42 protein-coding genes and 1 riboswitch (1 of these 43 running past the window's edge) are annotated in these 57,671 nt (G+C 45.6%); of the genes, 14 read left to right on the top strand and 28 right to left on the bottom strand.

Annotated features, from left to right (window positions below; all coding sequences use genetic code 11):
• Nucleotides 1–521, top strand: the 3' portion of a protein-coding gene (locus ACQRBJ_RS09365) for an ABC transporter permease (RefSeq protein ID WP_445303452.1). It extends 661 nt beyond the left edge of the window; the window shows 521 of its 1,182 coding nt (coding positions 662–1,182); the start codon falls outside the window, past its left edge; the stop codon is at nucleotides 519–521.
• Between the two features lie 159 nt (nucleotides 522–680).
• Entirely contained in the window at nucleotides 681–1,469 is a 789-nt protein-coding gene (locus ACQRBJ_RS09360) for a class I SAM-dependent methyltransferase (protein WP_445303451.1), read from the top strand.
• A 116-nt stretch (nucleotides 1,470–1,585) separates the two neighbouring features.
• Here the strand turns inward: ACQRBJ_RS09360 and ACQRBJ_RS09355 are convergent, their stop codons facing one another.
• The 3 genes from ACQRBJ_RS09355 to ACQRBJ_RS09345 form a co-directional block, all read right to left on the bottom strand.
• A complete protein-coding gene (locus tag ACQRBJ_RS09355; RefSeq protein ID WP_153125516.1) occupies nucleotides 1,586–2,239 on the bottom strand; it encodes an MgtC/SapB family protein in 654 nt (217 codons plus the stop codon).
• A 627-nt stretch (nucleotides 2,240–2,866) separates the two neighbouring features.
• Nucleotides 2,867–4,024 (bottom strand): YncE family protein, encoded by a 1,158-nt coding sequence (locus ACQRBJ_RS09350; protein WP_445303450.1) that lies wholly within the window; start codon nucleotides 4,022–4,024, stop codon nucleotides 2,867–2,869.
• A 41-nt stretch (nucleotides 4,025–4,065) separates the two neighbouring features.
• Nucleotides 4,066–6,171, bottom strand: coding sequence for a TonB-dependent receptor plug domain-containing protein (locus ACQRBJ_RS09345; protein WP_445303449.1), 2,106 nt, complete (start codon nucleotides 6,169–6,171; stop codon nucleotides 4,066–4,068).
• Nucleotides 6,172–6,277: 106 nt separating this feature from the next.
• Nucleotides 6,278–6,530: riboswitch (cobalamin riboswitch) on the bottom strand.
• A gap of 112 nt (nucleotides 6,531–6,642) precedes the next feature.
• Here ACQRBJ_RS09345 and ettA point away from each other — a divergent pair.
• Together ettA and bglX are read left to right on the top strand one after the other, a co-directional pair.
• Nucleotides 6,643–8,340, top strand: a complete 1,698-nt coding sequence (gene ettA, locus ACQRBJ_RS09340) for an energy-dependent translational throttle protein EttA (RefSeq protein ID WP_445303448.1) — start codon at nucleotides 6,643–6,645, stop codon at nucleotides 8,338–8,340.
• Nucleotides 8,341–8,491: 151 nt separating this feature from the next.
• Nucleotides 8,492–10,834, top strand: a complete 2,343-nt coding sequence (bglX, locus tag ACQRBJ_RS09335; RefSeq protein WP_445303447.1) for a beta-glucosidase BglX — start codon at nucleotides 8,492–8,494, stop codon at nucleotides 10,832–10,834.
• A 182-nt stretch (nucleotides 10,835–11,016) separates the two neighbouring features.
• Here bglX and ACQRBJ_RS09330 read toward each other — a convergent pair whose 3' ends face one another.
• The 5 genes from ACQRBJ_RS09330 to ACQRBJ_RS09310 all read right to left on the bottom strand — a co-directional run bounded on the left by ACQRBJ_RS09330 (nucleotide 11,017) and on the right by ACQRBJ_RS09310 (nucleotide 16,169).
• Nucleotides 11,017–11,694, bottom strand: coding sequence for an HAD family hydrolase (locus ACQRBJ_RS09330; protein WP_445303446.1), 678 nt, complete (start codon nucleotides 11,692–11,694; stop codon nucleotides 11,017–11,019).
• A 145-nt stretch (nucleotides 11,695–11,839) separates the two neighbouring features.
• The gene (locus ACQRBJ_RS09325) at nucleotides 11,840–13,027 is read right to left on the bottom strand and encodes a glycerate kinase (RefSeq protein ID WP_445303445.1); all 1,188 of its coding nucleotides are present in this window, start codon (nucleotides 13,025–13,027) and stop codon (nucleotides 11,840–11,842) included.
• Nucleotides 13,028–13,038: 11 nt separating this feature from the next.
• Entirely contained in the window at nucleotides 13,039–13,770 is a 732-nt protein-coding gene (locus ACQRBJ_RS09320) for a response regulator transcription factor (RefSeq protein ID WP_445303444.1), read from the bottom strand.
• Between the two features lie 94 nt (nucleotides 13,771–13,864).
• The gene (locus ACQRBJ_RS09315) at nucleotides 13,865–15,385 is read right to left on the bottom strand and encodes a sensor histidine kinase (RefSeq protein ID WP_445303443.1); all 1,521 of its coding nucleotides are present in this window, start codon (nucleotides 15,383–15,385) and stop codon (nucleotides 13,865–13,867) included.
• A 40-nt stretch (nucleotides 15,386–15,425) separates the two neighbouring features.
• Nucleotides 15,426–16,169: a hypothetical protein gene (locus ACQRBJ_RS09310; RefSeq protein ID WP_445303442.1), complete on the bottom strand. Its 744-nt coding sequence runs from the start codon at nucleotides 16,167–16,169 to the stop codon at nucleotides 15,426–15,428.
• 202 nt (nucleotides 16,170–16,371) lie between these two features.
• On the opposite strand from ACQRBJ_RS09310, the gene ACQRBJ_RS09305 reads away from it, so the two are divergent.
• Nucleotides 16,372–18,420 (top strand): outer membrane beta-barrel protein, encoded by a 2,049-nt coding sequence (locus tag ACQRBJ_RS09305; RefSeq protein WP_445303441.1) that lies wholly within the window; start codon nucleotides 16,372–16,374, stop codon nucleotides 18,418–18,420.
• 74 nt (nucleotides 18,421–18,494) lie between these two features.
• On the opposite strand, the gene ACQRBJ_RS09300 is transcribed toward ACQRBJ_RS09305, so the two are convergent.
• Both ACQRBJ_RS09300 and ACQRBJ_RS09295 read right to left on the bottom strand, forming a co-directional pair.
• On the bottom strand, nucleotides 18,495–20,177 hold the full coding sequence (locus ACQRBJ_RS09300; protein WP_445303440.1) for a RagB/SusD family nutrient uptake outer membrane protein: 1,683 nt from the start codon (nucleotides 20,175–20,177) through the stop codon (nucleotides 18,495–18,497).
• A 12-nt stretch (nucleotides 20,178–20,189) separates the two neighbouring features.
• Nucleotides 20,190–22,844: a SusC/RagA family TonB-linked outer membrane protein gene (locus tag ACQRBJ_RS09295; RefSeq protein WP_445303473.1), complete on the bottom strand. Its 2,655-nt coding sequence runs from the start codon at nucleotides 22,842–22,844 to the stop codon at nucleotides 20,190–20,192.
• A 625-nt stretch (nucleotides 22,845–23,469) separates the two neighbouring features.
• Here ACQRBJ_RS09295 and ACQRBJ_RS09290 point away from each other — a divergent pair.
• The 3 genes from ACQRBJ_RS09290 to ACQRBJ_RS09280 all read left to right on the top strand — a co-directional run bounded on the left by ACQRBJ_RS09290 (nucleotide 23,470) and on the right by ACQRBJ_RS09280 (nucleotide 27,091).
• Complete coding sequence (locus ACQRBJ_RS09290) at nucleotides 23,470–23,907, top strand: Hsp20/alpha crystallin family protein (protein ID WP_264967282.1); 438 nt, start codon at nucleotides 23,470–23,472, stop codon at nucleotides 23,905–23,907.
• 238 nt (nucleotides 23,908–24,145) lie between these two features.
• The gene (locus ACQRBJ_RS09285) at nucleotides 24,146–26,131 is read left to right on the top strand and encodes a heavy metal translocating P-type ATPase (RefSeq protein WP_445303439.1); all 1,986 of its coding nucleotides are present in this window, start codon (nucleotides 24,146–24,148) and stop codon (nucleotides 26,129–26,131) included.
• A gap of 102 nt (nucleotides 26,132–26,233) precedes the next feature.
• A complete protein-coding gene (locus ACQRBJ_RS09280) occupies nucleotides 26,234–27,091 on the top strand; it encodes an Rpn family recombination-promoting nuclease/putative transposase (RefSeq protein ID WP_445303438.1) in 858 nt (285 codons plus the stop codon).
• Between the two features lie 1,193 nt (nucleotides 27,092–28,284).
• On the opposite strand, the gene ACQRBJ_RS09275 is transcribed toward ACQRBJ_RS09280, so the two are convergent.
• Complete coding sequence (locus ACQRBJ_RS09275; RefSeq protein ID WP_022121659.1) at nucleotides 28,285–28,758, bottom strand: PaaI family thioesterase; 474 nt, start codon at nucleotides 28,756–28,758, stop codon at nucleotides 28,285–28,287.
• Between the two features lie 352 nt (nucleotides 28,759–29,110).
• Here ACQRBJ_RS09275 and ACQRBJ_RS09270 point away from each other — a divergent pair, with 352 nt between their 5' ends.
• The gene (locus ACQRBJ_RS09270) at nucleotides 29,111–30,151 is read left to right on the top strand and encodes a carbohydrate porin (protein ID WP_445303437.1); all 1,041 of its coding nucleotides are present in this window, start codon (nucleotides 29,111–29,113) and stop codon (nucleotides 30,149–30,151) included.
• On the opposite strand, the gene ACQRBJ_RS09265 is transcribed toward ACQRBJ_RS09270, so the two are convergent.
• Together ACQRBJ_RS09265 and ACQRBJ_RS09260 are read right to left on the bottom strand one after the other, a co-directional pair.
• On the bottom strand, nucleotides 30,141–31,166 hold the full coding sequence (locus tag ACQRBJ_RS09265; RefSeq protein WP_445303436.1) for a lysylphosphatidylglycerol synthase transmembrane domain-containing protein: 1,026 nt from the start codon (nucleotides 31,164–31,166) through the stop codon (nucleotides 30,141–30,143). The genes ACQRBJ_RS09270 and ACQRBJ_RS09265 overlap by 11 nt on opposite strands.
• A 174-nt stretch (nucleotides 31,167–31,340) precedes the next feature.
• Nucleotides 31,341–33,377, bottom strand: a complete 2,037-nt coding sequence (locus ACQRBJ_RS09260) for a family 20 glycosylhydrolase (RefSeq protein ID WP_445303435.1) — start codon at nucleotides 33,375–33,377, stop codon at nucleotides 31,341–31,343.
• Nucleotides 33,378–33,690: 313 nt separating this feature from the next.
• Here ACQRBJ_RS09260 and ACQRBJ_RS09255 point away from each other — a divergent pair, with 313 nt between their 5' ends.
• On the top strand, nucleotides 33,691–34,827 hold the full coding sequence (locus ACQRBJ_RS09255; RefSeq protein WP_445303434.1) for an ATP-binding protein: 1,137 nt from the start codon (nucleotides 33,691–33,693) through the stop codon (nucleotides 34,825–34,827).
• A gap of 96 nt (nucleotides 34,828–34,923) precedes the next feature.
• On the opposite strand, the gene ACQRBJ_RS09250 is transcribed toward ACQRBJ_RS09255, so the two are convergent.
• A complete protein-coding gene (locus tag ACQRBJ_RS09250; RefSeq protein WP_089544357.1) occupies nucleotides 34,924–35,301 on the bottom strand; it encodes an L-rhamnose mutarotase in 378 nt (125 codons plus the stop codon).
• A gap of 190 nt (nucleotides 35,302–35,491) precedes the next feature.
• Between ACQRBJ_RS09250 and ACQRBJ_RS09245 the strand changes: the two genes are divergently transcribed.
• The 3 genes from ACQRBJ_RS09245 to ACQRBJ_RS09235 all read left to right on the top strand — a co-directional run bounded on the left by ACQRBJ_RS09245 (nucleotide 35,492) and on the right by ACQRBJ_RS09235 (nucleotide 38,083).
• The gene (locus ACQRBJ_RS09245) at nucleotides 35,492–37,147 is read left to right on the top strand and encodes a carboxylesterase/lipase family protein (protein WP_445303433.1); all 1,656 of its coding nucleotides are present in this window, start codon (nucleotides 35,492–35,494) and stop codon (nucleotides 37,145–37,147) included.
• Between the two features lie 2 nt (nucleotides 37,148–37,149).
• Entirely contained in the window at nucleotides 37,150–37,443 is a 294-nt protein-coding gene (locus tag ACQRBJ_RS09240; RefSeq protein ID WP_153125560.1) for a hypothetical protein, read from the top strand.
• A 175-nt stretch (nucleotides 37,444–37,618) separates the two neighbouring features.
• Nucleotides 37,619–38,083, top strand: a complete 465-nt coding sequence (locus ACQRBJ_RS09235) for a copper resistance protein NlpE (RefSeq protein WP_217762216.1) — start codon at nucleotides 37,619–37,621, stop codon at nucleotides 38,081–38,083.
• Nucleotides 38,084–38,199: 116 nt separating this feature from the next.
• Here the strand turns inward: ACQRBJ_RS09235 and ACQRBJ_RS09230 are convergent, their stop codons facing one another.
• The 10 genes from ACQRBJ_RS09230 to ACQRBJ_RS09185 form a co-directional block, all read right to left on the bottom strand.
• A complete protein-coding gene (locus tag ACQRBJ_RS09230) occupies nucleotides 38,200–38,697 on the bottom strand; it encodes a DNA-binding protein (RefSeq protein WP_445303432.1) in 498 nt (165 codons plus the stop codon).
• A 199-nt stretch (nucleotides 38,698–38,896) separates the two neighbouring features.
• A complete protein-coding gene (locus ACQRBJ_RS09225; protein ID WP_153125568.1) occupies nucleotides 38,897–39,118 on the bottom strand; it encodes a DUF4248 domain-containing protein in 222 nt (73 codons plus the stop codon).
• A 94-nt stretch (nucleotides 39,119–39,212) separates the two neighbouring features.
• On the bottom strand, nucleotides 39,213–40,286 hold the full coding sequence (locus tag ACQRBJ_RS09220) for a DUF6371 domain-containing protein (RefSeq protein ID WP_445303431.1): 1,074 nt from the start codon (nucleotides 40,284–40,286) through the stop codon (nucleotides 39,213–39,215).
• Nucleotides 40,287–40,541: 255 nt separating this feature from the next.
• The gene (locus tag ACQRBJ_RS09215; RefSeq protein ID WP_445303430.1) at nucleotides 40,542–41,582 is read right to left on the bottom strand and encodes an AAA family ATPase; all 1,041 of its coding nucleotides are present in this window, start codon (nucleotides 41,580–41,582) and stop codon (nucleotides 40,542–40,544) included.
• Entirely contained in the window at nucleotides 41,575–41,772 is a 198-nt protein-coding gene (locus ACQRBJ_RS09210; RefSeq protein ID WP_445303429.1) for a hypothetical protein, read from the bottom strand. The genes ACQRBJ_RS09215 and ACQRBJ_RS09210 overlap by 8 nt, the downstream gene beginning before the upstream one ends.
• 390 nt (nucleotides 41,773–42,162) lie before the next feature.
• Nucleotides 42,163–43,446, bottom strand: a complete 1,284-nt coding sequence (locus ACQRBJ_RS09205) for a hypothetical protein (RefSeq protein ID WP_445303428.1) — start codon at nucleotides 43,444–43,446, stop codon at nucleotides 42,163–42,165.
• A 594-nt stretch (nucleotides 43,447–44,040) separates the two neighbouring features.
• Complete coding sequence (locus ACQRBJ_RS09200; RefSeq protein WP_445303427.1) at nucleotides 44,041–45,465, bottom strand: Eco57I restriction-modification methylase domain-containing protein; 1,425 nt, start codon at nucleotides 45,463–45,465, stop codon at nucleotides 44,041–44,043.
• 42 nt (nucleotides 45,466–45,507) lie between these two features.
• On the bottom strand, nucleotides 45,508–48,114 hold the full coding sequence (locus ACQRBJ_RS09195) for a DEAD/DEAH box helicase (protein WP_445303426.1): 2,607 nt from the start codon (nucleotides 48,112–48,114) through the stop codon (nucleotides 45,508–45,510).
• Nucleotide 48,115: 1 nt separating this feature from the next.
• On the bottom strand, nucleotides 48,116–49,117 hold the full coding sequence (locus tag ACQRBJ_RS09190; RefSeq protein WP_441199861.1) for a restriction endonuclease subunit M: 1,002 nt from the start codon (nucleotides 49,115–49,117) through the stop codon (nucleotides 48,116–48,118).
• Between the two features lie 390 nt (nucleotides 49,118–49,507).
• Nucleotides 49,508–50,797, bottom strand: a complete 1,290-nt coding sequence (locus tag ACQRBJ_RS09185; RefSeq protein ID WP_445303425.1) for an ATP-binding protein — start codon at nucleotides 50,795–50,797, stop codon at nucleotides 49,508–49,510.
• Between the two features lie 513 nt (nucleotides 50,798–51,310).
• On the opposite strand from ACQRBJ_RS09185, the gene ACQRBJ_RS09180 reads away from it, so the two are divergent.
• Nucleotides 51,311–52,315, top strand: a complete 1,005-nt coding sequence (locus ACQRBJ_RS09180) for a TerC family protein (protein WP_217762218.1) — start codon at nucleotides 51,311–51,313, stop codon at nucleotides 52,313–52,315.
• A 97-nt stretch (nucleotides 52,316–52,412) separates the two neighbouring features.
• Here ACQRBJ_RS09180 and ACQRBJ_RS09175 read toward each other — a convergent pair whose 3' ends face one another.
• From ACQRBJ_RS09175 to ACQRBJ_RS09160, 4 genes are all read right to left on the bottom strand, one after another.
• Nucleotides 52,413–54,095, bottom strand: a complete 1,683-nt coding sequence (locus ACQRBJ_RS09175; RefSeq protein ID WP_445303472.1) for a kinase — start codon at nucleotides 54,093–54,095, stop codon at nucleotides 52,413–52,415.
• Nucleotides 54,096–54,151: 56 nt separating this feature from the next.
• Nucleotides 54,152–54,649, bottom strand: coding sequence for a C-GCAxxG-C-C family protein (locus ACQRBJ_RS09170; protein ID WP_445303424.1), 498 nt, complete (start codon nucleotides 54,647–54,649; stop codon nucleotides 54,152–54,154).
• 100 nt (nucleotides 54,650–54,749) lie between these two features.
• On the bottom strand, nucleotides 54,750–56,066 hold the full coding sequence (locus ACQRBJ_RS09165; RefSeq protein ID WP_445303423.1) for an AAA family ATPase: 1,317 nt from the start codon (nucleotides 56,064–56,066) through the stop codon (nucleotides 54,750–54,752).
• Between the two features lie 106 nt (nucleotides 56,067–56,172).
• Complete coding sequence (locus tag ACQRBJ_RS09160) at nucleotides 56,173–57,186, bottom strand: aspartate-semialdehyde dehydrogenase (protein ID WP_089544301.1); 1,014 nt, start codon at nucleotides 57,184–57,186, stop codon at nucleotides 56,173–56,175.
• Between the last annotated feature and the right edge of the window lie 485 nt (nucleotides 57,187–57,671).

Genomic DNA, 57,671 nt, shown 5'->3' with positions numbered 1-57,671 from the left:
CCTATCTGGGCGGAATCGTATGTTCTGCCATTACCGAGGAAGCATCTCAGCCGGCTCAGGATCAGATTTCAGAAATCCTCCGTCGCAACCATAAGCTGAAGGACGCCACCGAGACCACCGAGGCAGATGAGGATGATTTCAACATCCGTTCGCAGGAGGAAATCTCCAGCATGATGAATTCCACCATGTCCACCATCACCATCCTTTTGGGTAGTGTGGCAGGAATCTCCCTGTTGGTGGGCGGTATTGGAATCATGAACATCATGTACGTTTCAGTTACCGAGAGAACCCGCGAAATCGGTCTCCGAATGAGTGTGGGAGCCAGGGGTATCGATATTCTGAACCAGTTCCTCATCGAGGCGATTCTGCTCTCAGTGACCGGCGGAATCATCGGAGTGATATTGGGAGTGAGTCTGTCGCTGAGTCTGAATGCCTTCCTGCATATTGCCACTCAGATAGAGCCTTGGAGCATCATCATGAGCTTCGCCGTCTGTACCTTCACGGGCGTCTTCTTCGGCTGATATCCGGCAAAGAAGGCTGCAAGACTCGACCCTATCGAGGCAATCAGATACGAGTAAAAAACTGATTAGTTTTTTCTGAAATATATCTGTTTTATCCAAACTTTATTGTATTTTTGCAGAAGAATTCAATAAACTTAAGATAAAACAGATAGAAAGAAAATGAATACAGAAATATTATCAGCAGATAAAGACCCGATGGGCGAAGCTATTCTCGACTTCCAGCAGCATGGGAAAGCAGCCCGACTGAGAGTGCTCTCTTCGATGTTCGAGGAAGACGAAATGCCAGTGAAACATCTGTTCAGAAGCACCCGGGAAATGCCGATGCTGGAGCAGAAAGCCTTACAGCTTGCCAAGGGACGGGTGCTGGATATTGGAGCCGGAGCCGGCTGCCATACGCTCGCCTTGCAGGAGAAGGGACTGGCAGTGAAGGCGATTGATATTTCGCCCTTGAGCTGCAAAGCGATGAAGCTGAGAGGGGTGAAGGATGCGGAATGCATCAATCTCTTCGATCCGCATCTGAGCAGTGGGAATCATTCCAGAGAGCACCAGGAGACTCATTCCGAAGAGAACCAGGAACAGTTTGAAGGCGGTTTCGATACGATTCTCCTTCTGATGAACGGAACGGGAATTGCCGGAAAAATAGAAAATCTCCCTGCTCTCTTCCTGCGTCTGAAAGCGTTGCTGAATCCGGGCGGTCAGATTCTCATCGATTCCTCTGATCTGAAATATATCTACGAGAATGAGGATGGAAGTTTCGACATCAATCTGAATGGAGCCTATTACGGAGAAGTGGATTATCAGATGATCTACAAGGATGTAAAGGGCGACCGTTTCGATTGGCTCTACGTAGATTTCCCATTACTCAAGTCCATTGCCGAAACCTGCGGGTTGCATGGTGAACTCGTGGAAGAAGGCGAGCATTATGACTATCTGGCTAGGTTTTTCTAATGATTTCAAAGGATTTTTTGAAACTTCATAAAAGGATTTTCTAAAAAACATCATAAAAAAGTGAAGGAGCTAAGACAAATGTTCTTGGCTCCTTCATTTTTTCCTCCTAACCTATTTTATTTTATCGTTGAAATCGTGACATCCGAGAAATCTTTCATGTAATCAAGAATCTCCATGGTGTGGAAATCGCGCTTTGCCTTGATTTCTATGTTCGCTTCCAGGAATTCCTCCTTCGAGAAGCGGCGCTCTTTCAGCTCATAGGAATGAACTTCCAGGCCTTTCTGCTTGATTTGCTTGATAAACTCCTTCACACTTTCACGCGATGGCGCGGAGAAGGTCAAGTCGACGGTAGTTGTTCCCAACTGCGGAATCCAGTAGTTCAATACTTCCAGTCCCAGCAGCACCATCGCCGTGGTAATAGCTGCAGCCATATACATTCCCGTACCGCACGCCAGACCAATAGCCGCTGTCACCCACAAACCAGCCGCCGTGGTAAGACCTCTCACTACGTTCTTCTGGAAGATAATCGTTCCGGCGCCCAGGAATCCAATGCCCGAAACCACCTGCGCAGCCACACGGGAAGAATCCTTTAAATCAAATCCAAATCCATACTGGGAAACAACACAGAAGAGCGCACTTCCCAATGCCACGAGAAAGTGAGTACGGAAACCAGCCTCCTTGGCACGATATTCTCGCTCTATTCCTATCGCACCTCCTAAAAGCAGGGCGAGAGACAGGCGAATGGTCAGGTCAATATAAGTTGCATCCATAAAATATCCTTTCTTTTAAAGTTTGCTTGCAAAGATAATATAATTCGAAGACAATACAAAATAAATCTATTGATTTTATGACGAAAACATTTTTTTCCTTGGTAATTCAAGAAAAAAGCGTATTGCAGCCAAGTCTAATTCCTCTACCGACGGAGAGTTATTTACCGATAAAGAACACTTACGTAAAGTTGGAATAACACTTACGTAAAGTTCAAGTGAGGCTCATTTGGAGTTCAAAAGAAGCTTACTTGAAGTCCAAAAGAGACTCACTTAAAGTTGGAAAAGCCTTACCAGATGGCAGCCAGGACGTTCTGGAAACTGCATCGCGACGTTTCTGACTGTACGTCGGGACATAACGGTTATTACGTCGGGACGTATCAAATGCTACATCGGGACGTAATTTCTTCTTTACCGTGGCAATGCGTGGCAATAAGGTGGCAATAAAAAAGCGCTTATTGCCACGCGTTATCAGTTTATAATCAAAGAGTTAAGTGCAAGTGTGATAGATGTGGCATTAATTTAGAGAAAAAAAATATACTTTGTCCGACACACATAAAAAAGGGAAGCGCCGAAACGACACTTCCCCATGGATTGGATAAGTTATATAATCATCTGTCTCGCGACATTTTATTCTGCGTATGCTGTCTTGTAGGCAGAGTCAAAGAACATAGCGCAAGAACCTACGCCAGTCTCATACTCATGCTGCTTCTGACCAGCGCTGTCATACTCCACTACGTAGCCATTGCCATTATAGTCGGCATAGCCACTATCGCCCATTTTATAAGAGAGCACGAAGATATGACCGTTCAATGGATCGGCGAAAATGCCGCATGGGCTCACAGGCATCTCAGAGAGCGTCATCGCCTGTGGTTGTGTACTTCCTGCTGCAAGCACACTCACACTAGGAGTGCCTCCAAAAGGTGCATTGAGCACAAAGAAATAAGGACGAACCACCTGCGTACGTGTTATAGCACCAGGGGTTACGCATACAGCATAGTTGCCATCTGCCACCTTCTGTGACTTGCCCTTGTCGAAGAGTACCACACGGAGGGCATTCTCGCCAGTGGTCGCATAGTCAGGAGCAGGTCCATACACAGGGTTGTCGATGACATAGACACGCCCCGAAGCATAATAGATGCTGGTAGGATTGTTCACACCCTCGATATTCTTTGTCTCTACATTGTCGTTGTAAAGATTGATGCAAGAGATGTTTCCACCACCAGCACCATAGTTGCTGTTGGCAACGTAGAGATTGCCACCACCGATGACCAAGCCCTCAGGATAGCTGCCCACCTGCCACTTCTTTTGAAGAGCAAAGCTTGTGGTGTCCACGGCTGCTACATAGCCTCCGTATGTAGTGAAATATACATTTCCACCACCAGCGATGATATGGCGAGGCTCGGCGCCCTCGGCATTGCCCAGCAACTCTGTGGTCTTGATTTGCTTGATGCTCTGCTTGGTTTTCTTGTCGATTACCTCGATAGTGTTGCTCTGGTCTACGGCGAGATAAATCTTGTTGCCATATACGATGCCGTCATTGGCAGTATTACCGAGCGTACGACCGTTAGCAGCCTTGAATACGTTCTGTGTGGCTGTGCTTGAAGCATAGTCGATGGCTGTGAGAGAGCTCTCAATTTTGTTATACATGTTACCTGAATTCACGACATAAGCGCCCGTACTATACACCTGGAGATAAGTCTCAGGACCATCGTTGTCGTCGCTACATGATGTCATCACTGCAGTACCCATCAAGAGCACCGCCAAACCTAATAAATACTTTTTCATTGTCTTTTTTCAGTTTATATTTGAATCTACTTTGTTACTATCTAGAAGTTATACCCGATGCTTAACATCCAGCTGCGGCGAGGCATCGGATAATGCCCTACTAGTTCATACTGCTCCGACAGCAGGTTCTTCACATCCATTCTGACCTTCACACCTCTCAGGGATTTCCCCAAAAGACTCAGTCCGTCCAGCTGACGATAGAGCGTCAACCCCATGTCCCAGTAGCCATCCACTTCGGTGCCTTCATAATGCTCATTGTTGGCCCATCGCTTGCTCATTCCCTGTCCATGAAGTGAGACATTCACCCAGGGATTCTCCCACCCCAAGGCAATACTGCCCGAGTGCAGAGGGATATAGGCTACTTGATTGCCATAATATTTGGACGAGCGGTCGGTATGGTTCACCACATGCTGGTAGCTATACGACCCTTGCAGCGAGAGTTGCTGCCCCGGAGCCATCTGCCAGGTGCCACGCAAAGAAGCATCCACGCCAACGACATCAACCCGTGCCAGGTTTACGGTACGCCAAACGAACATATTGTAAGGAACGCCCACAATCTTGTCGGTCACCCGATTGCTGTAGCCGTCCAGCGTTGCTTGAAGATTCCATCCCCTGTAACGCAGGAATTCGCCGTTTCCCCCATCTTCTGAAGAAGTTTTTTTCCACGTAAGCCCGATATTCAACTGTCGGGTTTTCTCAGGCTTCAGATCAGAACTTCCATAATGGAAGAAATAGTTCTCGTTGAAAGTAGGAACCCGGAAGATGTCCTTGTACGAAGCCCTGAGATAAAGTTCATCGCTGGCAGTACCATTCCCCAGGAGCCGATAAGAAAGCGAAAGCGATGGCGAAAGCCGGCGTGCATCCTTGGCAGCCTGTCCTGCCTTGGCAGGATTGGCGCTGCCTGGCTGAGTCTCTATCTTGCGCCCCACGCTGTTGAGGTAAACCGAAGCCAGCATTCTGGCTAGAGCTACCCATCTTCCCTTCGCATATCGGGCAGAGAGCGACTGCAGGATGCCATGTCGATGAGGTCGCAGATCGGTGGCGAGGGTGCTGTTGAGCGAGTTCATCATCCAGTCGGCAGAGTAATCCACCGCCCAGCCATCATCCGGCATCCACATCAGTGCTGCCGAAGTATAATATTCCCTCTGCCAGTAGGTAGCATCATTGCGCCGATTTGCCACGAGCGTGTCCTGATAGGCAGAACTCGCCCAGTTCATCTTGGCTTGCACCTTCAGCATCCAATGGTCATCAAGACTTCTGGCTTGCCATCTCGCCTGAGCAAAGGCGTTGCGGTCGTGCAACTGTTCGGCAGTTACATCGGTATAAAATCTCACGATGCCTGGCAACTGTCGGTCGTTGTCATAATAGTAGAGCTTTGCCCACAATTGGCTCCGGCTCATGCCATCGGCTCGTCTGCCCATCATCCAGTGCATATTCAGTTCGCCATGCCCCGAGTTCATCCGGCTGTTGGTTCTTCGCTCATGGGTAGTATATTTACCGTTGCGCAAGAGGAAAGGATAGTCGTTTTCGGCATAGGTATACTCACCCATCGCCTGGAGGGTGAACCTATCTGACAATCTCTGCACATAGCGCAGATAAGGCGAGACATATCCGAAGGATCCCACCTGCAACTGAGTAGAGAGGTGAGGCTGCTGGTCGATGGGAATCTCGCTCATGGTCTCGATGGCAAGTAAAGCTGCCACCGAGGCTTGCCGGGCCGAAATGAAGATGTCGTCGTTGTCACCAATGGTGAGTCGCAATGTCTGCACTTGGTCGAGCGAATAACGGGACACATCAATTTCGCCGCCCTGACATTCGCTGAGCAGCACACCATCGTAACTCACTCCCGTATGTCCCGCTCCGAATCCACGCACAGCTACCGTTTTCATTCCTCCTGCCCCACCATAGTCGCGCAGATTGATGCCTGGCATGCGGTGCAAAGCGTCGGCCATATCCGTAACGCCAAGCCTCAACATATCCCCCTTGTCCAAAAGCTGGAGAGGCGATGTGCTCGTAAGTATCCAGTGCTGCCGAGCATTCACTTTTACTTCCTGCAAGTGCTCGGTACGAATGGAATCTTGCCCCATACCCACTTGTGCATACAACAGTAGCAAGCCACCGAGACAAAATATCCTCAATGCCTTCATTCATTCTATCTTTTATATTATTATCTGTGTCTCCATCACGAACCCATCCCACGGGGTTGGATAGAATCATCGGAATCTCTTATCCTAAAGACACTCTTTCATCATATTGTTTCCGATGGCAACGGCAGGTCTTCTGACTTGCGTCCTCCCAGCATCTCACTCTATGTAAACATAAAAAGATGCAAAACTCATGGCAAGCGGTCTTCCCGAAAAAATGTCAGTGACCATGGTGCTTACCGCAATAAGACGCTTACAGCAGCGGGACTGTCCGGGCTTCTCACCCGATTCCCTTTTAATCACTACGCACTCATCCTGCCTGAGGCGGCAGAAGGTGGCAGCAAACCAATTGCGAGTGCAAAGGTACGATAAAAAAATGAATTAACAGCTAACTTCATGCGCTTTTTATTTGGTAATTTGCGATTTTCTTCTTAAATTTGCGGAAAAATTAAAAATCATACATTTTAATATTATATGGCAACAGTTGACGACAAGAAGATTATCTTTTCGATGGTGGGCGTATCTAAGATTATCCCACAAAACCAGAAACAGATTCTGAAGAACATCTACCTATCGTTCTTCTACGGAGCAAAAATCGGCATCATCGGTTTGAACGGTGCCGGTAAATCTACGTTGATGAAAATCATCGCAGGACTTGAGCAACCTACCCAGGGTGAGGTGGTTTGGAGCCCAGGCTACTCTGTGGGCTACTTGCCTCAGGATCCTCCGCTCGACGAGAACAAGACCGTGAAGGAAAACGTGATGGAGGGTGTGCAGAAAATCTATGATGCACTCGCAGAATACGAGGACATCAACAATAAGTTCGGTCTCGAAGAATATTACGGAGACCCTGATAAGATGGACAAGCTGATGCAGCGTCAGGCTGAGGTGCAGGATATCATTGATGCTACTGATGCCTGGAACATCGACTCCAAGCTGGAGCGTGCGATGGCTGCCCTACATTGTCCTCCTGGCGATTGGCCTGTTACCAATCTCTCGGGTGGTGAGCGCCGCCGCGTGGCTCTCTGCCGCCTGCTCCTGCAGAAGCCGGATGTACTCCTGCTCGATGAGCCAACCAACCACCTGGATGCTGAGAGCATCGACTGGCTGGAGCAGCACCTGCAGCAGTATGAGGGTACCGTAATCGCCGTAACCCACGACCGCTACTTCCTCGACGACGTGAGCGAGTGGATTCTGGAGTTGGACCGTGGCGAGGGTATTCCATGGAAGGGCAACTACTCTTCATGGCTCGACCAGAAGACCAAGCGAATGATTCAGGAGGAGAAGACTGCCTCTAAGCGCCGCAAGACATTGGAGCGCGAGTTGGAATGGGTTCGCATGGAACCTAAGGCCCGTCAGGCTAAGGGTAAGGCTCGTCTGAACTCTTACGAGCAGATGCTCAACCAGGAGCAGAAGGAGCGCGAGGAGAAGCTGGAAATCTTCATCCCTAACGGTCCTCGTCTGGGCAACAAGGTGATTGAGGCTCAGCACGTTAAAAAGGCGTTCGGCGAGAAGGTTCTCTTCAACGACCTCAACTTCATGCTTCCTCCTAACGGCATCGTAGGTGTGATTGGTCCTAACGGAGCCGGCAAGACTACCCTCTTCCGCCTCATCATGGGCTTGGATCAGGCAGATGGCGGCACATTCGAGGTGGGTGAGACCGTGAAGCTGGCTTATGTTGACCAGCAGCACAAGGACATCGACCCTCAGAAGACCGTTTACGAGGTGATTTCCCAGGGCAACGAAACCTTGCGTCTGGGTGGCAGAGACGTGAATGCACGTGCTTATATCAGCCGTTTCAACTTCTCGGGCACCGACCAGAGCAAGCTCTGCAGTGTTCTCTCGGGTGGTGAGCGCAACCGTCTGCAGTTGGCCTTGGCATTGAAGCAGGAAGGTAATGTGTTGCTCCTCGATGAGCCAACCAACGATATCGACGTGAACACACTGCGTGCCTTGGAGGAAGGTTTGGAAGCATTTGCCGGTTGTGCTGTGGTTATCAGCCACGACCGCTGGTTCCTCGACCGAATCTGTACCCACATTCTTGCCTTCGAGGGCAATGGTGAGGTCTTCTTCTTCGAGGGCAGCTATTCTGAGTATGAAATCAACAAGGCGCGCCGCCTGGGCGATACAGAGATCAAGAAAGGTCGCTATCGCAAGTTGATGGAGGAATAAGTTGATGGAGAAATAAAAAGGAGAAGCCCCCATCGGGTCTTCTCCTTTTTTATTCCAGCAACTGGTGTCAACACCATCATCCATAAGCAGCACTCTGCTTCTAAGATTTTAAAAACTAACAATATAAACGTTTTAAACTAACAATATAAATATGAGAGCAGCATTCATATCACTATCATTTCTGCTGGCTAGCTCGCTGATGGTTCCTGCCATCGCACATACACCTGCAAGCAAGAAGAAAGTTGCAACTACAACTCAAAAAAGTAAAATCCTGCCGATGAAGGAGTATATCGACCAGCTGATGGCAAAGATGACCCTGCAGGAGAAAATCGGTCAGCTCAACCTGATGGTGGCTGGCGACATCACTACCGGTGGAGCCCTGAACACCCAGGTGGGTGGCGACATTGCAAAAGGCAACATGGGCGGCGTATTCAACATCAAGGGACTCGACAAGATCAAGGCTCTCCAGGACATCGCCATCAAGAATAGCCGTCTGGGCATTCCGCTGCTGGTGGGCATGGACGTAATCCATGGTTACGAGACTATGTTCCCTATCCCTCTCGCCCTCTCCTGCTCCTGGGATACAGAAGCGATGAAGAAGGTAGGCGAAGTATCGGCTAAGGAAGCCAGTGCTGCAGGAATCAACTGGACTTACTCGCCCATGGTAGATATTGCACTCGACGCCCGATGGGGACGAATCAGCGAGGGTAACGGAGAGGATCCTTACCTGAGCGGCGTGATGGGTGCCGCACTCACACAGGGTTACCAGGGCGCCGATATGCGCACAGAGGAGATATTGAAAGCCGATAGAATCATGGCTTGTCTCAAGCACTTTGCCCTCTACGGAGCCGTGGAGAGCGGCAAGGAATACAATACAGTAGATATGAGTCGCATACGTATGATGAACCAATACCTGCCTCCTTACGAAGCCGTAGTAAAGGCTGGCGTAGGCAGCGTAATGTCTTCGTTCAACCTGATAGATTACACCCCTGCCACCGCCAACCACTGGATGATGACTGATGTTTTGAGAAAACAATGGGGATTCAAGGGCTTTCTCGTAACAGATTATGCATCTATCGCCGAGATTCTGAACCACGGCACTGCCAAGGATCTGAAAGAAGCATCAGAACAGGCACTCCTGGCAGGCACGGATATGGATATGTGCTCCAATGCCTTCGTCAAGCATCTGGCACAAAGCGTGGCTGAGGGCAAGGTGACAGAGGAAGATATCAACATCGCCTGCCGACGCATCCTCGAGGCAAAATACAAACTGGGATTGTTCAGCAATCCTTACCGCTACTGCAATACCAAGCGAAACAAGACCGACATCTACTCTGCCGAAAACCGACAGATAGCTCGCGACGTAGCAGCCGAGACTTTCGTGCTTCTGAAAAATGAAGGAAATCTTCTTCCTCTGAAGAAGCAGGGAAAGATAGCTCTGATTGGTCCTCTTGCAGATACCCGCAACAATATTGCCGGCACATGGAGTGTAGCTCAGGCTCCTGAGAAATACACCACCATCAAGGAGGCGATGGAGAAAGTGCTCAATGGCAAAGCCACCTTATTATATGCTCAAGGTAGCAATATCTGGCGCAACCATGAACTTCAGAAGAACGGCGAACTGGGCAAGTCTATAGCCTGGGGAGATGAGGTAAAGATGAAGAACGAGGCACTGCAGATAGCAAAGGAAGCAGACGTAATAGTATGCGCTATGGGCGAAACAGCCGACATGAGCGGTGAATGCGCAAGCCGCACTAATCTGGAAATGCCTGATGTGCAGCAGGAACTTCTGGCAGAACTCGCAAAGACGGGTAAGCCTATCGTATTGCTCAACTTTGCCGGTCGTCCTACGGTTTTGTCATGGGAGAAAGAACACATTCCTGCCATCATGAACGTATGGTTTGGTGGTTCTGAAGTGGGAGACGCACTTTGCGATGTCATCTTCGGCGACAAATCGCCATCGGGTAAGCTCACCACTTCGATGCCTAAGACTACCGGTCAGGAGCCTCTCTACTACAACCATCAGAACACCGGTCGCCCTGTACCAGACGATAATGAGAAGTTTGCCAAGTTTGCCAGCAATTGTCTGGATGTAAGCAATGGTCCTCTCTATCCATTCGGCTATGGATTGAGCTACACCACTTTCGAGTATGGCGATTTGAAGCTAAGCAGCCATGAAGTCAATACGGATGACTGGAAGATTACCGCCACCATCAACTTAAAGAATACAGGTAGCCGAGATGCCGACGAGATAGTTCAGCTCTATATCCGTGATATGGTAGCCAGCATCTCTCGCCCAGTCAAGGAGCTGAAAGGTTTCCAGCGAATCCATCTGGCTGCAGGAGAAAGCAGGGAAATCAGCTTCGATATCACTCCTGAAATGCTCAAATTCTATAACGCAGAATTAAAGCATGTGATTGAACCAGGCGACTTCCAGATTATGGTGGGAGGAAACAGTAAAGAGGTAAAGACACAGAACCTCACTGTAAAATAAATCAAGTTTCTCAAATGAGGAAATTGGTTGAAGTTAAAGAAGTTATCACTCCCTACAGTCGTTCGGGAAGTTAAGAGACAATAGTCTTCCGGTGTAAAACGTAGGACATTTGTCCCTTAACTTCCCTCTTACTTTCCTAACTTCCATTAACTTCTCCACATACGACAGTTCTGTAATTAATCTCAGACCAGCCCCAGGAGTTCTGCAAAATCATCTATGATAAATTCGGCAGAAGCCAACTGCTCGCGGGTTCCGTTTCCGTAAGTTACGGCACAGGCCTTGCAACCGGCATTGTGAGCCATATCTACATCAAAGGTCATGTCACCAACCACCAAGACTTCATCAAGCAAATCCTCCACATCTCCTGATTCTGCTGAAGTTACGGGATTCTTCATTCCCTTCATTTCTCCCAAAGCCATGAAAACCATGTCGGGTGCTGGCTTCACATGCTCTACATCATCGCCAGCCACAATAGAAGAGAAAATATCTTCCAGCTGCATCTGCTTCACGTATCCGTCGAGCGAGCAATGGTTGCGGCTGCTTGCCATACCCAGAATAAAACCCTGGCGATGTAATTCTCTCAGGGTTTCTATTACATAAGGGAAGGGCTGCACGATCATCGTCTTCTTGTTATCCAGGAAGATTTCGCGATAGGTTGCCGCACATTCCATTCCTTCCTCAGCACTCATTCCGAAGAGCGAGATGAAAGCCTCATCCAGTCTTAAACCGATGGTCTTGGCACAAGCCTCATCCGATTTCACTTCCAGTTTTCTTGCCCGCATCGTATCCTGCAAGGTCTTCACAATGAGACTCTGCGAATCGCCGATGGTTCCATCAAAATCAAAAATTATATACTTCATTACTTTCTTGTTCTAATTTCGCATGCAAGCTCTACACGCCCTGAACCAACGGTCACCGACCGAAGGGAAAGGTAAAGGGCGAGAGTCTTGCAGGAGCTTTTGAGCTTTCAGCCCATCTAGAACCACATGCGAAAGTTCTCTTGTTTTATTTGTTCTTTATCACTTTTATGATGTTGTTACGGGCCACATCCGGCTTCATCGCCTCATCCAGCGGCATTCCTTCCGGAGTAACCTGAATAACCCTATCAAATCCTGCATCCAGCATCGTCTGCCTGTCGCTCACGCCACCCGACACGAGCCACACAAGGGGGAAAGAAGATTCCGGGGATTTGCAATCCCCGGCAAGCTGTGAGCAAGCCACATGGCTTTTATCCGATTCCTTACACTTCAGAACATGCTCCAGAATCCTTTGCGGCAGTTTCCCCATCAAGGTCTGTTTATCACTATGTCCCTCGCCCGTAATCACGAGATCAGCATCCTGAATGAGCGCATCAAACTCAATCTCATCCAAGAGAAGCTCAGCCCCAGGACGAGCCTCAGCATTGAAATATTGCAGGAAGGCATAGCCCAAACCTCCGGCTGCACCAGCTCCGGGAACCTCACTCCTATCATATCCGAAATGCCTGGAGCTTACCTCGGCAAACTTCCTTGCCCTATCATCCAGCATCTGCACCATCTTAGCATCTGCTCCCTTCTGAGGCGCAAAGACATGAGCCGCCCCATTTTCACCACAGAGCGGATTGGTAACATCTGAAGCCAGCACAAAACTGCATTCCTGGCGGATTTCCTTCCAGTCGTCGCCCATCGCCTTAAGCATTCCGATGCCACAATCGGATGTGGCGCTTCCGCCCAAGCCCACGATGAAATGGCGCACGCCCCGGCGATAAGCATTCATAATCATCTCACCCACGCCCCAGGAAGTAGCCTTCATCGGGTTGCGCTGTTCAGGCTCAATCAGAGCCAGTCCTGCGGTCTGCGCAATCTCGATAATCGCGGTATCATCCACGATTCCGTATTCCGCCTCAATCCATCTCATCAGCGCATCATGGGCATGAATCCTCACTCGCTCTCCCTTCATCGCCGAGAGAAAAGCATCGAGCATTCCCTCTCCCCCATCACTCATTTCCAGGGTAATGATTTCGGGAGAAGCATCTTCTGAATCCAATATCTTTATTTCAGAAGCAGCATCAGGAGACAATTTCTTTATTTCGGGAGAAGCATCATCCGCATTCCATTCCTTTACACCCGAAGCAATCGCCTCATTCACCTCTCTGCTCGAAAGGCAGCCCTTATAAGAGTCGCAAGCAATTATTATCTTCTTCTTTTTAACCATTGTCATTTTCTCTAATAAATCATTTTATACCCAATTCCCCTCACATTGATGATTCTGATATTTTCATCGGCAGATAACTTGTGGCGGAGCTTGGTGATGAAAACATGGAGACTGCGGGAATTGAAAAAGCTGTCATCACCCCAAAGTTTCAGGAGAATATCCTTGCTCTCTACCACATTGTTCTTGCTCTCCACAAGCATGCGAAGGATTTCTGATTCACGATGTGACAGTTCTGTATCTTTACCATCCAACTGCAGAATCTGACTGGTAACATTCAGGCGATAACGACCGATGGAGAGCCATTGATCAGCAGCATCCGGATTATCAGAAGAAACATTCCCCCCTTCCTGTTCTTCAGAAGAAATATTTCCCACTGAAGCCCGATGACAAAGCGACTTGATACGGACGATGAGCTCCTGGATGGCAAACGGCTTCTTCAGATAATCATTGCCACCCAATTCAAATCCCTCTACCACATCATTCACCGCCGAACGAGCTGTGAGGAAAAGCACAGGAGTACGGGAATCCGTCTTGCGGATACGGCGCACCATCTCGAAACCATCCATTTTGGGCATCATCACATCCGCTACCAGCACATCAGGCTTCTGTTCATCGAACATACGAAGCCCTTCTTCGCCATCATGCGCCGTGCGCATCTCGAAGCCCTGCGCCTCCAAGGTGTCGCTCAGAATCATCGCCAAGGATGTTTCGTCTTCTACCAGTAATACTTTTATCTTATTCATTGCTTCTTTTACCTTTAAGATTTGGGAGACCAGCGATGGAATCGCTGGGAACGGGGGTGCAAAGGAGACTAGGTTCTTTTACCTTTTTACCCTTTTACTTTTTTACCCTTTTACCTTTAAGAAAATGCAGGGTGAAGCAGCTTCCTTTTCCCGGCTCGCTTTCTACGGAAACAGAACCGCCCATTTTATCCATCAGGCTCTTGACATAGAAAAGGCCGAGACCATAGCCCTTGACCGTATATTTATTGCCATCCGTCACCCGATAGAACTTGTCGAAAATATAAGGCAATTTATCGTGGGAAATACCGATTCCATTATCTGATACGGAAACCAGCACTTCATCCTCGGCTTTTTGGAAAGCCTTGATTTCTATCTTCACGCTATCTTCAGAATACTTGATGGCATTGTCTATGAGATTGCTCACGATGTTTGAGAAATGCATCCGGTCGGCATGAACCATCAGATTTTCCGGTTCTACAGACAACGAAATATTCACCTTTTTATCCGTTCTTACTCCTGATTTCACTTTCAGCTGATGCTGGGAGATTAATGGTTCAATCACCTCCTTCATTGGAACTTCCACGATATTGAGAAGCATCGATTTCCGTCGTTCCATACTCATCGACAGAATCTGTTCCACCAATCCGCTGAGCGTCTGCAACTGCTTCTGGGCGATGGTGAGATACTTGCGCGCCTTATCAGGATGCTGGAGCATTCCGTAGTTCAGCAGGGAGTCGGTGGCAGCATAGGCTACGGCTATCGGAGTCTTCAATTCGTGCGTGATGTTATTGGTGAAATTACTCTTCATCTCATCAAGCGTCTTCTGCTTGAGCATCGTATGAATAAGGAACCAGAAGACGAAAGCCAGGATGAGCATGATGAAGAGCGATGTGGCAAGGATGCCTGCCATCTGGCTGAGCACTGTCATCGTAAGCGGCTCTAAGGTAAGGACATATTTCTCCTCATTCGCCTCCCCCTCATTACAAACCACATATTGGTATTGCTTGGCATTGGCGGAAGGCACATACCCCTTCGTCGTCACTTTCGCCAAAACCTTCTTTCCTGTAAAAAGCTGAATCTGATGCGGAAGCGGATGAATATCGTCGCCCACCAACAAACTGTCTGAAAGCATCTTGACAACCCATGCACTGTCATAGTCATTGATGTCTGGTTTGGCGATTTCATTCAATTTGCCAAACAGCGCTTGTTGCACCATAGTTGCCAGCTTGCCCGACATCATCATCATCAATTCCTGGTCCTTGTCATCTTCACTACGCTTCTCTTGCTTGGTAAAAGTTGTTTGAACAGTCTGAACGATCTTTCCTCCACGAACCTTTTTCACCTTTACCTTTTGACCTATATCATCGTCTTCATCCATAGAAAAAGCAACAGAACCCGTCAGTTGTCTATGAGGCCCTTTATCATCATTGCGCAATCGTTCGATTCGCTTCTTCATCTCCATGAAGTGAGCGTACTCCATTCCACCCTTGATTTTTGCTTCAACCTCCTTTTCCTGAGACTGATAAAGCCCCACGAGCCAATAGGTCTGATATGCGAAGATGCAGACCAGAGCCGTGATGACGAGCGCAACTATGTATTTAAGATGTAACTTCATTCTTTCCTTTATTAAAGATTTTTCCAGATGAATTCAATACTCATTTTCTGAAAATCGGATAAACCTCCGTGGTATTCTTCCATCCCCATTTACCATTCTTTTGTGGCGCAAACTCTCGTCCCATCTTGGCTCCTATCCCCCAATGTTGATTGAACATCACTTCCATGAAGCCACCATAGCTGCTCTTGGGATTGAAAGGAGACATGATGACGCTTCGAGGATCAGAGGTTTTCGTTGGAACATATTGTCCATAGAATCCCACTGTGAGCCAGTCGTTTACCTGATAAGCCATTCGTCCACCAAAAGAAGCTTTGGTGAGATTGCCAAATCCATATACTCCCGTGTTTATTTTTTCTATCCCAGCATAAGGAGAAAAAACAAAACGCCCGAAATTTTGTTGATAAACAACCCCTGCAGTCTGACTGTTCATCAGTCCCGGGACTTCAATACCCGAAGAATATACCGCCATCGCACCCAAATTCGGGGAAGGAAGAGAAATATGAGGTATTGCATTCGGTGCAATCTCCAAAGGTTTTCCTTCTTCCGACATCCAAGGTGCATTCGATTCAGAGTAATAAGATTTGCCTTGAAGTACAGGAAAACTACCGAGCGAAGGACGAGAATATTCCAACGACATACCTTCCTTAAACGACATACCTTCCTTAGGTAAAGATGCCTTCGGAACGGAATCCAAAGAAACACTCTTCACTTCCTGCGCTTGCATTACCAATGTACAAAAGCAAGCCACAACTGCCAATATGAATATTCTTCGTTTCTCTTTCATGCTTGCAAAAGTAATAAAAAAGAAGATAAGTAAGATACTTTTCAGGAAATTATTTCTGATTTGATAAGACTAAATAACACTTCTGATAAGACTTGATAATCAAAATTCCTTGCTGACACGAGATATTTGCAGTACTTTTGCAACCGAAATCGGGAGGGTTTCTTCCGAAAGAACGATAAAAAGATAAAACGATAAGAAGAATATGAAAAGATTGGTTATATTAAGCGCTTGCCTGGCAATCAGTCTTGCCGGCTGGGCACAAGGAAACAGAAATGATTCCCTGAGAATGGACAGCATCATCCATTCCCTCCCCGATGTGATGGTAAAAGGCAACCGACCTATCGTAAAGGTAAAAGGGGCGACATTGACCTATGACCTGCCTCAACTCATCAAAAACCATCCGGTGGACAATGCCTATGAAGCCATCAAGCAACTGCCTGGCGTGAGCGAACAAGATGAAGCCTTGACGCTCAACGCCCAATCCGTAACCGTGATGATAGACGGCAAAACTTCCACCATGACGAGCGAGCAGCTCTATTCGCTTCTGAAAACGATTCCTACCAGCCGCATCGCTAACACCGAAGTCATCTATTCAGCCCCAGCCCGCTATCAGGTAAAGGGACAAGTCATCAACCTCCTGCTGAAGCACAACACAGGCTTTCACTCCCTGCAAGGCGAGTTCTTCGGCGGCTACACCCACCAGAACCGCAACAGTTACACAGAGCGCACCTCCTTGCTCTTCACCAACAAGAAATGGGAAATAGACATGCTCTATTCCTTCGGTCATGGCAAGAGATATTATTACTATGAAAATGAGTTTGCCCACACCTTGACTGATGGCACTTCCTATGCCTTCTCTACACATAGCGACAATATCAAACGTCATCTCAACCACAACATCCGACTGGGAATCAACTATCATCTGGCAAAGGATCATCAGCTCAGCTTTGCCTACACCTCACAACTCAATAACACGAGAGGAACTTCAGAGGATGATGGCGATTTCACATCCCTTCTCAGAATCCATGCCAAGAGTCAGTTTCACAATTTCCGCCTGGATTACTCTACCCCATTCGGCTTCTCGGCAGGAGCAGAATACACCTATTATAATTCACCGGATGAACAATGGCTGAAAAGCAGTCTCTACGATGAGATTTACGACATCACAAGCCAGCAACGAATCGACAAATGGTACGCTTACCTCAAGCAGGAGCACGACTTAGGAAAAGACTGGGGCTTGAACTACGGCATCAATTACACCACATCAAGAGACAAGAGTTCGCAGGAAAACAACAACAAGTCTTCTAATGGCAACACCATTCAAACCGAAGACCAAATGTGTTTCTATATCGGAGCCAGCAAGTCGTTCGGCCAAAAACTCACGATGGAAGCATCGCTCATGGAAGAATATTACCACACCCCAATCTGGGATGAGTGGAACCTCTTCCCTACACTCTCCATCACCTATCTTCCAAAAGCTGGACACATCATCCAATTCGACTTGGATTGCGACAGAGACTACCCTACCTATTGGTCGGTGAAGAACTTCACCACCTATAATGCGGGCGGATATGGAAAGATTGTAGGAAACCCGACGTTGAAGCCATCACGAGACCTCAGCCTCTCGCTTACCTATATTCTGCACAGCAGATATGTGGCAAGTCTCTTCTTCAACAACTCGAAAGATGAATTTCGTCAGCTTCCTTACCAGAGCGACAAGAAGAAGGAGATGGAATACAAGCATGTCAACTTCGACCATGTAAACCAGGTAGGCTTGATGCTCACAGCCCCAATCAACATAGGCAACTGGTGGCAGAATCGCCTTACCTTCACTGGCGTATATCAGAACGACAAGAATTCCCACTTCTATGATCTCCCATTCGACCGCAGCAAATGGTTCTGTCAAGCCCAGTGGAACGGCACTTTTCTCTTTGGCAAGCATGTGCTTCTCAACCTCGATGCTTCCGTCCATACCGACGCCATCCAAGGAATTATCAACATCCCAGCCTCAGGCTATCTCAACGCTGCCCTCACCTGGAAGCCTCTCAAGGATGACAAGTTCCAGCTGAAAGCCTACTGCAACGACATCTTCGAGACAGGCGACAATCATCTGCACGACACCTTCCGAGGTCAGCACGTCATCAACAACATGTACTTTGGCAGAATCATAGGCCTCTCCCTCATCTATCGTTTCGGCGGCTACAAGGCCAAGCAGCATGAAGAAGTAGATACTTCCAGATTCGGGAAATAAAACGAGAAAAGCTCGCCAAGACCATCAAAGTCCTGGCGAGCTTTTCTCGTTTTATATACACTATTCAAGTTTCTTTACTTCAAAATATTGACATATCCCTTATTCTGTACCAATTCAGAATTCAAATCAATGCATTTCTGAGGAATCGGGAAGACGGTGGTGTAGCCGGAGGATTCACCCTGAAGAGGCGTACGGAGATCGTAGGCACCGGTGAATTTGCCGAAACGGATGAGATCCTGACGACGCCATCCTTCCCATACCAACTCCAGCAACCGCTCTTCCAGAATGTTATCGAGCGTAGCCTTACGGTAAGGCATTCCCACACGGGCACGAATCCTATTCAACTCCTCATCACCATTCTCTCCGTTTCGGACCTTTGCCTCTGCCTTCATCAATAAAACATCTGCATAGCGGAAAAGAACTATGTCGTTACTCTGCAACTTGCCGTCCATATAAGAGGTTCTATCCACCTCATACTTCGCCATCCTCGCTCCAGCCGTCTTGACAAACTTACTGTTGGTCAGGTTTTGAGCCACTTCAAAAGGCTGATACTCCAACGGCTTTCCATTATCCATCAGCAGTTCATGACCATCTACCTTTACCACTCCCGCCACAAAGTTCATCTTGCAACGGGCATCTTCATCAGCCTCGCCATAATGATTGGCTTTCATCGTAGAAATCGTGGCACAGGTACCATTCTCACTTCCCCATCCCAAGACACCGCCATGCGTATAATGGTAAGATCGGAAGAGATAATGGAACTGGTTGGTATAGATATTCTTATCCATCGGAATCGTGAAGATATTCTCCTTCGATGTCTCATTATGCGTAGAGAAATTGAATGAATCATCCGACTCCAGGACATAGCCTTCTTCTGCCAGTTTATCACAATAATAAATGCAGGTTTCCCAGGCATTCAACTTCCTGCAGTCCACCTTATCGCCATTGCGCAAAGAGGCAGCAGAAGCCGGCACAGAGAAATGAATCTCACTTCCCTTCGGACGGCTCGCATAACCCTGGGTCCAGTCATCATACATATAGATTTCTGCATTCAAAGCCAACTTCGCCAACAGAAAGTTGACTACCGGCTGGGTGATGCGACCATAATAATTGCCTTCCTTATTGCTGTGCTGGTCGGGAAGTGAAGGCAATACCTGCTGCAACTCCTGAAAGACAAACTGGAAGATAGAACTGCGATCTGTCTGACCTTGGAACAGGCTGGAATGGAGCTGTTCTGCACTGGAAAGGACCAATGGAACCCGACCGAACATGTCCATAGCATAGTAATAGAACATAGCCCGGACAGCTCTTACCTCTGCCCGATATTCCTCCTGCTGTGCGGCAGAAAGCAGGGCCGACTTGTTGCTGATAATATCCAAAGACTTATTAGCCAGCACGATAACCTTATAAAGGTACTTCCACGTATCATAAAGAGACTGGTCATCGGCACCCCACCGATGCTGGTACATGGCATTCCAGAGGCCACCATCATACCAGTCGCCGCCTCGAATCGGAATCATCGCCTCATCGGTGGTCAGCGTATTATAATCGTAAATGCCACGGCAGGTGCCCTGGATGCCCTCACTCTCGTTAGCTCCACCTATATAATTATAGAGAGAAGCCACGGCATTGATATAAATATCAGATGCAGAGCCATAGATGGCATCCTCGTCCAACTGATCCTTAGGATGTTCGTCCAGGCAGGATGTCATAGACAATGCCGCCAGCAGCAGAAATAAAAATCTATATCGTTTCATAACTTTCTGATTTTAGAATTGAACACTTAAACCCAATGAGAAGGTTCTGTAAACAGGATAAGTCCGCTTATCATCAATACCCATCGTACTGTTCACCACGTAGCTGTTAATCATCGGAGTCAAGCCGCTGTAACTGCTGATGGTGGCAAGATTGTTGACACTCGCCGAAACTCTGAGCGACTGCACCACGCCCTTTCGGATAGGGATATCATAGCCCAGCGTGAGATTCTCTAAGTTGAGATAATCGCCCTTCTCCAGCCAATAATCAGAAACATTCTGGTCAACGATATTCTTCTCAGGAGCTCCCTTCAGCACATTATAATCCGGGAAACTCGACATATTGGTGTAGGCTAAGCCCGTACCATTGAATATCTTATGTCCGAAGGCTCCGTTCATCTGCAATGAAAGATACCAGTCGCGATAACGGAAACTGATATTGGAACCCAACGTTACCTTAGGAGTAGCCTGACCGGCAATATATCTGTCACCGCCATCACTCAAATCTACGGTTCCGTTCTTGTCCAAATCTTCGATATCATAGCGGTAATGCCCATTTCCATCTTCTATAATTCCCTTGCAATGAGGAAGATAGAATACCCCCAAAGGCTGACCAACTATCTGATAGACCACATTGTTGTAACCACCATGCTGACCGGCACCCGACAAGGCACCCATCGCAGTAATATCGGCTGCCGACATCTGCATTCCGTCATATTCACCACTCAGCGAGAGGAGTTTGTTCTTCTGCCAGGAGAGATTCATATTGATGTTCAGTTCCATGTCCTTCTTCTGGATAGGAGTGAAGGAAATGCCGACCTCCAAACCCTGGTTGCTCATAGAACCCAGGTTTGCCAACAGTTTATCATAGGCAAAAGGCGGAACAGGCACATCATAGGCATAGAGCATGTCGGTGGTCTTGGAATAGTAATATTCTGCCGTCAGAACCAGCCGGTTGTTCCACAATCCCAAATCGGCTCCAATATTCCAGGTAGCGCGGGTTTCCCACTTCAGATCAGGATTGTTATTGCTAATCATTCCCATCGTAACCGTAGGAGAACTGTTCACCGAAACAATACCATTCTGCCGCACCGTATTCAAAGTGGTATAAGAAGATATTCCGCCAAGATTACCTGAGCGTCCATAGCCCGTACGCAGTTTCAGCATGGTAATTTCCTGGAGAGAACGGAGCCATTTCTCCTGCTTCATATCCCAGGAAAGAGAGACGGATGGGAAGAAACCCCAGGTATGGTCATTGCCCACCATCGAAGAACCATCGCCACGCATGGAAACCGAAAGACTATACTTATTATATAAGGTGTAGTCGACATTGCCCATCACAGAAGCCAGGGCCGGATCTTCGTAGTTGCTGTCTGTCCCACCGAAAGGCCGTGATGCAGCAGCACCTATGTTATGGTAATACATGTCGTTGTTGGTGATTCCCTTCGCAGAAGTCCAGAATCCCGTTCGGATATCCTTCTGATATTCTGCACCCACCATTGCCTTCAGATTGTGGATTCCCCACGAATGCTGATAGTTAAACGATACATTGGCAAGCCAGTCCTCGCTCTTGAACTCCCCACGATAGAGATTGCCCTGCGCCCAAACCCAGGTAGGACAGAACTGGTTGTTCTCGTTGGAAGCATAACTGTATGCTCCGAAGGCAGAAACACTCAGAGAATTTGTCATATCATAGTTCAACTTCAGATGAGCATTGAAGTTCATGTTCTTCGTATCATTACGCTCCTTGAGCAAGATACCGGGAGGATTCACCTGAGATGCAGCCCCATTCTTCACCCAACTGCCGTTCAGCTTATCATAAGGATAAGTAGGATTCATGGCATCGGCAGAATAGAAAAGCGCCTGACTGTCGAAGATATCATTGTTCTTGAAAGACGAACCGAACACGCCGAAATCTCCCGTCAGTTTATCGCCAAACGCCTTCTGGGTAACATCAATCTTAGCCACCAGATTACGATAGCCCTTGCTCCGAATAATCGTGCTATGGTCGATATAGCCAAAAGAAGCGCGGTAGTTGCTCTGCGGAGTGCCACCGCTGAAGGCCAGATAATGGTTCTGGATATTTCCGGTTCGGGTAATCGCCTTGCGGAAATTGGTATCATATCCCTTATTGTTATACTCCAGCCCATACTTCTGTGCAGCAGCTATGTATTCGGCGGCATTGAGCATCTCCATACTTTTGTACATCGTCTCTATACCATAGTTTCCCTCGTAAGAAATCTGAAATCCCTTACCCGTACCCTTCTTGGTCTTTACCTGGATAACGCCCGAAGCACCACGGGAACCATAGAGTGCCGTTTCGCTGGCATTCTTCAGTACTGTAAAGCTCTCTATATCGGCGGGATAGATTGTAGCAAGCGTCGCCACATCAGAAGTAACACCATCAATAATCACCAGAGGATCATTGCCGCCCATGATAGAAGTTGTACCGCGAACCCGGACGGAGTTCAACATAGCAATACGGTCAAGACCATTGGTAGTGACGTTAACACCTGCCGTCTGTCCGCTCAAGGCATCCAGGGCATTATTGAGTACACCCTTCTTCAGAAGTTCAGGCTCCACTACACTCACCGAACCTGATAAGCGCAAGGAGTCTAGGCCTTCAATGTTCACAGACTGAGCACTGAGGGTTTGTGGTGCAAGAATCATCGCACCCATCGCATAAAATATAGTTTTTAACTTCTGTTCCATAACTATTTCATCGTTTAGTCAAGGTTCAATTCGATTTTCGATTGCAAATATAATAAAAAAGAGTGATTCAAAGTCCATTTCCTTGAAAAAACTTCAAAAAAACGCAGGCCTAAGAGTTAAGACAGAAGAAAAGCTCACCAAGACCCTCAAAGTCCTGGCGAGCTTTCTCTTTTAATATTTGCCGGGAACCACACGCATGGTATTGGTCTGGGAATCCCAACCCTCGAAACTCTGGCGAGGCAGACTGATGGTTTGTCTTAAATGTTATAATCTTTGTTCTTGTGATTGTTTTCAATCTCGGTGACAAAGTTACATTTTTATTTTTGAAACCGCCTCCCATTTTGGCAGCAAAGCTTAAATTAATTATACTTTGCTGCCAATATTGTCATCAATCCGACACTGGCACGCAAGTTGCTCAACATAAGAGTGAAAGCTGAAGCTAAAAGACGAAGGAGTTCGAAAGGACAACGGAGTTTCGAGGCGAAGGCAATCAAAAGAACAGATAAATAAATAACAAGCAGAAATCCCGACGGGACCGCAAGGAACCGAGAGGACGAGTAAAATAAAATTGGAGGTTTTAATTATGTTGTTAGCACGTAGAAATAATAATTCAGATTGGTTGAGTAACTTCTTTGATGACGCATTCTTCAACACAGAGTTGATGCCACGTATGAATGCTACCGCTCCAGCCATTAACGTAAAGGAGACAGAGAAAGCTTACCAGATGGAGATTGCAGCCCCTGGACTGAAGAAGGAATGGGTTCGCATCAACATCGATAACGATGGCAACCTGAATGTGGCTATCGAGAACAAGATGGAACACAAGGATGAAGATAAGCACGAGCACTATCTGCGCCGCGAGTTCTCTTACAGCAACTATCAGCAGAGCTACACACTCCCTGAGGACGCTGACCGTGAGAAGATTTCAGCAAAGGTAGCTGATGGTGTTCTTGAGGTTGAGATTCCAAAGCTTGCTCCTAAGGAGGAGGCTAAGGCTACCAAGAATATCGAAGTCAAATAATCATCTCCCATAAATGATTGAGGCAGATTCCAAGGCATTTTGGAACCTGCCTTTTTTTGTTCCCTTACCTGAGCCACCACATTTTTCATCTACCTTATTATAGTGGTTTTCATCTATCCATCAGGATATTTCTTCCATAAATCTTGTGGGGGTCATAATTAATATGTAATTTTGCAGGCAGAAAAGCAGATATGAAAGCTTCTGCTTATAAAATTCATAACATTTATATAAAAAACAGATGAAGAAAACAATTCCAGTAATAGGCATGGCTTGCAGCGTATGCTCTGCCAATGTAGAAAAGAAGCTGCAGTCGCTAGAGGGCATCAACTCCGCCTCGGTTTCCCTGGCGAGCCGAACTGCCCTGGTAGATTATGACCCAGACATTATCTCTCTGGAAGATATGAAACGGGAAATCAGCAACGCCGGCTACGACCTCGTCATCGAAAGCAACAGAAGCGTGGAGGAAATCAATCGTCGTGAGTTCACCCTCCTGCGCCGCCGAACCCTCGCTTCCTGGCTCTTCGCCATCCTGACCATGTGTTTTTCCATGGGTTGGATTTCCCTGGGTATGGAACAGAATATGATTTCAGATGGCGTTGCTTCGGCTCATCACTCGAGTTCCTTCGCCAACCAGATCTGTCTGCTCCTGGCACTCGCCAACCTGCTCTACTGCGGCAAACAGTTTTACGTTTCCGCCTGGAAGCAGCTTTTGCATCATACGGCAAACATGGATTCGCTCGTAGCACTCAGCACCCTCATCGCCTTCCTCTTCAGCACCTTCAACACCTTCTTCGGAGAAATGGTATGGGGAGCGAGAGGCATAGAATGGCACACTTATTTCGATGCTTCCGTGATGATCATCACCTTCGTGCTGACCGGCAGATGCCTGGAAGAAAAGGCAAAGGACAGTACGGCGAGCAGCATCCGACAACTGATGGGAATGCAGCCGAAAACCGCCCGACTGGTGACTTACGAGAAGATAGAAGGCACCAACGACTACAAGATGGAGGAAGTTCCGATTTCCACCATTCAGATAGGCGACATGATAGAGGTAAGAGCCGGCGAGAAGATTCCGGTGGATGGCGTGGTTACCCAGGCAGAGAGTTTCATGACTCCCGATGCTGCCTATGTAGATGAAGCAATGATCAGCGGCGAACCGACTCCGGCGATGAAAAAGGCAGGCGACAACGTGCTGGCTGGCACCATTCCGAGTCAGGGAAAGCTCCGCATGAGAGCCAAGCAGATTGGCGAGAACACCGCCCTGGCACACATCATCCGCATGGTTCAGGAGGCACAGGGCAGTAAGGCGCCCGTGCAGCGCATCGTGGATAAAGCGGCTCTGATTTTCGTTCCAGCCGTGGCAGCCATCGCCCTCATCACCTTTTTAATATGGTGGCTGATAGGCGGCAACGCTGCTCTTCCGCAGGCCATCCTTGCAGCCGTAGCCGTATTGGTCATCGCCTGTCCTTGCGCCATGGGCTTAGCTACTCCTACCGCCCTGATGGTGGGCATCGGCAAGGCGGCGCAGAAGCAGATTCTCATCAAGGATGCGTCGGCGCTGGAGAATCTCCACAAGATCAACGCCCTCGTCATCGACAAGACCGGCACCCTCACCATTCCTAACCAGAACATCGATTTCACCAAGCAGGAGGATTTGGACCTGGAGACGAGAGAGACCCTCAAGCCTCATGCCCAGAAAGCAATGAAGCAGTTGCAGGAAAGGGGAATAGAGGTCTATATGATGAGTGGCGACAAGGAGGAAGCGGCTCATTACTGGGCAGAGAAAGCCGGCATCAAGCATTACCAGAGCAAGGTGCTGCCTGGCGACAAGCAGGCATTGGTAAAGAAACTTCAGGACGAAGGCAAGCAGGTAGCAATGGTGGGCGACGGAATCAACGACACCCAGGCCCTTGCCCTTGCCAACGTGAGCATGGCGATAGGAAAGGGAACGGATGTGGCGATGGATGTAGCACAGATTACGCTGATGAGCGACGACCTCCTGGCGCTTCCGGAAGCCGTAAAACTGAGTCAGAAGACGGTTCACATGATTTGGCAGAATCTCTTCTGGGCGTTCATCTACAACATCATCTGCATCCCGCTGGCAGCCGGCGCCCTTCATATCTTCGGCATTGATTTCCAGATAACCCCGATGTGGGCAAGTGCCCTGATGGCCTTCTCCAGCGTAAGCGTAGTGCTTAATTCATTGAGGTTGAGATTAGCGTAAAATGAAAGAAAATCCTAGAATTTCTTGGCAGTTTCAATAAAAAAGTGTATCTTCGCAGCAGAATTGCAATATTGCGTCCACGACCTTATAAAACGTAAGAAGATGGGAAGATTTATAGACCCACGTGTCGATTGGGCTTTCAAGCGAATCTTTGGAAGCGAGGACACTAAAGAATGCCTGATAACATTCCTCAACGGACTGTTTGAAGACGAGTTGGTAATCAAGGACGTGACGTTTGCCAAGACCGAAAAACTTGGCTTGCGCCCCGATGACCGTGGTGTGGTCTTCGATGTCTATTGCGTCACAAACGAGGACAAGCATATCATCGTTGAGATGCAGAAGAAAGAACAGGAATACTTTGCCGACAGGGCATTGTATTACACGGCACGTGCCATCGTGCAGCAGGGCGTTCGTGGAATCTGGGACTATCATTTGGCTCCAGTCTATACGGTGTGTTTCATGGACTTCGTGTCGGAAAGTCCGATGCTAAAAGAGTTTCGTACCGACTTGGTGCTTACCGATTTGCAGACACGCCAGCGAGTGTCCGACAGGATACGTATTGTGTACCTCCAGTTGCCATTGTTCGACAAGCATACGGAGGCAGAGTGTATGGATATATTTGATTGTTGGATTTATATAATGAAGAATATGAACATGTTTGAGCAGATGCCATTCAGCGAGAAGTATCCAGTCTTCCGCAAATTGGCAGAGATAGGCGACCTCCGCAAGCTCTCCCGCGAGGAACTTGAGCTTTATGACGAGGACATCAAGAATATGCGTGATATATATGCCACCAGAAAGTTTGATGAGAAGAGAGGAATGGAAAAAGGAATGGCGAAAGGAATGGCGAAAGAAAAGATAGCCACAGCTTACCGCCTTTTGTCAATGGGACTTTCTGAAGCGCAAGTATCAACGGCCACAGAGCTTCCACTGGAGGAAATTCAGAAAATAAGAAAATAAGAACTAGCTTTGAAAAATTGATTTATGAGACTTCTTGGCATTCAAACCAAGAAGTCTCTTTTATAAATATAGACAACACACTTTTCCTATAAATCAATAGTTAAAAAACTACACTTTTCCTATAAAAACGAGGGCTGGAAACCACACTTTTCCGAAAAAAGCGGTATTTTACCCTTATAAAACATGGATTTTACCCCATAAACCACTCTTTTAGTAAAGGCGATTTTCAGGACAAATCGTAAAGGACTTTTAAGGGATTGGAAAACCTTAATGACCGATAATGACCTTGACCTTAATGACCTTAACGACCTTATCCCCTAAATAGCCAGACTCCATTGTCAACAGAAAATCACATTACCCAAGCAAAAATGACAAGAAAGGCAGGATTGTTTTTTTTCAGAGAAAGAAGGAGAAAAATGCTCTTAAGAGCAAGAAAAAGTAGTTCCGATGGCACTTTTCACCCCTTCAGAAGGCAAAAATAAGAGGGGTAAAAGGCTGAATGAAGGGGGGAAAACGAGGAACTTCTTGATATATTTTGCCAAGATTCTCATAAAAAAGAGCAAAAAACTGGGATAGAGCGAAGAGGAATATGTACGGTTTTAGCTGTACAAAGCATGGTACTCTGCAGAAGCACTGTGCAAACTATTCCACTGACTGTCACTATCTTACAAACAAACATCATCCTTTCCGAATAACTTTCAGAAGCCTGATCCGGTCATTAAGAACCCGGTCATTATCGGTCATTAAGGATTTTCGGGGGCGGCGAAAATGGTGTATAGTATAATATTAAAATATTTAATATTATACTATAGGACTAAATGACCAGAACTGATTTTCCTTAATGACCGTTAATGACCGGGGGCTTAATGACCGGATGACTATGATTTACCATTACCCCATTTCACAAAACAGGGGAAAAGTGAAATCAAGTAAGGGGAAAACTATTGCATCCTCGGATGATTTTTTGTATCTTTGCACCGGCAATCGAAAGAACAGTCTTCTTGTGCCAAGAGTCGGTCATCTATGGAGACCGAGACTGGTCTTAATAGATGGCAGGCGCCGGTCATCAATGAAGACCACAAAATGGGCAGGAAACGGCTTTCTGGGGAATTGTGATTTAAGGAACTTTTAAACGCAGACTGAGCATGATCAACTTCAAGAAAGACTCCAGCATTACAAACAAGTGGGGAGAGTTATTCCTCCCCCTCTACCTTGCAGCTGTCGAATCCCATCTCCTTGGCTTTATCAGGACCAAAGGTAAAGTAGATGGCTTCGCCCTCATCACAAACCTCGCCTTTGGAGTTCTCCAGAGTCAGGTGGATGGTAACGATATTACGGCGCTGACTGGCGATGTGACCACGCACCGTAATCTGCGAATCGGTGGTCATCACAGGCTTCTTATACTTCACGTTGAGCTGCATCGTCACACCCGTGGTCTGCAGTTTGCGGTTGATAACCCAGCCTGCCACTTCATCCATCAGCATACTGATGATTCCGCCATGCAGGGTATTGATCCAGCCCTGATAATTCTCGCCGGGATTCCAGATGGTAAGCACATCCTCACCCTCTTCCCAAAACTCAAGATGCAATCCTACAGGATTGTTGGGGGCACAGCAAACGCAGTTGTAACCCTCCTTGTTCAAATATGGATTTAATATCTTCTTCATTTTTCCAACTGATTAAACTGATTTTTAACTGATTTCTTACTGATAAAACTGTTTAAAGACCACGCAAAGGTACGAATAATATCTGATAAGGCAAAGTTTTTAAAAAATATTATTATTAATTCCCTCTGATTACCTGAAAATAGAGGGTCAGACGGAGCCCAAACTGTTTAGAATAAATAAAAATACCTAGAAATGAGGATAAAGATAAAGCCTCCACTATTTAGCAGAAATGAAAATACCGTTTATTAAGTATTGCAGGATTTTGAAATACCCAGTACCTTTGCAGCGTGAATTAAAGATACTCGCAAGCGGCAGGCAAGTGCGCAAGAAACAATATAAAAACATAAAAGGAATGAAGAGATTTTTTTTTATTATTTTAGGCAGCATCAATATTTGCCTTGCTCATGCACAGAGCTTTAACGGACAGTATATTTCTGAATGGCAATGGGACATGAACAAGAATACCAATCTGATCAATCAGCTGAGATTGGAACTGAGTGTTCCGATAGGAAAAGGAAAGGATTCGTTCGAGGCGGCTACGCTGCATGTGGCAAAGACCAACGATGGCATTATTGATGACTGGCAGGTATTTTCGAACATAGATGCAGACAATAACTTCGCCATGCTTGCCGTGCTGGGCTACATGCACGAGTGGAATTCGGGCCATCTGTTTGTGGGTGTGAGAAACGTGAACGAGGATTTCTTCACCTCTGATGTTACGGCTCTTTTCCAGAACAGTTCTGAGGGAATTTTTCCTACCGTTGCTTCCAGCTATCCGATAGCCAACTATCCGTATTCAGGCTTGACCCTTTACTTTGATGTAACCAAGGGAAAATGGACTTTCAGAAACAGTCTGTATAATGGTGCGGGATATAATGGCTGGAAAGCCCACGACAATCCTTTCCTGGTCCGCCCGAAGAAGGATGGAATCTTCAATATGTCGCAGTTGGAGTACAACGATAAAGGTGGAAAATATTTTGCAGGTGCTGCCGTTCATACCCGTCAATATCCGATAAACGAGGATGGCGAAATGGTTTCTGCCGATGAATCCAAGGGCAAAACAACCTGTGCCTGGTGGGTCTATGGAGAGCAGAGTGTATGGAAGGCTGGCGACAAGAACATTTCGTGCATGGTGCAATATTCCGAGAACACCAGTCATCAGAATGCCTGCTACCGATACGCAGAGTTGGACGGTGCCTATCAGGACGAGAAGAACGAGTGCGGCTTGTCGGGCCAGTACGCCCGCTTCCAGCAGGGTTCAGAATATTCGCTGGAAGTAACCTGGAAAAGACAGCTGACGGAATCCATTTCCCTTCAGCCATCGTTCCAGTACATCAAAAACGACAATGGAAATTTCACGACGCTCAGTGCCCGACTCTATGTCAGTTTCTAGCAATCCATTTCGGCAAGACCAGGATGCCCATCACCAGGAAAGGGTAATAGAAGATGGCGCGCCAGAGCATGGCAGCGAGGATGGCTACCGAGGCATCGGGCAGGAAATCGGCATAATAAAGGCGGAACATCAACTCCGCCACGCCACTTCCGCCGGGCGTAGGACTCAGGATGGAAATCATCCACATCACCCATTGCCTGCACCAAGCCACCAGCATGTTGCCCTGACAATGGAAGGCTACGAGAATAGCTACCACGATGGCGAATCTCGACAACCACGCCAGGGAAGTATAACCCATCAGCTGCAGCCAGAATCTTACGCCCTCCAGCTTTGCCTCCTCCGAAGCCATCGTCATCTCCTCGGAAAACTTCTCTACCTTGGGCAGGAATCTGCGAAGGAAAGGAATCTTGCAGCACCCCTTCAATACCCATCCCAAAATTTGGGGACGATGCAGCAACAAGAGATAGAGAATGGCTGTCCAGACAACCACAATAAGGGTGCTGACGACGAAGACAACCTGTACTCCACCCTTGACCCATTCGTTTGTTGTATCCGTAGACATTCCCACTCCATCTGCCAGACTGAAAAGCAGATGCGATGGAACACAGAAATACAACAGGCAGCAGCTGATGGCAAGGAATGCCTCATCAGCCAGCAGGGCTGCAAACATAGTGAAGATGCTTCTGCCCATCGATATCCCCTCACGGTTCAGATAGACAAAAGCCAAGCCACTGCCACCCACCGCCGAAGGAGTAACGGCAGAAGTAAACTCGCAAAGTACATTGATGCGAAACGCCTCGGCTATCGACAACTTGCGCTGGCAAAGATGTCGGAAACGGAGAGTGAGCATCAGATTCTGGACGGCAAAGAGCAATACAGCCAAACCTACCCCCAGAAAAAATCTCGGAGACAATTCTATCCTGCTCAAAACTTCCACGTCAAACTCCCGAATCATCATTCCGGCGATGACCACCAAGCCGATGGAAGCTGCCACCCATAAATGCCATTTTTTCATATTATTCTCAAAATAAAACTATACCCTAATCATATATAGTAATATAACGATTAAATGGCCAATCTATTTTGTTGTCTGTCATTAAATGTTGATATCTATCCAAAACTTCTACAGCTATGTCATTCCAAGAGCGCACCAGAGTCTCCGCGGTTGCAATTTATGGGCATTTATAGACTATTTCTGCTCCACCTTCACTCCCGTAATCCGGCTCTTGAAATCGCCTGCCTCCTGGAGCGGGAACACCAGCGTGCGCTGATAATACATCTTGGCTGAAGGATTATACACGATAGGCTGAGTGGCAGCAGCATCGCTCTTCTGGAATGTAGCCAGGTCTTTCTGCTGCATCGCATAAAGAGTGATAGGACCCAACTCCTCGCGCAACTTGCCATCCACATAAAGACAGGTCTTCCTGTTGTCGCCCGTAATCGCCAGAGTTACCTTCTTGCCCTTCTCTACCCTGTAGTTGAACTTGTTGAGATAACCCTCGTGGGCAAAACCAAGCTGACCGCTTTCAGGGTCGGCAAGATAGAAGGTGGCATTATCTGACGAGAACAGCACCGTGCCCTTCGGCTCATCGGCTCCCTCGATGGTGAACTCCACCCGATAGCCATAGCCCACTTCCTTCTCGCCCGTGGTCTGACCAGGGTTCAAAGTCTCTATCCTGAGCAGCTTGCCCTTCTGCCAGCGTGCTGCCTCGTTTACCGCTGGAGCCTCGCTGAGCGCAAGGCGAAGACGATTGAAATCTTCAAAGGAGAAAGATGTAGCAGCACCCGTCCAGCACTTTGCCGACAGCGTCTGCAGGGCAGGGAACAGTCGGTCGTGAATATCCTTCACCGTAATGCCGTTGCCCGCATGGTCGTTCCATACGGCAAACATTCCGCCGAGAATGGCAGGGTCGTTCTCCTCGAACTTCTCGTTGCCAATCTGCGCCGGAGTCCAAGAATCGTAAAGATACCGGCAATTCAGGTAATCGTAATAATAGCCCGCTGCCGGAACGATGTAAACCAATCCGTCAGGAATGCTCACCAGTTTGTAGCCCAGGCGCTTCATCTCCTTCGGGTCAGCATAACCATTGTACCAGCAATGCATCATCACGTTCTCCGACTTCACCTTGGTGTCGCCCTTGGCATGAGTAAGTGCGCCCCAAACGGCTGCCTGCTTGCCAAACGACTCCACATATTTAATATAATAGTCGGTGAAATAGCGGAATTTCTCCACCACCTCCTTCTTGGCGTTGGAATACTCATCGGTTCCGATATGCACTACCTTGCCCCGGAACACGGGGTTCTTGCCCTCCAGATACTCCTTGAAGAGCCCATCCACAAACTTGTAGGTATCGGGATTGAAGAGGTCGAGATGATCCATGCCATATTCCTTGGAACCGATTTCCGGCTTGTAATGGGTGAAGGCGAGCGAATGGGCAGGCACATCTATCTCGGGGATGATGTTGACGCCATACTGCTCTGCCAGTTTCTGGAGTTCGATGAACTCAGCCTTGGAATAGCTGCCATCCTTCGCCGTGAGTCCCGGATAGGTGTCGCATTCCAGGCGGAAGGCTGCCGGAGTTTTCGCCCAATCGTTACCGAAGAACTGTCGGAATCCGTTATCGTTGAGATGAATCTGCAGGGTGTTCATCTTGTAATAAGACATCATCTTGACCAGCGAGCGCAGATAAGACATCGGGATGAACTTTCTGCCGCAATCCATCATGAAGCCTCGCAGCCCATAGGCAGGCGTATCCTGGGCAGAACCCTTTGGCAGCACGAAACCTGCCGAACGCTGCTGCTCTGAAAGCTGCAGCACGGTGCGGGTTCCCCATACCAGTCCTTCTACCGAAGAAGCCGTGATGGTAGTTACGTCGCTGATGGTGAGGCGATAGCCTTCCTTGCCGAGCAGTCGGGCTGATTTCCTAGCAGACTGGAGCACCAGCACGATGTCGCCGGCAGAGGGCTTTCCCGTCTTAGGCGTGAGCGTTTTTCCCACCAGGTCATGGTAATCGGCAGCAAAGAGTTTCGCCACCTCCTGGGCGTTCTTTCCGCCCTTCACCACGTATTTGCCCGATGGGGTAAACATTCCCTCTGCCCCGCTCCATTGCTTGAGTTCAGGGATTACAAAAGGTTTTTCGTTGACCGCTGCCCAGCCACACGAAAGCACCAAGGTGCAGCAAGCCGTCAGCAAGAGACGCTTGAAATCATTTAGGTTTTTCTTCATATTTTACTGTTTTATGTTATGAGTTAAATTTTTCATTATCAATCATTGATGCAGACATCAGAACATCTCATTACCAACAGTTGATGTCCGTATTCCCAGCATTCAGCGGCAAAGATACGAAGAAAAAACGAGACTTCTACTATTTTTTAGAGATTATTGACCGAAAACAGAAGAAAAAAGAAAATATCCTCCCAAAAACTTGTTCGTTTCTTAAAATAATCGTATCTTTGCTGCGGATATTCTATGAAAATCCGCAACGCTATTGCGGATAATCTATGAAAATCCGCAATAGAAACTTATAAAAAGAGCTATTATGATTAAACGTATATGCCATATTGACAATGATTTAGAAGACAGCATTTTTCTGTTTGGAGCCAGACAAACAGGAAAAAGCACTTTCTTGCGCCAGACTTTTCCTGACTGTATCTATATTGACCTATTAGATACTACCATCAAAGGACGATTCAAACGCCGTCCTTCCCTGCTCTACGAGATGCTTTCAGATAAAGAGACGGGAACATTGGTCATCATAGACGAAATACCGGAAGTGCCTGAACTACTCAACGAAGTGCATCGTCTGATGTCGGAAAAAGGAATCGTATTTATCCTATGCGGATCCAGTGCCCGAAAACTGAAGCGAAAGGGTTACAACACCTTAGGCGGAAGAGCTTATCCGGTTTACCTCTTTCCATTCGTTAGTGCCGAGATTCCGGACTTCAATCTCCAACGAGCCATCAATTATGGAATGTTGCCCCCACATTACCTGGCAAAGAATCCGCATCGACGTCTTTCAGCCTATATTGATGTTTATCTGAAAGAAGAAATCAAGGAAGAAGCTTTGGTGAGAAACCTCAACTCTTTCCAGCGATTTCTAGAAGTTGCAGCCCTGACAGATGGTGAGATCATCAACCTCAATAACATCGCCCAGGATTGTGGAGTAAGCGCAAATACCGTAGGCAACTATTTCGACATTCTGGAAGATACTCTTTTAGGTTTTCGCATTCCAGCCTACACCAAGACGAAGAAGCGCAGATTGGTACAGGCTCCCCGCTTCTATTATTTTGATGTAGGTGTCGCCAACCATTTATTGCATCGCAAGGAACTGGTTAGAGGCACTGCAGAATATGGTCATGCCTTTGAGCACTTGGTAATACAGGAATTAAGAGCCTGGCTTTCCTACCAGGAAAGTACAGAACAATTGAGTTATTGGCGAGCCTATACAGGACAAGAAGTGGATGCCGTGATAGGTGACGGTAGAGTTGCCATTGAAATAAAATCTGTAGAGGAAGTATTGCCAAGGCATCTGAAAGGTCTCAAGACTTTTGCATCTGATTACCCGGAAAGCCGACAGATGATAGTATCGCTCGACCCGATAAATCGAAAGATAGGAGAAATCGAATGTATCTACATCCTCGATTTCTTGAAAAAACTTTGGAAGGAAGGAATATAATCCTTCCCTCCAAAGATTATCCGAGTAATTAATCATAGAGAGTGCTTAATCGTAGAGAGTGCTTAATCGTAGAGAGTGCTTAATCGTTGAGAGTGCTTAATCGTAGAGATAGAAAATGCGCTCCATCATGTGCCACTTCTCGTCGCTCGTAGCACCCTTGCCGCACTTCTGGAACTTGCCTACCACTTCCTCCCACTCTGCCTGTCTAGGAAGGGTGGCGAGCTCTGCCATTTTCTTGTCCCAATCGAAATCTACGGGAGCATCTACAACCATCACCAGTCGGTTGCCGAAGATGTAAATCTCCATCTCCAGGATACCAACCTGACGGATTCCGTCACGAATCTCCTTCCATTGCACACCTTCTGAATGCAGGCGGCGATATTCACGGATAGCCTCCTCATCAGATTCCAGTTCCAACCACTGCACGTAGCGCTTGGTGGCTACCGGATACTTCTTCTGTTCATAACCTTTCATCATAATCATTAGGGGTTTAAAGATTAAATAATATGTTGTTTTGTTTATTTAGTGCAAAAATATAAAAAAAGATTGAACAAAACAAACCTAGTTACCGATATTTTGTTTATTTTTGCATTATCATTGCAGAAATGCATAATCAAGATTTGCAAAACGATTCTATGAAATTTAAGAAACTAAAGATTAAGATATGAAGAAACTACTTTTATCCATCGCCTTTCTGCTCCCTACTATGGGAATGATGGCGCAGACTCAGGTAAAGACTGCTGAAGGTATTCTCGAAGGAAAAGACCTCTCAGGCATCACTGTTTTCAAGGGTGTTCCATTCGCAGCCCCACCGGTAGGAAATCTCCGCTGGAAGGCTCCTCAGCCAGCCCAGAAATGGCAGGGCGTTCGCGAGGCAAAGGAGTTCGGACCTAACCCGATGCAGGAACCCATCTTCGGCGATATGAACTTCGGTACGAAGACCAACAGCGAGGATTGCCTCTATCTGAATATCTGGACTCCGGCAAAGACCATGAAGGAGCATCTGCCGGTTTTGATTTATTTTAACGGCGGAGGACTGATGGCCGGTAGCGGAAGCGAACCTAGATATGCGGGCGATGCAATGGCGCGCGAGGGAATCATCTCCATCACAGCCAACTATCGTGAAGGCATCTTCGGCTTCTTCGCTCATCCTCAGCTCTCCAAGGAGACCTCCTATAAGGGTTCCGGCAACTATGGTTTCATGGACCAGGTGGCTGCCATCCAGTGGGTGAAGGACAATATTGAGGCCTTCGGCGGCGACCCTAACCGCATCACCATCGTGGGCGAATCGGCTGGTTCCATGTCTGTAAGCGCCCTGATGGCTTCTCCTCTCTGCCAGGGACTCTTTGCCCAGGCTATGGGTTCCAGCGGTTCGGTGATGGGATTCAAGAAGATTGCCACCCAGAAGGAAGCCGAGGAGAAAGGCGTGCAGCTTGCCCAGAAAATAGCAGAGAAGATGGGTAAGGAAACAGGCAAGAAGGTGAAAAAGAACGTAGGAATGAAGAACCTCGACGAACTTCGTGCCCTGCCTGCCGAGAAACTGATGAAGCTGGCGGGCATAAGAGCCGTTCCGGTCTATAACATCGACGGATATTTCATGAAAGAACAGCCTATAGAGGTTTTTTCCAAGGGCGAACAGACCAAAGTGCCTCTGCTCATTGGCGGTAACAACCAGGAGATGACTCCATGGGCGGTATTGATGGGCAAACAACCTACCGTTGAAAATCTGAAGGCTGGTGCCAAGGCTACTTTCGGAGAAGAGAACATCGATGAACTCTTCCGTCTTTACGGAATCAACAGCGACAAGGATGTGTTGGAGCAGCCGGGTGTAGATCTGGCTTCAGATATCTTCCTGGATTATTCTACCTGGAAGTGGGGCAACATGCACAAGTTGACCGGCGGACAGCCAGTTTACCGCTACCGCTATTGTCATCCTCGTCCTGCCATGGCCATCAAGGGCAAGGTGGCAGCTTTGGCTGGCGGCGTGGTAGATGCCAAGGAAGGTGCAGCTCCTGCTCCACGAGATAAGGGTGCCGTTCACTCTGCCGACATCGAGTATGCAATGGGCACATTGCCAACCAACCGCGTATTCGACTGGCAGCCTGACGATTACATGATCAGCGACATCTTCAACCAGTATTACGTCAACTTTGTAAAGACCGGCAATCCGAATGGTCTGGGTCTGCCTGAGTGGCCATCCACCAACGGCAAGGCCGTAGCCCCTGTGCTTCAGATTGACGTAAATACCGTCGTGAAGTCTGATGCCCAGATGGAGAAGCGCTATGATTTCATCGACAAAATGTTCTGGGAGAAGAAATAGAGATGTTTCAGAAATTCATCATCAATAGAGACGGAGTGCTGAAGTTCGGCCACGTCTACCTGCATCGCGACATGCTGGCTCCAGGCGAGCAATGCACCTACGGCGGCGGATTGTGGAAGATAGACGAAGGCAGAGGTGCCATCGTACTTTATGGCAGAAGTTTTGACTTCGGTCCTCCCGATTTCGACTTTGTGAAACAGATAGACTGGACGGGCTTGGGGGGAACCCCTCGCCCGCTCCTCTATCTGCCTCATTGGCCTGACGAAGAAGAGATTGTGCCAGTCATCATCAATTGAGAAAATAGTATAATATTCTATAAATTCTATGCAAAAAGTTTGCTCGTAACAGATAAAAGCGTACTTTTGCGAAAAGAATTCATCCCCAGGAGAAGGACTCTTAAAGGAAGCATTCTATAAACCCAGAAGGGATGTATTCAATAAAATAAGTATTCACTTAAAAAAGCAGTATAGTATGAAAAAGAAATTAGTTTTGACTGCAGCCGTTATCGCTGCATTGTCTGTTGTCTCTTGCAACGGCAAGAAGACAAATAATAAGGAGGCTGACCAGGATAGCCTCAGCTATGCAGAAAAAGATTCGCTCAATTCGAACGATGTGGTTCTCGATTCTATCGCAGGCACTTACGAAGGTACTCTCCCAGCTGCCGACTGCCCGGGAATCAAGACTGTATTGACGCTTAATGCCGACAGTACATACCAGTACTCAGCTGACTATCTGGAGCGCAAGGACGGTCACGACGAAGCAAGCGGCATCTTCAAGGTTCTGGCAAACAACGTGGTAGAAATTACCCGCCCATCAAGCGGCGAGACAACCTACTTCAAGGTGAAGGATGCCAACAGTCTTATCATGACCGACTCTCTCGGTACCGAGCCTGAAGGCGCCATGGCTAAGCACTATGTGCTGACTAAGAAGAAGTAAATTCCTTATTTTAAGGAAGAAAGAAAACAAAAGAATAATGTAAAATCCCTCGTTCGAAAAGAATCGGACGAGGGATTTTTCATACTTAATTATCAACTTATAAATAGGAATTTGTATTATAAGCCAACATTGGTGCCATTATTGTCTGAAGAACTGTCACCAGTTTGGGAATTGCCACCCGATGGAGTATTACCACCTTCACTGGTTGAAGCACTACTCACAACACTAGCCTTCTTCACACTGGCAGAACTGTTAAGGTTAGCATTGCTCAAGGTACCGGTAGCACGAGCTCTGAGTTTCACACCGGCAATATTGTTTGCCGCAGTAAATTCAGCCTCAGTCTTGGCTCCCTCCTTATTGCGGATTCCCACGCTGAAGATGGCAAGGTTGTCAATCTTCACATTCTTACCAGCCAGGAGCTGCTCCTTGATACACTTCACCATGGCAATCATCATACCCAGGCACATCGCCTCAGTGAATCCCGTATTGTGCTCCTCCATGTGCTTGGCAAGTTCTGCCAAATCCATCGTCTCTTCTACCACAGGGAAAGCATACCACTTACCAAAAGCAAGACTCTTCTTGTTCTTGTTCTGCTTCAAAACGTACTTAATCATACCTTTCAAAATTTTGAGTTAATTACTGTCAAATCCACATCTCTATTTTCCTTCAAAGGCATAGGATCCATCGCCTTGTCCGTCAGAGAGTTTCATCGAGCAAACCCCTTTGGTTTACATAGCAAAGATACAACATTTTGAAAGGTCATTCAGACGATAGCATACGTTTCGTGAGATAGCATACTTTATAAGGATATTTTTATGGTTCACCCAGGTATTCAATGATAAGAGCCACCTCCTTAGGAGTGAAAAACTTGGCCGACTTACGATAGCCTAACTTATGGAGCCCATTTACGAGATCCGGGTTGCGACGTACCCAAGCCATCAAGTGATTCACAGCCGTATGAGCCGAATTGGCTGTTGGAAAATAAAGCCAGGCAAGCTCTGACTTGCCATAGGCTCTGACTTTAAATTCTGTCATATTATCAATCTTTTGAAATTACACAATGAATAAAATTATTACCCCCATACTTACGCCTCGTAAAGATGATACTTACGGAGCGTAAACCTTATGTTTAGAAAGGGCAGACATCAGAAGGAGGTGGCAGCAGGATTTCGGGTTTCTGCAGAGCCTCACCCAACAGGATATCGGCAATATCGGTGTTCGCCTCAAACTGCTCCATGAAGTCCACTACCCGATAATCCCAGCATCCACTCTTCGCCATCTGCTCCTTCCACTTGTCATACTCTCCGCTATCGGGATAAACCACGAGTCTTCGATGCTGCAAGGGGAGCAGCTTATCGGTCTGCAGATTGCCACATCCGCCCGTTGCCAGCCACAGGAACTGTGGATATCGGCAGGCACAGATAAGCGATGTCTTCTCACTCTCCACGATACATACCGTCTTATCGGGATAGCGGGGAAGCAGATGCTGTCCAAAGAGCACCTTTTCGGTATTCTGAAGCTGCGGTCCGACATGAGAACGTTCGCAGATGGAACGCATGGTGTTGGCCCATCCCTGCACCCGATGACCGTCATTGCGATAAGCCATCAGCTTGGCATCATGCACCCGCTGCTGTTCGTCTATCAGCCAGAACACCACTGCCCTGCCATAATTCACTCCCTGCACAACGACGTCTCGGGCAGTACCTCCCACACAATAATCGGCTAGCACCTGCCGGGCATCACCACCGATGTTCAGGCCTTCAAACCACATGCTGAAAGCACTCGGTCTCAGCATCGCCTTCTGTACCCATTCGGGGCTGAAGAATTCGGTCTGTCGTCTATCCTGAGGTTGCACCAGCAATCTGTTCTTACGGGAAAGCATCTCTCTGTTTCGGGCTTCATCTGCCCACTGATGCCCGTTTCCCAATCCCAGTAAGGGTTTACCATTTACATATTCCGTCTGGTAATCTTTCTTGCAGCTAAACTCCGGATGATCATGGAAATATTGACGCGGAGGATAATGATAGCCACACGATGCCGTATGATTGCATTTACCACATTCATCAGCCACATATTTGCCCGTCTCCAGATCCACATACCGGGTAAAGCACTTCTTGCGTCCACATTGAGGACAGACATAGCGGTTGGAACCACCGGAACGATAACGCTCCAAAACAAATCTGTTTTCTGTATCATTATACATACTATACTGAAATTTAAATATAAAAAAAATGTATCAGAGTGTATCATTTCCGCATTGATACAAAACAATCATTAATCTATTGATATTCAGAAGGTTATTATGTATCAAAGTTGATACATTCCCTTTGTATCAGATACAGCAGCTGTATCACTCATGATACAGTCTAACTATATCTATATCAATTAATTAAGTATTATTTTGTATCAAAAATCGGAATAATACATCCCTGATACAAATACTTACTTCTTGTAAGGCTTATTTGCCTTTTCTGTTCAAGTTATTGCTCTTGGCAACACGCTGAACCATACTCAAACTGGTACCCAATTTGTCAGCAATTTCCCGATAAGAAGAGCCATTAGGCTGCTTGAGTTCCTTCACGATGTCACGCTCCAGTTCAGCCTTCTCATCTCTTGATCTTGGCAGATGAGCCCGTTCCTCATCATAGCCACCATATTCAAAATGGAGCCATCCGTCAGAACTGGTCAACGTAAGTTCCTGCACGTTCTTGAAATCAAGTTCGATTGGGAGAGAACGATACTTCAGCTGAATGAGGTAGCGCATGTTCTTGTCCTTCTTCGATTTGTTGAAACCAATTACGTTATCGGCAAGGTTACTGAGAAGCTTACTACCAGCCAGGTCGTCGATTGTAAGCGGATCGCCCTGCTTGCGCTTAGGCACATGGGCAAGTATGAGCATGGTCCAGTTGTGAGTCATACGCATAGCTAACAGTTTCACCATGATGTTTCCTGCTTCAGCTGCCTCCTTAGAATTGATACAGAGATTGGTAAAGTTATCAATGATTATCAACTCTATATTCCGTTCCACGGCCAGTCGCTCAATCTCAGGAAGAATCAGGTTCTGGTCGGTAACATCGTGCATCTTGGTATAATCGATGCTAGCGTGGTAGAGCGTATTAGGAAACTCCTTGTTGGGATATCTCAAAGCCAATTGCTGCTGCGAAAGCTCAAAGTTAACAACAAGCACCCGCATTCCCTGTTCTGCCAAGTCAAAAGCTATCTGCATGGCGAGGACTGTTTTACCCACACCTGGACCGCTAAAGAGAATCGTAGTCTCTTGTTCCACCAGAATATGGGGACAAAGTTCCTTTGGTGGATCCATCCTCAGTCCTTCCATCCGGTAGTCATTGAAAGGAGACACATTGAAAAAGCTAGGCTTGTCCTGCTGCTGAACAGCCCCTGGAGCAAGAGTCTGAGCCTGTTTCTGGGATTCAGTCTGCTGCTGAGTTTCCTGAGCCATAAACTCATCCAATTTCTCTTTAGAATCTATATTAATCATACCGTCCTCCTTTCTTGATATAATCAACAGATCCCTTACTTGCCATCATCTCCTGCACGTGCTTGCGATAAGCCGCAGCCGGAGGGGCGTTGCTGTGGAGTAAATACTCATTGAGGATTTCTCCGATGTGGCGAGGGGCAGATGAGCTTGACTCAAAACTACCCATACAAACATAATTATTATGTTTCATAATAAAATGGCAAAAGATGTGTTCCCAAAGCCTCAACAGGCATCTTTTGCAAGAAACCAACACTGCGAGAGACTTATATATCGCAATGCTCCAAGAATCTAGCTTAATGCGCATTACTATCTTGGTTTCTGGTTGCAAAAATAGTAAGAAAAAATAAGAATCGGACAGCTTTTACTAGACTTCTTTTTTTAGCAATTTAGGATAAATATGAGCTTTAAAAGTGCGCTTAGAATAAAAACAGCCTATTATTATTACAAGGTAAGACTATTTAGGATAACTTAGCTATTATTTTATCCCAATTAGGATAAAAATTATCAGTTATAAGGATAAAAAAAAGGATTGCCGGCAATAGACAATCCTAAATACTAGTATGCGAATATACAAAAAATCCTATGAATCGAGAATTTCTTTCACTTTTTTATCAAAGGCTTTTTTCTTATTATCATGATCAGACATATTGTTCTTTGCATAGTTAAAAGCCTTATATATTTTATCTACATCTTTCTCTTGATTGCGCAGTTTACAAAAATATTCCCTCATCAGTTTTTTCATTGGACAGGTAAGTCTGACAGAAAGATCCATATCTTCAACTATGAATGCCAGAACCTCGCCATCAGTAAGAGTTTTCATCTGATGATTGCATCCCTCATATTTTGTATTTTGCAGTTTAGCAAAATTATAAATGAGTTTTCGTGTATTTAAAGCAGCTTTCTCACGCAGCATAGGATCTTTGATTCCTTTGAAAATATCATGCTCTATCTCCGTTAATTTGCCATAATGATTTTCCTTATCTTTAAGAAGTATAGAAAACCAATGGAATTGTCCTGTTGTAATATAATGATAATAAAAAGGAGCAAGATCCATAATAGTCTTGTTATAGATACTATTAAGCATTCGTGCATCTATTTTTCTCTTCGCCAAGTCAATCATATCTTTATCAATATTATTCGCATCCTGAATTTTCAAATCAAAAAATGCTTGCTCGATATTTCTATTTAGAATGATACGTGCCTGGATAGGATTTGAATGCAGGCTTTGAGCATAAAGATCAATACCCTGCGCATATCTGTAGGTGCTAAGGAAACAAGAAATAATTCTCTTATAAAGACCAAAAATCTGCATCGCGTCTTTACCGGCACATTGCTTTAAAGTATAAAGCGATATTGAATAGTTATCGCTGCATACAGATGAAGACTTATGAAGGTCATGGCGAATAGGTGCTCCTGCAGAATTCCACATTTTTCGACCATGCTTTCTTGTATTGCAAAATTGTCTAAAGAAAGATTCCTCAATTTTAGCGAATTTCTCTGCTTGTTCAAGATAAGCAGCATAATCCCTAAAACAAGTTGGAGTATCACAAGCATACATCTGAACCCATTCGGCACCTGCCTTTTTAATATCGCATTCATGCCCTTCTGCTTCAACAAGGATTTCAGAAAGATACTTTTTAAAAGCATCGCAATCATTAGTTATAGAAGCATTTACTAGGGCATCGACAAATCTATCTTCTACTTTCTTAGAATCAACAAGGGAAGAAGTGTAAAATTCTTCATCAAAAGGAGAGATATTGCCAAAAAAGTCGGCCACGAAAGAGTTCTTTTTGGTACATAAGCATTGCTCAAGGCATTTACCTATTATTTCAACTGATTTTGCTGTTAAAGCATTGTAATTCATATTTTTACTTATTTTTACCTCTGCCAGCCTTTAGCAAAGTTGTTAATAAATTCCTCCTTTCCAGGCAAAGCCAAGAAAGTTGGTGGCGATAGTTTCGCAAGCTGTTATCCTGTGTTGGCTTACCACCCACCATTCGCCTACAAAATTAACAAAAATATTTCAAAAATAAGACAAACTTACTTATTTTTTTTTTCAATTTCTGTATATTTTATGCTACATATAAATAAAATGCACCTAAAACCCATATTTAAGTGTATTTAATTTACTATAAACAACTTAGCGATTTTTTTATCATCCATTTCACTATGGATTTCAGATAAGAAAATAAAGGGTTGCAATCCATCTTTTCAAAGATTACAACCCTTTATAGAAGACCTTTTGATGAAAGTACCGGAAAGCAACTTTACCTACACCTGTTATTTCTAATGAAGCAGGGATATTTAAAGTTTCTCCCTTTTATACTATAGTAATCTTCGTATCATCCCATACCAAACTGCGCTGAAAGTCTGGCAACCGGGCTTTACACAAAGGACATCAAACTTTTTATCATGTGATTCTACAGCCATTGTTTCAAATCATTTATATTATCAAACATTATTGCATCGCACTTACATTACTTTCTATAAAATCAATCTCATCTTGCGTGAGATTATACTTTTGGTATAAAGCAGCATCAAGTTCGGGGATAGACAAATCCCAATTTATGCCTGATTGTTGCGTAAAGTTCTGAAGAGGAACCTTTAACCAAACACTTTTTGGGTTATCTTGTGTCACCTTCAGGATACCAAGCATGCAACGTACAAACTTAGTCTTTATATACTTAAGACACGCTTCAGCTTCAAATATAGAATCGAATTTACCTATACTCAAGAAAGTCGTATTTTGAGCATGAAATGGAGCCGCAACAAATGGAGAAGACAAAGATTCTCCAAAATGTCCTGATCCGTTTGATTTTGGTACAACGACCTTATAGCTTTCAAAGTTATCTGGCAACTTTAAATACTCTTTCTTTATCCACTTTGCAATTCTCGTATCATTCTCTCTGCCTACAACCAGAGCATAGCCGTCACCAGCAGGCTTCTCATCCGAGAAAACCTCTGGGAAAAGCGAGAACGCAGTAGTACCTAAATCAAAACGATGCCCTTTACTTTGTCTTCCTTCCAGTTCAGGGTTTTCTTTATAGAACAACTCGGTTAACTGGTACAAATCACGTGAATATACTAATTTTGAGAAAGACTCTTCACCTAGTGATTCTACCTTTTCTTGTATTGTACGTAATTCATCATGAAGAACAAATGTACCAATTGGTCCTATAACGTTTTGTTTATCCCACATAGTTACAGCAACTCCGCCTTTGATGTCCACAGCATCAAACACCTCATCGCTCTTCTTCCAATATTTTACAACTTTAAAATGCTCATCATTAAGCATCTTTTGATTCCATGCTTTTGGAGTTTTACCTGCATTAAACAGGAATCGTCCAGGGTGTATCAATGTACCCAAGTCACCAATCTCCATACCTATACTAATGAAATGATGGTATAGAGGTTCCTTGTTTACTCCTACCTGGTAAGGAGGATTGCTCACGACTGCATTAAACTTCATATTTCTATTATTATTTGCTTTCCAAAATTCTTTACCATTTTTCACATCTTCCACAAAATGCTGTGGATTGTTCTTTAGAGTCTCTATGATGTCTGCATTATTATTACGTACGTCTGTATAACACTTTGCATTGACTTTAATATTAGAGAAACCGACAAGTGTTCGATTGGTAATTCTTTCAGCCATCTTGGTTTTACAAACCACAAAGATGTTCTTCTCTATCACTTTTTTCCATACGTCAGCCTTTTCTTCATTAGTCAACTCGGGACCAAAACCTTGTTGGTTTTTACATTGAAGACGATACAACGTATAAGCCATATATAATGGATATAGACCGGTCTTTGAATTGAGTTCTAGAATATTCGGCGCTGGCGTAAAGAACACACGCTTTGTTACTTCTCTGTCTTCACCCACAAACCGAGGCTCAGACAAGAGATCTTCATCTCTATGTTTCTCTCAAAAGAAATCATAACCACCCACAGTATCACTCAGGTGCATATTGACTACTCGCCAAGGAGTAAGAACAGTTTCCTTATCGGGATAGCGGAATTCTGAGATAATATCAGCAATTCCATTTACACGTTCATCAACAGGCTTGCCTTCTAAAGCATTGACCTTTTCATAGATAGATTCTGCCCATGCCATGAAGCGTTCGTTCTTTATTATATGTGCAACTTTAATGAAGTCTGCTTTGGTTAATCCTTTAGGCATAAACTCCTCCCAGGATTTTTCGTCGATATCCTTGACAAATTTATCTATGGTAAAAGAATCACTCAGTTTATCCATAGCTCCATAAATGAGCATAGGAAAACGAATGATAATTTTTTCGAGTATCTCATATGCCTGATCGCCCTTGGTCTTATTCTTCTTGCCAATTTTAGGTTCTTTAGGTTCCTTAACTGTCCCCGAAGATGAAGAGCTTGTTGTGGCACCTTCGCCAGTAACTCCTTCGCTGCTAACCTTTATCTTCCCTCTGTTTTTTTTGCCAGATGAAGACACAGACATTTTAGCATCTATATTTTTCAACAACTCGAATACATCATTACTAATATTATCTAAATTCTCAAATAGTTTACGAGTACGTCCTCTCATAATCTCTTCAGAGTAGGCACGATTAACCTGCTTCATAAAGCTACGAGTATCAAAATTGACTGTCTTGCTTCCATCAATACTAATGACAGAACAAAATCTCAGAAAGCGTTCAGTCTCTTGAGCTTTCTTCTGACCAAAATTCTTGCTGCCACTACCACGACTTATTTCTGTCAGATAATTATCAATAACCGTCAATGTACGATCAGGAGCAAAATCGAAAGCATAGCATTCACGCTTTGTCTTTCCCTTGAATGGGGTCTGACAACGGAAGATGGTCTGAAGATAACGAGCAGCCTTCGTCTCATATGAACCTGACAGCATCAAGACGGCCGTCCATTCTGGTACACTGACACCAGTCGTACATCTGCCACAAGTCAGAGTAATTGTTTTCTCATGAGTTCTGATGGCATTTTGCACTTTAGCCAAAGCTTCAGTTTCCTTCTTAACACGTGTAGCGTTATCTTCGTTTTCACGCTCAATATCACTATCACCCTTGCCAGCAATGTTTACTATTTCATAGTCACGGAAGTAGTTATCCTCCTTATCTTCACGCAATATAGCGCTCAGACAACGAGCCGCATCTACACCAGGAATAGACCACAGTGTATGTTGAAAATAATCACGATACTCGCTTGTTGCAAAAGGATAATTGAGTTCTTTATTCTCACCATCCTTAGTCATCAGTTTGAGAAAAGCACGTACATCATCTTCATGCACGAATTTATCCGTATCAGCGTCAACACGGAAAAACTCTGTAAAGTTGAAATAGTCATTTTCGTCATGACTATAATTAGTCATCACTTCACCAAGATTGTAAGTACATATATTCAAGCGAGCCAATCCCTCGTAAGGATTCTTCTCGTCAGGATGCTCCTTGGTCCAACGTTCCTTGGCATCCTGCTCCATATTGTAATCCCATCGGTAGATTTCCTTCTCTTTGAAAAGTTTTAGAATATTATATGGTGTACCTGAGAGATACAGGCTCTTCATCTGTTTGTTCTTTTGGAACTCTGCAACTACAGCCTTTCCTTGTTCTGTACGAATACCCTCATGAGCCTCATCGATGATAAGCAAATCCCATTTCTCCTTGAAAAGTTCGTTGTTCTTGTCAAACTTACTTTTCTTGTTTACAGTCTTTGAGCCACGGATATCCTGAATAGATGCAAAATAAATATATTTATAGTCTGGATCATGCTCGGTATATTGTTTCAGCACCTCCAAACCACCTGCAATCTTTTGTCCATCCACAAGAAGTTTATTCTTTACACGAGTTACATAGTGGAATCCTGGCAACTGCAACAAATTGAAGTCTTTGAACCAACCATCACGAACCGCCGGACGATGGGTAAGTATCAATACACGATTAAAAGGCTTACGCTTGACAACTTCCAAGGCACACAGTGTCTTACCAAAACGCATTTTGGCATCCCACAGCATTTTGGAACCATGCAGAAATTGAGTAAGAGTTTTTGTAACAGCCAACTCCTGTTCTTCTCTCAGTACAATCTCTGTCTTTTTCTCTCTTGCAGATGCAGTTTTCCAATCCTTTCTCTCAAGAAGTGACTGATTATGCTTAACTGCATTAATAGCTTTTATTACCAATTCTACCGTTACAGGATACCATTCCTTTGGATTGTATTCCAAATTAGCAAATTCAACAGCATGATAACCACTGTTTTCCAAAACATCATGTACATCATGATCATCAAAGCCAAATTCCTCACCATCAGCTTCATAGATAGCAAGTTCGGTATATTCCAGTTTATACTCAATAGCTGCGGTACCTGTTTCTTGAGTGATTCTTGCTTTTGCAGCCTTTATCAACAGTTCGCAATCAGGGGTAAGGTCTTGCCACTTTTTAAAATAGTTGATAGTAGCCTTACCCACTTTGAGCATATTGTCATGCCTGCCATCATCTATACTGAACGCATAGATGAGTGTATAGTCGTATGTAGGTTTATGCTTTGCCATATTACTTATTATTGATGAGATCAACAAATCTTATATTTTCACCAGCAGGAGGCTCCTGCTTATGCCATTCCTTTATCAGGCAAAGAGTCTCGTCTTCAAATAGTTCTTGGTTATTTGACATTCTTTGCAGGATAGGAATACCCTTTACTCCAGGCAATGTTCCTTGAAGTCCATCCATTTGCCAAATGTTCCATGAAATGACTTCAACAGGCTTTTCCAGAGCTTCCTTTAAAGGAAATTTTCCCCACTTATCAACATAGAAATCTATATAAGTCAACAATAAAGCCTCACGAGCAAGAAGTACATTATCCCCTTGCCAATCAAATCCATAAACAGATTGCAGGGCTCTGAGAGCCCACCTTCGCCACTCACGTTTATTTAACTTTGTTGGTTCGCTCTTGGTAAATTGATTTATCAACTTGAATTTGCGGTCTAGCAAACCAATTCTGTCTTGAACAGGAATGATTTCACCTGTTGTGACATCATATCTGCTTGCCAGATATGGAGCCTCTCCACATGCCATTTCCAGTCTCTGGAGTTTTACATACTGCTTCCAATTACAATTATCAGGTATATGTATCTGACCTTTTGGAACAGAAGTCCAAGTCTTATCAGCATTTTCTGTATTGAATATCCCTTCTGTCCCGAACCAAGCATCATCAAGCAAATTGTTCTGAGAGTTGCATATCCAGGCTGGTGTAAATACTTCCGCTTTATCCTCGGTTCTTGATTTGCGAAGTTCTTCATTCTTCAAAATACGAGGTTTGATGATGCCGTTGTTTTCACCAGTAACGAGGTTTGGTGTAATTGGTTTATCCTTAGCATATGATTCACCCATATAGGAGTAGTCATCTGTACCCCAGACAAGATATGAAGTAGAACCAGAATAATGAGTTCGGGTTCTATCTACCAACAACGAGTCAAGCAAACCTGAGTAAAGCTTACTTATCTCATCCTCCGATATATCGATTCTGTTTATATCTATTGAAATTGACTTAGTCATATCTATTCCGTTTATCTTCTTATCTATAGCGAATCGCTTTATAGAATGAGTGCAAAAATACAAATAAATATTGAGAACACAACGAAAAAAATAAAAAACATAAAGTATCATCATAAAAAATATTTTTCCGCTTATTTAGTTGCAATATTTTGCAAAAAAATGATTCTGCCAATGAGACCAACAAAATAAAGGTTATTACCAACGAAAAAACTAAGGAACCATCAGATACGATAGAGTTATTGAACTCTTATATATAAAAAGGTATAAAGGATTGCAATCCATCTTTCCGATGATTACAACCCTTTATCTTTTATCCATATCTAATGACTATTATCTATAGTCAATATCATAACGTACCATTAATAGAGAAAGGAAACAAGAAATAGATTCCTAATCTCTCAAGCACCCTATCGGCACAACATATACACCGTCCTGCGGACGCTGGTAGGCATATTTACCGACACCAGTCAGCACCATTTTGAAAGATGGGGACTTCATCTTATCGGTATCGATTTTACTTTCCAATGTCACCAGGTTTCTTGCGCCCTCCTCTATGAGCTTGTCGCCACCCAGCTTCACCTCTATCAACCCATACTTACCATTACGAAGATGAACCACAGCATCACACTCCAGACCATTTCTATCACGAAAATGATAAACGGAGCCGCCTAATGCATCGGCATAAACTCTCAAATCACGCACACACAAGGTTTCAAAAAATAAGCCAAACGTACTCAAATCATTGATCAAGTCATCCGGTCCCATTCCCAATGCAGCCGTTGCTATCGAAGGGTCGGTAAAATATCTGGTATCAGAAGTACGTATCGCCGACTTGCTTCTCATATTCGGGTTCCAGGCTGTAGAATCCTCTATCACAAATATCTTCTTCAAAGCCTTGATGTAGGAATAGATGGTATTCTCGCTAACCTCAGTACTCTCATTGTTGGCAATATCTGCCAAAATGGTACCTGCCGTAGCCTGACTTCCTTGATTTCTCGCATACGAACGCATAATCCTCCGTGCCAATTCACTATCACGGTTGACTCCATCTACACGGGATACATCGAATCTGGTTACTGCCTCAAAATACTCAATGGCCTGCTGTAAAGCAGCCTGCTTGCTTTTCTTATCCAAAGCTTTCGGCCAGCCACCCCGACAAGTCAAATACGCCAGATGCTCCAAGTCGATTGGGTTGATTCCTTCTACGAAGTAATCCGTCCTGTCAGTTGCGAACAATTTGGCTAGGCTCACCTCTCCGGTAGAATCTCCTGATTCCCACAAACTCATCGTTCGGAGTTTGAGCCAGGCAAAACGCCCCGTTCCCGTATGAAAGATTTCGTCATAACGAGGTGGTACAGCAGACCCGGTCAGTATGAACTGCCCATCATCATCACGCTTATCCACTTCATTTCTCACGGCATCCCAGAACTTTGGTGCTATTTGCCATTCATCTATCAAACGTGGCGTTTCACCCCGAAGCAACAGTTTGATATTGGTATTGGCCATGGCTATGTTCTGTTCCATGGTATCTGGATCAGACATAGACAGGATACTTTTAGCCTGTTGGCTGGCTAGAGTAGTCTTACCGCAATACCTAGGACCTTCTATCAAAACAGCTCCCATCGCATCCAGTTTTTCTGCCAATATTTTATCTGCAATTCTTGCTTTATATTCTTTCATAAAATCTCATTTTTAATTTCTGATGCAAAAATAATATATTTTATTGAATATCAAGCACATAAAACAGTTAAACCTTGTTATTTTTCTATTCTATTGTGGCAGTTGACCCAATTTCGTTGTGGCAGTTGGCGCTTTTTCTTTGTGGCAGTTGGCGCATTTTTGTTGTGGCAGTTGGCGAGATTGTCAGTTTTACTTATAATTACAGAATCAAATATGACTATGATCATAAAAAGATGATGCAAAATTATAAAAAAACGACGAGAACGAAGGGGATTTTTCGAGAAATCAGGAGTATTTTTCGAGAAATCAAAAGTTATATTCTACATTCCAATATATTACAAACCCGTTACATTCTCATCTTTCACGTTAAATACAATTAAGTTTTGCACCGGAACCTTCGCTATTCCAGATATTTTTCCTAATTTTGCGTCCACGTTTCTAACGGATGAAATGAATATGAAGATTCAACTATAAAATTAGGTATTATATAAAATAGACAAGGAAAAAAGAAAAATGGAACATGTTTTTACTGAATCGATGTTTTTGGTGGGCTTCGTGATATTCATCGCCGCCATCCTCGTATTAGACATGCTGGTCATCGACCGAAAGGCGCATGTGGTTTCCATCAAGGAAGCCGGCTCCTGGACGGCTGTATGGATTATTCTCGCTCTCGCCTTCGCCGTGTTCATCTACTTTCATGGCGATATGGTGCACGGCATAGAGAACTTCGACGACCTGAAGCTGATAGCCTCGCGCTATGCTTCTCATCTCAAACTGGATCCGAACGATTATGAAGGGAGTCTGCAGCAATATCGCCACTACATGACCATCTCTTACATCTCGGGTTATCTGATAGAGAAGACGCTCTCGGTGGATAATCTCTTCGTGATGATGATGATCTTCACGTCGTTCGGAGTGGACAAGAAAGATTACCAGCACGTATTGAACTGGGGTATTCTGGGAGCCATCGTGCTTCGCTTCGTCTTCATCTTTGCGGGTGCTGCCCTCATCAGCCGATTCGCCTGGATATTGCTCATATTCGGAGGATTCCTGGTTTACAGCGGCGCCAAGATGTTCCTCAACAGGAACAAGAAGGAAGAGATCAACGCCCTCGACCATCCGGTGGTGAAGTTCATGCAGCGACGCCTGCATCTGGGCCCGCTGGTAATGACGGTGGTGTTCATCGAGTTCTGCGATCTGATTTTCGCCTTCGACAGTATCCCTGCCGTGTTCTCGGTTTCGCTCGACCCGTTCGTGGTGTTCTTCTCCAACATCTTCGCCATCCTGGGCTTGCGTGCCCTCTTCTTCCTGCTGGCAGCGATAGCCGATAAGTTCCGTTACTTGAAGGTGGGCGTGAGCGTGCTGCTGGTGTTCATCGGTGTGAAGATGCTCATCCACGATTTCTTCGAGATTGATGCAGTAAGTTCGCTGGTATTCATCATCCTCGTCTTGCTCGTCAGCATCGGAGCTTCGGTGGTGATTCCACAGAAAAAGGAAGCTTTGGAAAATGCGAAATAAGACTCAGAAACATAAAGTTATCTTTTAGAAAATAAAAAAGTTCTGTCTGCAAATACAATGATGCAAACAGAACTTTTTGTTTATTAAATTAATCTTCCTAATACCTCCTCAACGGTCTATACTTTATGGTATAAATATGGTTGAAATAATCCTTCCATTCATTCGGCTCCTTGTCATCATCCCGAACTATCCGGATGCCATAAAACCTGGTGCCCGTTTCCTTATACTCCTTGAACCTCGCCAACATCTGCTGTGGCGGATTCGGAATCAGGAAATCCGTAATCCAAAGCACATCGGCATTCACATAATGCAGACCATCGTTATCCAGCAAATCAAACATCTGGTTCATCATCTTCTTAGCCGAAGTTCCTCCACCAATAAAAGGCAGATGGGTTGTTGTAGGCTGGCGCCTGATACCACGCCCCGTATGAGCCTGACCATCAGAAGACAAACCAGCAGAATTTTCGGGAGATTCTGAAGTTCCGGGAATTCCGGAAGATTCATGAACTTCCATAACCGTGATTCCTATTCTCTTCAACCGCTCCGCCTTCCGCTTCGCCATCAGATCGATGGCACGGGTGCTCACGGAGAAATCTATCAGAAAGCAATCCCGCTCCAAATCCTCTGCCGTTTCTTCCAACAGGGATATCAGCGTAGAAGAAATCCTTTCAGGCGTTCCATACATACTCGCCGAAGTATCCAGACAGACTATCATCGGACCCTTTCGGGAAGCATGGGTAAAGCCAAGTTTGCGGGAAGGCTTCGACATTTCGCTCTTGTAACGGAAAGTCTGAAGCCTGCGGGTTCGATACTTATAGATAAAAAGCCCCTCCATATCCTCATCGCTGTATTGCGCCAACTCCAGCGGAAGAAGCGAATTGAGATCATCGCCCACGGTAATGCCCTCGATGTCACTTCCTGCGGAATGCTCCATCTTCATCTCTACCCCCGAAGCGATGGTGAGCCTATCTTTGCCGTTGGCATCTGCCACACGACCCATCTTCGCCACAATCTCCCTGATTTCCGGATATTTATCCTGAATCTTCACCTGGTTCAGGCGGCGTTCAAACTCCGTTTCCGTCCAGCCGTTCGTCATCAGTTCCCAGGCCTGTACGGCTCGCTGCTCCGAAACGCCCTTCGTCTTCATATTGCGGGTTATCTGGTCCATCATGCGAACCAATCCCGTTTCGAAGTTATTCTGACGGAGAGAAATAAAATCCTTCAGTTTGTTCAATACCTGATGGTCGATGCACACCTTCCAGTCTCTAACCAGTCGCTCCCAGTTTTCGGGTTTCGAAGCTCCATCGCCAGCCATCAGTTTCAGGAAGAAAGACTTATCGAATCCATCCTCCTGGTGTTCCTGCTCCAACTGGTCGATGAGCGGAAGCCACACCTGCTCATCCATTCTCTTAAAGGGAGTCCAGTCGAGCACATCATCAGCCCGATGACTTTCGGTCCAGGCACGCTGGCGCTGGAATCGCATGTGATGAACGCATTCCACGATAAACTTTCCCACGCAATCATAGAACACCTTGCTCTTGATCTTGCTGTTCACCACCTGACGCATGAATTTCTGCACCTCTTCACCAGTTTCCGGAATCGTCACTTTCAGGGTAAAGAGATGAATGAGATAATCCTTCAGCGGGTCTTCCTTCAAATTCCAAGGCATGGCGGTGCCTGTCGGATCAGGAATCTTCACCTGCCCCGACTTGCAGAAGTCGTCCAGCATCTTCAAGTAATACTGCGCTTCCGCCAAGTCCTTGTTATTCTGGAATTTCATCTTATTCAATATTTTTCACCAAATCGGTAAAAAGCTTCTTATATATTATAGGAAGACTAAGCCTTCTCTTTCTCCATCAGATATTCTGCGAAGATTCTTGCAGCACTCTCCACTTTGGCAGCGCAAGGGCGAGACTTGTAGTATTCTGCCGTTCTTGCCGAAGCCACATAGCAGGATTGCGCCTTCTCATGGCCCTTCAAGCCCAGAATCTCGGCACAGATGATGCTGCCGTTCTGCTCCTTCGATTTGGCTAGCAAATCCTGCACCACCTTATAGCAAGCCGATTTACCCTCGCGGTCATCCCCCTCGGTCTGTCCACAATCCAAGCCAACGAGCACCACGATGCCCGAAACGGCTCCGCACATCATTCTCATTCTGCCTACTCCACCACCGAAGCCGGCACCAATGCGCTTCGCCATCTCATCATCAAGACCATATAAATCAGCAAAAGCAGCCACCACCGACTGGCAACAGCCATAGCCCTGCATAAAGTTCTCCACCGCCTGGTGAACACGCACCTCCAATTCTGGAGTCAATATTTTCTGTTCGTTCATAATGTTTTGAATCTTCTGTATATAATTAATGTATAAGTAATAGAAGGCGAATAAAACTCATAGAGTTTCATCGTATTATACCTCATAGAACTTCATCATATTATGCCTCGTAAAGTTTCATCGTATCCTGTCTGGTAAACGCCAACTCCTTATAGAAATCACGAAGATAGACCGAAATTTCTGTCTTATCATCCGAAGACACGAAGAGATTCTCGCCCAACTGCCTTTCCAGCGAAGTCAAGCCATCCGAAAGGGTTTCGATTTCCCCCTCGTAATCTCTGCCATCACCAGGATTTCTGCGAACACGATGATACTTAATATCTTCGGCAAGCGCATTCTTCATCTCCACGAGTTTTTCTGCGAAAGGAGAAAAGAGTGCACGAATCACGATGCATCTGATAGCATCCCGCTCTTCCGGTTCCTGCCACAGACAATGGTAGATAGGAAGCAGGTCGCAGATATCCACCTCTTCCCTATCCTGCATGAAGGCAGAAGTGCGAAGCAGACGGACGATATTCTTCCATCGGCGGTCGCTCACATAGATATTTCGGCGTTCGGCAGCCTCATCCACATTCACGGCTCTCAGAGATTTACGGATGGCGGAAATTGCATCAAGCACCACCTCCTTTACGCCAATCTTACAGATTTTCACCGCCCATTCAGCATACTCCTCAGGGGATATTCTTATATCGCACACGGATTTCACAGATCTCACAGATTTTTTCTTTGTATTCTCAGAAATAAACAAATCTCTTTCTGATGTTTCTACTCCCATTGGCGTTTGCTTTACAGAAGACTTCTTGTACATAACATTAGCCTCATCCGTGGAATCAGTGAGATCCGTGTGAGACTCATTAGAATCCAGCAGCATCGCCCGGAAATTCTTCTCCAGCTTAATCGGTCTACTCTCTATTCTGATGACGAATCGGTCCCAAAGCGCCTCCAGTCCTTCTCCCTTAGCCGGCAGCTCATTACTAGCCGCCACGAGAAGTTTCAGAGGGAGATGCATTTCCCGATTGCCGTTTCTGAAGATTTTCTCATTAATCACCGTGAGGAGCGTGTTCTGGATAGCAGGTCCCGCCTTCCAAATTTCATCCAGGAAAACCACATCTGCAGTAGGCAGATATCCCTCCACCGCACGCTCGTAAGTATCCGATGTCTTCAGTTTCTGAATACTCACCGGACCGAAGATTTCATCGGGCGTAGAGAATCGAGACATCAGATACTCCAAGCTCTGAGCATCCCTGAACGCCGTCTTCAACTGTCTGGCCACCATACTCTTCGCCACACCCGGAGGTCCCAGCAGGATGATACTCTCACCTGCCAGAGCGGCAAGAAGCGAGAGCGATATCTCCGTCTCCTTCTCATAAATGCCCCGGTTCATCTCACCGAGTAATTGTTTGAATCTTTCAAGCATATTCTTACTTTTCTATTCAGAATCGTATAAAGACGAAAAGAAGTTAAGAGATAAAATTCATTATCCCTTAACTTCCTCATATTCTTTTATATAAATAAGGTATGGCTTACTTTACGTTGCCCACCTTAATCAAATACTCAGCAATCTGAACTGCGTTCAGGGCAGCACCCTTACGAATCTGGTCGCCAGTCAACCACAATGTGTTACCATTGTCATCAGCCAAATCCTTGCGGATACGACCTACATATACATCGTCCTTACCGGCACTCTCCAATGGCATTGGATAAACATAGTTCTGGGCATCATCTTTTACAGTTACACCAGGAGCAGCCTCCAAAGCCTTGCGGATGTCCTCTACAGCCAATGGCTTCTCAGTCTCGAACCAAACACTCTCTGAGTGTGAACGAAGTGAAGAAACGCGAACGCAGGTAGCACTGGTGCGAACATCAGAGTGCATAATCTTGCGGGTCTCGTTAAACATCTTCATCTCCTCCTTGGTGTAATCGTTAGGAGTCATCTTGTCAATCTGTGGGATGACATTATATGCCAACTGATGAGGGAACTTATTGATATGCTCAGTCTTACCAGTCTCGATGATATCCTTATACTGCTGCTCAAGTTCAGCCATGGCAGCAGCACCAGCACCCGAAGCACTCTGATAAGAAGAGATATGGATCTTCTTGATATGGCTTAAGTCATCGATAGGCTTCAACACTACTACCATCATGATGGTGGTACAGTTAGGGTTGGCGATGATGTTGCGAGGGCGGTTCAAGGCATCCTCAGCATTTACCTCAGGCACAACCAGAGGCACGTCGTCGCACATACGGAATGCGCTAGAATTATCAATCATCACGGCACCATACTTGGTGATAGTCTCGGCAAACTCCTCAGAAGTGCCGCCACCAGCAGATGTGAAAGCAATATCGACATCTTTAAAGTCATCGTTATGCTGCAAAAGTTTGACCTCATAGTCCTTTCCCTTGAAGTTGTATTTTCGTCCGGCAGAACGCTCAGAACCAAACAACACCAAATCATCCATAGGGAAATTTCTCTCGGCAAGGATACGCAAAAATTCCTGTCCTACTGCGCCACTTGCACCAACAATTGCTACTTTCATAATCGAATCTTTTAATTTATAAAGTTGTTATAAGTGAATCTATATATGAGAAAGATGCTCCTTTCCAGCCGGATGTTTCTCCATCTTTAATTGCCAAAACAGCTTATCTTCTCAAATCCGCTGCAAAGTTAAGACTTTTTTTACAATAACAAGCATAAATTCCTAAAAATTATTGCTATTTGATGCATTTTTATCATTTTTGCTTACTTTTCTGCATAAAGCTACCCTAAAACTGAAATTAGATAGCAACAGTTGTCATTCAGCAATGAACTGTAAGTAAAAGGGTAAAAGAGTAAAAAGGTAAAAGAGTAAAAGGGTAAAAGAGTAAAAAGGTAAAAGAGTAAAAAGGTAAAAGAATAAAAAGGTAAAAGAATAAAAAGGTAAAAGGAAAAACAGCTAAAAGAATCTGCGTCATCTGCGAATTGAAAATCGGCGGCCGAAGGGAAAGCCAAATCTGCGTGATAAAAAAACAATCAGCATAAAAA

The organism is Prevotella sp. SGI.167 (assembly GCF_050313615.1).
Taxonomy (GTDB): domain Bacteria; phylum Bacteroidota; class Bacteroidia; order Bacteroidales; family Bacteroidaceae; genus Prevotella.
Note: the sequence above shows the minus strand (reverse complement) of the source record. Positions and strands in the feature narration are given on the sequence as shown.

Excerpts from the sequence above, each read along its gene's own strand:
- ACQRBJ_RS09360 (WP_445303451.1), top strand. The coding sequence starts at position 681 with ATGAATACAGAAATATTATCAGCAGATAAAGACCCGATGGGCGAAGCT.
- ACQRBJ_RS09355 (WP_153125516.1), bottom strand. The coding sequence starts at position 2,239 with ATGGATGCAACTTATATTGACCTGACCATTCGCCTGTCTCTCGCCCTG.
- ACQRBJ_RS09350 (WP_445303450.1), bottom strand. The coding sequence starts at position 4,024 with ATGAAAAAGTATTTATTAGGTTTGGCGGTGCTCTTGATGGGTACTGCA.
- ACQRBJ_RS09345 (WP_445303449.1), bottom strand. The coding sequence starts at position 6,171 with ATGAAGGCATTGAGGATATTTTGTCTCGGTGGCTTGCTACTGTTGTAT.
- ettA (WP_445303448.1), top strand. The coding sequence starts at position 6,643 with ATGGCAACAGTTGACGACAAGAAGATTATCTTTTCGATGGTGGGCGTA.
- bglX (WP_445303447.1), top strand. The coding sequence starts at position 8,492 with ATGAGAGCAGCATTCATATCACTATCATTTCTGCTGGCTAGCTCGCTG.
- ACQRBJ_RS09330 (WP_445303446.1), bottom strand. The coding sequence starts at position 11,694 with ATGAAGTATATAATTTTTGATTTTGATGGAACCATCGGCGATTCGCAG.
- ACQRBJ_RS09325 (WP_445303445.1), bottom strand. The coding sequence starts at position 13,027 with ATGGTTAAAAAGAAGAAGATAATAATTGCTTGCGACTCTTATAAGGGC.
- ACQRBJ_RS09320 (WP_445303444.1), bottom strand. The coding sequence starts at position 13,770 with ATGAATAAGATAAAAGTATTACTGGTAGAAGACGAAACATCCTTGGCG.
- ACQRBJ_RS09315 (WP_445303443.1), bottom strand. The coding sequence starts at position 15,385 with ATGAAGTTACATCTTAAATACATAGTTGCGCTCGTCATCACGGCTCTG.
- ACQRBJ_RS09310 (WP_445303442.1), bottom strand. The coding sequence starts at position 16,169 with ATGAAAGAGAAACGAAGAATATTCATATTGGCAGTTGTGGCTTGCTTT.
- ACQRBJ_RS09305 (WP_445303441.1), top strand. The coding sequence starts at position 16,372 with ATGAAAAGATTGGTTATATTAAGCGCTTGCCTGGCAATCAGTCTTGCC.
- ACQRBJ_RS09300 (WP_445303440.1), bottom strand. The coding sequence starts at position 20,177 with ATGAAACGATATAGATTTTTATTTCTGCTGCTGGCGGCATTGTCTATG.
- ACQRBJ_RS09295 (WP_445303473.1), bottom strand. The coding sequence starts at position 22,844 with ATGATTCTTGCACCACAAACCCTCAGTGCTCAGTCTGTGAACATTGAA.
- ACQRBJ_RS09290 (WP_264967282.1), top strand. The coding sequence starts at position 23,470 with ATGTTGTTAGCACGTAGAAATAATAATTCAGATTGGTTGAGTAACTTC.
- ACQRBJ_RS09285 (WP_445303439.1), top strand. The coding sequence starts at position 24,146 with ATGAAGAAAACAATTCCAGTAATAGGCATGGCTTGCAGCGTATGCTCT.
- ACQRBJ_RS09280 (WP_445303438.1), top strand. The coding sequence starts at position 26,234 with ATGGGAAGATTTATAGACCCACGTGTCGATTGGGCTTTCAAGCGAATC.
- ACQRBJ_RS09275 (WP_022121659.1), bottom strand. The coding sequence starts at position 28,758 with ATGAAGAAGATATTAAATCCATATTTGAACAAGGAGGGTTACAACTGC.
- ACQRBJ_RS09270 (WP_445303437.1), top strand. The coding sequence starts at position 29,111 with ATGAAGAGATTTTTTTTTATTATTTTAGGCAGCATCAATATTTGCCTT.
- ACQRBJ_RS09265 (WP_445303436.1), bottom strand. The coding sequence starts at position 31,166 with ATGAAAAAATGGCATTTATGGGTGGCAGCTTCCATCGGCTTGGTGGTC.
- ACQRBJ_RS09260 (WP_445303435.1), bottom strand. The coding sequence starts at position 33,377 with ATGAAGAAAAACCTAAATGATTTCAAGCGTCTCTTGCTGACGGCTTGC.
- ACQRBJ_RS09255 (WP_445303434.1), top strand. The coding sequence starts at position 33,691 with ATGATTAAACGTATATGCCATATTGACAATGATTTAGAAGACAGCATT.
- ACQRBJ_RS09250 (WP_089544357.1), bottom strand. The coding sequence starts at position 35,301 with ATGAAAGGTTATGAACAGAAGAAGTATCCGGTAGCCACCAAGCGCTAC.
- ACQRBJ_RS09245 (WP_445303433.1), top strand. The coding sequence starts at position 35,492 with ATGAAGAAACTACTTTTATCCATCGCCTTTCTGCTCCCTACTATGGGA.
- ACQRBJ_RS09240 (WP_153125560.1), top strand. The coding sequence starts at position 37,150 with ATGTTTCAGAAATTCATCATCAATAGAGACGGAGTGCTGAAGTTCGGC.
- ACQRBJ_RS09235 (WP_217762216.1), top strand. The coding sequence starts at position 37,619 with ATGAAAAAGAAATTAGTTTTGACTGCAGCCGTTATCGCTGCATTGTCT.
- ACQRBJ_RS09230 (WP_445303432.1), bottom strand. The coding sequence starts at position 38,697 with ATGATTAAGTACGTTTTGAAGCAGAACAAGAACAAGAAGAGTCTTGCT.
- ACQRBJ_RS09225 (WP_153125568.1), bottom strand. The coding sequence starts at position 39,118 with ATGACAGAATTTAAAGTCAGAGCCTATGGCAAGTCAGAGCTTGCCTGG.
- ACQRBJ_RS09220 (WP_445303431.1), bottom strand. The coding sequence starts at position 40,286 with ATGTATAATGATACAGAAAACAGATTTGTTTTGGAGCGTTATCGTTCC.
- ACQRBJ_RS09215 (WP_445303430.1), bottom strand. The coding sequence starts at position 41,582 with ATGATTAATATAGATTCTAAAGAGAAATTGGATGAGTTTATGGCTCAG.
- ACQRBJ_RS09210 (WP_445303429.1), bottom strand. The coding sequence starts at position 41,772 with ATGAAACATAATAATTATGTTTGTATGGGTAGTTTTGAGTCAAGCTCA.
- ACQRBJ_RS09205 (WP_445303428.1), bottom strand. The coding sequence starts at position 43,446 with ATGAATTACAATGCTTTAACAGCAAAATCAGTTGAAATAATAGGTAAA.
- ACQRBJ_RS09195 (WP_445303426.1), bottom strand. The coding sequence starts at position 48,114 with ATGGCAAAGCATAAACCTACATACGACTATACACTCATCTATGCGTTC.
- ACQRBJ_RS09190 (WP_441199861.1), bottom strand. The coding sequence starts at position 49,117 with ATGACTAAGTCAATTTCAATAGATATAAACAGAATCGATATATCGGAG.
- ACQRBJ_RS09185 (WP_445303425.1), bottom strand. The coding sequence starts at position 50,797 with ATGAAAGAATATAAAGCAAGAATTGCAGATAAAATATTGGCAGAAAAA.
- ACQRBJ_RS09180 (WP_217762218.1), top strand. The coding sequence starts at position 51,311 with ATGGAACATGTTTTTACTGAATCGATGTTTTTGGTGGGCTTCGTGATA.
- ACQRBJ_RS09175 (WP_445303472.1), bottom strand. The coding sequence starts at position 54,095 with ATGAAATTCCAGAATAACAAGGACTTGGCGGAAGCGCAGTATTACTTG.
- ACQRBJ_RS09170 (WP_445303424.1), bottom strand. The coding sequence starts at position 54,649 with ATGAACGAACAGAAAATATTGACTCCAGAATTGGAGGTGCGTGTTCAC.
- ACQRBJ_RS09165 (WP_445303423.1), bottom strand. The coding sequence starts at position 56,066 with ATGCTTGAAAGATTCAAACAATTACTCGGTGAGATGAACCGGGGCATT.
- ACQRBJ_RS09160 (WP_089544301.1), bottom strand. The coding sequence starts at position 57,186 with ATGAAAGTAGCAATTGTTGGTGCAAGTGGCGCAGTAGGACAGGAATTT.